Annotated in this window: 51 protein-coding genes (2 of these 51 running past the window's edge); 12 read left to right on the top strand and 39 right to left on the bottom strand. The window is 72.1% G+C overall.

The features are described from left to right. Positions 1-623, top strand: partial view of an SDR family oxidoreductase gene (locus WMF27_RS08520; protein WP_437769415.1) — the 3' portion only. The gene continues 193 nt to the left of window position 1, outside the view; only the last 623 of its 816 coding nucleotides appear in the window; its start codon lies off the left edge, out of view; the stop codon is at positions 621-623. 16 nt (positions 624-639) lie between these two features. On the opposite strand, the gene hemH is transcribed toward WMF27_RS08520, so the two are convergent. Both hemH and WMF27_RS08510 read right to left on the bottom strand, forming a co-directional pair. Beyond that, positions 640-1,542: a ferrochelatase gene (hemH, locus tag WMF27_RS08515; protein ID WP_437769416.1), complete on the bottom strand. Its 903-nt coding sequence runs from the start codon at positions 1,540-1,542 to the stop codon at positions 640-642. A 75-nt stretch (positions 1,543-1,617) separates the two neighbouring features. After that, positions 1,618-2,037: a hypothetical protein gene (locus WMF27_RS08510; protein WP_437769417.1), complete on the bottom strand. Its 420-nt coding sequence runs from the start codon at positions 2,035-2,037 to the stop codon at positions 1,618-1,620. A gap of 265 nt (positions 2,038-2,302) precedes the next feature. Between WMF27_RS08510 and WMF27_RS08505 the strand changes: the two genes are divergently transcribed. Further along, positions 2,303-3,475, top strand: a complete 1,173-nt coding sequence (locus tag WMF27_RS08505; protein WP_437769418.1) for a hypothetical protein — start codon at positions 2,303-2,305, stop codon at positions 3,473-3,475. Positions 3,476-3,502: 27 nt separating this feature from the next. Here the strand turns inward: WMF27_RS08505 and recO are convergent, their stop codons facing one another. From recO to tsaB, 5 genes are all read right to left on the bottom strand, one after another. Then, on the bottom strand, positions 3,503-4,222 hold the full coding sequence (gene recO, locus WMF27_RS08500) for a DNA repair protein RecO (protein WP_437769419.1): 720 nt from the start codon (positions 4,220-4,222) through the stop codon (positions 3,503-3,505). Between the two features lie 59 nt (positions 4,223-4,281). Further along, positions 4,282-4,716 carry a helix-turn-helix domain-containing protein gene (locus WMF27_RS08495; RefSeq protein WP_437769420.1) on the bottom strand — a complete coding sequence of 145 codons (435 nt, stop codon included), beginning with the start codon at positions 4,714-4,716 and terminating at the stop codon, positions 4,282-4,284. Between the two features lie 108 nt (positions 4,717-4,824). Beyond that, on the bottom strand, positions 4,825-5,694 hold the full coding sequence (locus tag WMF27_RS08490) for a tetratricopeptide repeat protein (RefSeq protein WP_437769421.1): 870 nt from the start codon (positions 5,692-5,694) through the stop codon (positions 4,825-4,827). A gap of 217 nt (positions 5,695-5,911) precedes the next feature. Further along, positions 5,912-6,757, bottom strand: coding sequence for a Crp/Fnr family transcriptional regulator (locus WMF27_RS08485; protein ID WP_437769422.1), 846 nt, complete (start codon positions 6,755-6,757; stop codon positions 5,912-5,914). Then, a complete protein-coding gene (gene tsaB / locus WMF27_RS08480; protein WP_437769423.1) occupies positions 6,754-7,575 on the bottom strand; it encodes a tRNA (adenosine(37)-N6)-threonylcarbamoyltransferase complex dimerization subunit type 1 TsaB in 822 nt (273 codons plus the stop codon). The genes WMF27_RS08485 and tsaB overlap by 4 nt, the downstream gene beginning before the upstream one ends. Before the next feature lie 122 nt (positions 7,576-7,697). On the opposite strand from tsaB, the gene WMF27_RS08475 reads away from it, so the two are divergent. The 5 genes from WMF27_RS08475 to WMF27_RS08455 all read left to right on the top strand — a co-directional run bounded on the left by WMF27_RS08475 (position 7,698) and on the right by WMF27_RS08455 (position 12,690). Next, entirely contained in the window at positions 7,698-8,696 is a 999-nt protein-coding gene (locus WMF27_RS08475; protein WP_437769424.1) for a hypothetical protein, read from the top strand. Between the two features lie 126 nt (positions 8,697-8,822). Beyond that, entirely contained in the window at positions 8,823-10,244 is a 1,422-nt protein-coding gene (locus WMF27_RS08470; protein ID WP_437769425.1) for a trypsin-like peptidase domain-containing protein, read from the top strand. Between the two features lie 148 nt (positions 10,245-10,392). Beyond that, positions 10,393-10,632, top strand: a complete 240-nt coding sequence (locus WMF27_RS08465; protein ID WP_437769426.1) for a DNA gyrase inhibitor YacG — start codon at positions 10,393-10,395, stop codon at positions 10,630-10,632. Then, positions 10,629-11,483, top strand: a complete 855-nt coding sequence (locus WMF27_RS08460; RefSeq protein ID WP_437769427.1) for a hypothetical protein — start codon at positions 10,629-10,631, stop codon at positions 11,481-11,483. Before WMF27_RS08465 ends, WMF27_RS08460 begins: the two co-directional genes overlap by 4 nt. A gap of 40 nt (positions 11,484-11,523) precedes the next feature. After that, on the top strand, positions 11,524-12,690 hold the full coding sequence (locus WMF27_RS08455; RefSeq protein ID WP_437769428.1) for a PrsW family intramembrane metalloprotease: 1,167 nt from the start codon (positions 11,524-11,526) through the stop codon (positions 12,688-12,690). A gap of 61 nt (positions 12,691-12,751) precedes the next feature. Here the strand turns inward: WMF27_RS08455 and dnaJ are convergent, their stop codons facing one another. From dnaJ to WMF27_RS08335, 24 genes are all read right to left on the bottom strand, one after another. Beyond that, positions 12,752-13,837 carry a molecular chaperone DnaJ gene (gene dnaJ / locus WMF27_RS08450; protein WP_437769429.1) on the bottom strand — a complete coding sequence of 362 codons (1,086 nt, stop codon included), beginning with the start codon at positions 13,835-13,837 and terminating at the stop codon, positions 12,752-12,754. A 151-nt stretch (positions 13,838-13,988) separates the two neighbouring features. Then, entirely contained in the window at positions 13,989-15,257 is a 1,269-nt protein-coding gene (ftsZ, locus tag WMF27_RS08445; protein ID WP_437769430.1) for a cell division protein FtsZ, read from the bottom strand. 245 nt (positions 15,258-15,502) lie between these two features. Next, positions 15,503-16,825: a cell division protein FtsA gene (gene ftsA / locus WMF27_RS08440; RefSeq protein WP_437769431.1), complete on the bottom strand. Its 1,323-nt coding sequence runs from the start codon at positions 16,823-16,825 to the stop codon at positions 15,503-15,505. 129 nt (positions 16,826-16,954) lie between these two features. Further along, entirely contained in the window at positions 16,955-17,971 is a 1,017-nt protein-coding gene (locus WMF27_RS08435; RefSeq protein WP_437769432.1) for an FtsQ-type POTRA domain-containing protein, read from the bottom strand. Further along, entirely contained in the window at positions 17,968-19,377 is a 1,410-nt protein-coding gene (gene murC, locus WMF27_RS08430) for a UDP-N-acetylmuramate--L-alanine ligase (protein ID WP_437769433.1), read from the bottom strand. Before murC ends, WMF27_RS08435 begins: the two co-directional genes overlap by 4 nt. Continuing rightward, positions 19,377-20,594, bottom strand: coding sequence for an undecaprenyldiphospho-muramoylpentapeptide beta-N-acetylglucosaminyltransferase (murG, locus tag WMF27_RS08425; protein ID WP_437769434.1), 1,218 nt, complete (start codon positions 20,592-20,594; stop codon positions 19,377-19,379). Before murG ends, murC begins: the two co-directional genes overlap by 1 nt. Then, entirely contained in the window at positions 20,588-21,913 is a 1,326-nt protein-coding gene (ftsW, locus tag WMF27_RS08420; RefSeq protein ID WP_437769435.1) for a putative lipid II flippase FtsW, read from the bottom strand. The genes murG and ftsW overlap by 7 nt, the downstream gene beginning before the upstream one ends. Continuing rightward, complete coding sequence (murD, locus tag WMF27_RS08415; RefSeq protein ID WP_437769436.1) at positions 21,910-23,280, bottom strand: UDP-N-acetylmuramoyl-L-alanine--D-glutamate ligase; 1,371 nt, start codon at positions 23,278-23,280, stop codon at positions 21,910-21,912. Before murD ends, ftsW begins: the two co-directional genes overlap by 4 nt. Positions 23,281-23,284: 4 nt before the next feature. After that, positions 23,285-24,415 carry a phospho-N-acetylmuramoyl-pentapeptide-transferase gene (gene mraY, locus WMF27_RS08410; RefSeq protein ID WP_437745131.1) on the bottom strand — a complete coding sequence of 377 codons (1,131 nt, stop codon included), beginning with the start codon at positions 24,413-24,415 and terminating at the stop codon, positions 23,285-23,287. Beyond that, positions 24,412-26,010 (bottom strand): UDP-N-acetylmuramoyl-L-alanyl-D-glutamate--2,6-diaminopimelate ligase, encoded by a 1,599-nt coding sequence (locus WMF27_RS08405; protein WP_437769437.1) that lies wholly within the window; start codon positions 26,008-26,010, stop codon positions 24,412-24,414. The genes mraY and WMF27_RS08405 overlap by 4 nt, the downstream gene beginning before the upstream one ends. After that, positions 26,007-28,094, bottom strand: coding sequence for a penicillin-binding protein (locus tag WMF27_RS08400; protein ID WP_437769438.1), 2,088 nt, complete (start codon positions 28,092-28,094; stop codon positions 26,007-26,009). Before WMF27_RS08400 ends, WMF27_RS08405 begins: the two co-directional genes overlap by 4 nt. Beyond that, positions 28,091-28,444, bottom strand: a complete 354-nt coding sequence (locus tag WMF27_RS08395) for a hypothetical protein (protein WP_437769439.1) — start codon at positions 28,442-28,444, stop codon at positions 28,091-28,093. The genes WMF27_RS08400 and WMF27_RS08395 overlap by 4 nt, the downstream gene beginning before the upstream one ends. Next, on the bottom strand, positions 28,441-29,388 hold the full coding sequence (rsmH, locus tag WMF27_RS08390) for a 16S rRNA (cytosine(1402)-N(4))-methyltransferase RsmH (protein ID WP_437769440.1): 948 nt from the start codon (positions 29,386-29,388) through the stop codon (positions 28,441-28,443). The genes WMF27_RS08395 and rsmH overlap by 4 nt, the downstream gene beginning before the upstream one ends. Beyond that, on the bottom strand, positions 29,385-29,843 hold the full coding sequence (gene mraZ, locus WMF27_RS08385) for a division/cell wall cluster transcriptional repressor MraZ (protein ID WP_437769441.1): 459 nt from the start codon (positions 29,841-29,843) through the stop codon (positions 29,385-29,387). Before mraZ ends, rsmH begins: the two co-directional genes overlap by 4 nt. A 538-nt stretch (positions 29,844-30,381) precedes the next feature. Further along, complete coding sequence (locus WMF27_RS08380; protein ID WP_437745126.1) at positions 30,382-30,786, bottom strand: cobalamin B12-binding domain-containing protein; 405 nt, start codon at positions 30,784-30,786, stop codon at positions 30,382-30,384. Between the two features lie 97 nt (positions 30,787-30,883). Then, complete coding sequence (locus tag WMF27_RS08375) at positions 30,884-33,028, bottom strand: GYF domain-containing protein (RefSeq protein ID WP_437769442.1); 2,145 nt, start codon at positions 33,026-33,028, stop codon at positions 30,884-30,886. A gap of 71 nt (positions 33,029-33,099) precedes the next feature. Then, positions 33,100-34,764 (bottom strand): response regulator, encoded by a 1,665-nt coding sequence (locus tag WMF27_RS08370; RefSeq protein ID WP_437769443.1) that lies wholly within the window; start codon positions 34,762-34,764, stop codon positions 33,100-33,102. 325 nt (positions 34,765-35,089) lie between these two features. Beyond that, complete coding sequence (tgt, locus tag WMF27_RS08365; RefSeq protein WP_437769444.1) at positions 35,090-36,274, bottom strand: tRNA guanosine(34) transglycosylase Tgt; 1,185 nt, start codon at positions 36,272-36,274, stop codon at positions 35,090-35,092. Then, positions 36,271-37,395 carry a tRNA preQ1(34) S-adenosylmethionine ribosyltransferase-isomerase QueA gene (queA, locus tag WMF27_RS08360; protein ID WP_437769445.1) on the bottom strand — a complete coding sequence of 375 codons (1,125 nt, stop codon included), beginning with the start codon at positions 37,393-37,395 and terminating at the stop codon, positions 36,271-36,273. Before queA ends, tgt begins: the two co-directional genes overlap by 4 nt. A gap of 9 nt (positions 37,396-37,404) precedes the next feature. Further along, positions 37,405-37,782: a response regulator gene (locus WMF27_RS08355; RefSeq protein ID WP_437769446.1), complete on the bottom strand. Its 378-nt coding sequence runs from the start codon at positions 37,780-37,782 to the stop codon at positions 37,405-37,407. A gap of 426 nt (positions 37,783-38,208) precedes the next feature. Further along, positions 38,209-39,564 carry a sigma-54-dependent transcriptional regulator gene (locus tag WMF27_RS08350; RefSeq protein ID WP_437769447.1) on the bottom strand — a complete coding sequence of 452 codons (1,356 nt, stop codon included), beginning with the start codon at positions 39,562-39,564 and terminating at the stop codon, positions 38,209-38,211. Positions 39,565-39,769: 205 nt separating this feature from the next. Further along, the gene (gene bfr, locus WMF27_RS08345) at positions 39,770-40,240 is read right to left on the bottom strand and encodes a bacterioferritin (RefSeq protein ID WP_437769448.1); all 471 of its coding nucleotides are present in this window, start codon (positions 40,238-40,240) and stop codon (positions 39,770-39,772) included. Between the two features lie 199 nt (positions 40,241-40,439). After that, positions 40,440-40,652, bottom strand: coding sequence for a (2Fe-2S)-binding protein (locus WMF27_RS08340; RefSeq protein ID WP_437328430.1), 213 nt, complete (start codon positions 40,650-40,652; stop codon positions 40,440-40,442). 315 nt (positions 40,653-40,967) lie between these two features. Then, the gene (locus WMF27_RS08335; RefSeq protein WP_437769449.1) at positions 40,968-41,732 is read right to left on the bottom strand and encodes an SDR family oxidoreductase; all 765 of its coding nucleotides are present in this window, start codon (positions 41,730-41,732) and stop codon (positions 40,968-40,970) included. Between the two features lie 228 nt (positions 41,733-41,960). On the opposite strand from WMF27_RS08335, the gene WMF27_RS08330 reads away from it, so the two are divergent. After that, a complete protein-coding gene (locus WMF27_RS08330) occupies positions 41,961-42,380 on the top strand; it encodes a hypothetical protein (RefSeq protein WP_437769450.1) in 420 nt (139 codons plus the stop codon). Between the two features lie 36 nt (positions 42,381-42,416). Here WMF27_RS08330 and WMF27_RS08325 read toward each other — a convergent pair whose 3' ends face one another. The 3 genes from WMF27_RS08325 to WMF27_RS08315 all read right to left on the bottom strand — a co-directional run bounded on the left by WMF27_RS08325 (position 42,417) and on the right by WMF27_RS08315 (position 43,936). Then, positions 42,417-43,085, bottom strand: coding sequence for a sigma-70 family RNA polymerase sigma factor (locus WMF27_RS08325; RefSeq protein WP_437769451.1), 669 nt, complete (start codon positions 43,083-43,085; stop codon positions 42,417-42,419). Positions 43,086-43,087: 2 nt separating this feature from the next. Next, a complete protein-coding gene (locus WMF27_RS08320) occupies positions 43,088-43,330 on the bottom strand; it encodes a hypothetical protein (protein ID WP_012234278.1) in 243 nt (80 codons plus the stop codon). 81 nt (positions 43,331-43,411) lie between these two features. Beyond that, positions 43,412-43,936 carry a hypothetical protein gene (locus WMF27_RS08315; protein WP_437944062.1) on the bottom strand — a complete coding sequence of 175 codons (525 nt, stop codon included), beginning with the start codon at positions 43,934-43,936 and terminating at the stop codon, positions 43,412-43,414. A 202-nt stretch (positions 43,937-44,138) separates the two neighbouring features. On the opposite strand from WMF27_RS08315, the gene ftsH reads away from it, so the two are divergent. Then, the gene (gene ftsH / locus WMF27_RS08310; protein WP_437769453.1) at positions 44,139-45,962 is read left to right on the top strand and encodes an ATP-dependent zinc metalloprotease FtsH; all 1,824 of its coding nucleotides are present in this window, start codon (positions 44,139-44,141) and stop codon (positions 45,960-45,962) included. Positions 45,963-45,971: 9 nt separating this feature from the next. On the opposite strand, the gene lepB is transcribed toward ftsH, so the two are convergent. Next, positions 45,972-46,628 carry a signal peptidase I gene (gene lepB / locus WMF27_RS08305; protein ID WP_437944061.1) on the bottom strand — a complete coding sequence of 219 codons (657 nt, stop codon included), beginning with the start codon at positions 46,626-46,628 and terminating at the stop codon, positions 45,972-45,974. A gap of 227 nt (positions 46,629-46,855) precedes the next feature. On the opposite strand from lepB, the gene WMF27_RS08300 reads away from it, so the two are divergent. From WMF27_RS08300 to WMF27_RS08290, 3 genes are all read left to right on the top strand, one after another. Continuing rightward, positions 46,856-47,599, top strand: coding sequence for a shikimate dehydrogenase (locus WMF27_RS08300; RefSeq protein WP_437769455.1), 744 nt, complete (start codon positions 46,856-46,858; stop codon positions 47,597-47,599). Positions 47,600-47,785: 186 nt separating this feature from the next. Continuing rightward, positions 47,786-48,829 carry an arginine N-succinyltransferase gene (locus tag WMF27_RS08295; protein ID WP_437769456.1) on the top strand — a complete coding sequence of 348 codons (1,044 nt, stop codon included), beginning with the start codon at positions 47,786-47,788 and terminating at the stop codon, positions 48,827-48,829. A 354-nt stretch (positions 48,830-49,183) separates the two neighbouring features. Next, a complete protein-coding gene (locus tag WMF27_RS08290; protein ID WP_437769457.1) occupies positions 49,184-51,109 on the top strand; it encodes an FAD-dependent oxidoreductase in 1,926 nt (641 codons plus the stop codon). Here WMF27_RS08290 and WMF27_RS08285 read toward each other — a convergent pair. The 4 genes from WMF27_RS08285 to prfB all read right to left on the bottom strand — a co-directional run. Beyond that, a complete protein-coding gene (locus WMF27_RS08285; RefSeq protein WP_272101325.1) occupies positions 51,098-51,832 on the bottom strand; it encodes an ABC transporter ATP-binding protein in 735 nt (244 codons plus the stop codon). The genes WMF27_RS08290 and WMF27_RS08285 overlap by 12 nt on opposite strands. Before the next feature lie 7 nt (positions 51,833-51,839). After that, positions 51,840-54,002, bottom strand: a complete 2,163-nt coding sequence (locus tag WMF27_RS08280; RefSeq protein WP_437769458.1) for an FtsX-like permease family protein — start codon at positions 54,000-54,002, stop codon at positions 51,840-51,842. After that, positions 53,999-55,720: a lysine--tRNA ligase gene (gene lysS, locus WMF27_RS08275; protein WP_437769459.1), complete on the bottom strand. Its 1,722-nt coding sequence runs from the start codon at positions 55,718-55,720 to the stop codon at positions 53,999-54,001. The genes WMF27_RS08280 and lysS overlap by 4 nt, the downstream gene beginning before the upstream one ends. After that, positions 55,717-56,590, bottom strand: a protein-coding gene (gene prfB, locus WMF27_RS08270) for a peptide chain release factor 2 (RefSeq protein WP_437769883.1) (it continues 270 nt past the right edge of the window). Within the gene, positions 55,717-56,590 belong to an annotated coding region that runs on past the window's edge; the region does not span the whole gene. Before prfB ends, lysS begins: the two co-directional genes overlap by 4 nt.

The raw sequence follows: 56,590 nt of genomic DNA, 5'->3' as shown, positions 1-56,590 counted from the left end.
TCACGCGCGACGGCGACGTGGAGCGCGCCGTCGCGCAGGCGAGCGATGCGTTCGGGCGGCTCGACATCGCCATCGCGAACGCCGGGTTCGGCGTGGCGGGGCGCGTCGAGGAGCTCGCGCTCGACGATTTCCGCCGGCAGTTCGAGACCAACGTGTTCGGCGCGCTGCGCACCGTGAAGGCCGCGCTGCCGGAGCTCAGGCGATCGCGCGGGGGCGTCGCGCTCGTCGGCAGCGTCTGCGGCTACCTCGCGATGCCCGCGGTGGGCGCCTACACGATGAGCAAGTTCGCGGTGCGCGCCCTCGCCGAGACGCTGCGCGCGGAGCTCCACGCCGAGGGCGTCGCGGTCACGCACGTCGCGCCGGGGTACGTGGCGAGCGAGATCCGCCAGATCGACAACGCGGGCAACCTGCACGAGGGCACCCCGGATCCCGTGCCGGGCTGGCTCGTCATGCCGGCGCAGACGGCGGCGCGACAGATCCTGGACGGCATCGCCGCGCGGCGCGCCGAGGTGATCGTCACCGCCCACGGCAAGCTCGGGGTGTCGCTCTCGAGGCACGCCCCGGGGCTCCTCCGCGCGACGGTGTCGAGGCTCCCGCGCAAGCGCCGCGTCAGCGAGCGCTGAGCCGGCGCGGCGCCGCCTACGGCGCGGCCTGCGCGAGCTCGCGCCGGACGAGCGCCTCCAGGGCGTCGATGAAGCGCGGCCGCGTGTTCACGGCCGGCGCCCGGGAGAGCCGCGCGAGGCCCGCCTCACGGGCGAGGACCTGCGCCTCCACGTCGAGATCGTAGAGGGTCTCGACGTGATCCGCGACGAAGCCGATCGGCGCGATCAGCGCCTCCCGCACGCCGCGCGCGGCGAGGCCGTCGAACGTCGACCGCAGATCCGGACCGAGCCAGGCGTCGCCGGTCATGCCCTGGCTCTGGAAGGCGACGAGCACCGGGTTCCCGCGGGCGGCGATGCGGCGCTCCACCTCGGCGGCCATCGCGCGGAACTGGCGCTCGTACGGATCTCCGGCGGCGATGATCCGCTGCGGGAGGCTGTGGGCCGAGAGGATCACCGCCGCCTTCGCCCGGCCCTCCTCGGGGACGCGCGCGAGCGCCTCGTCGATCACCTCGACGAAGGCGTCGATCAGCGCCGGCTCGAGCCCCCACGCGGGCACGCACCGGACCTCCATGCCGCCTTGCTCGGCGGCCGCGTCGCGGACGACGGCGTGGTAGACGTCGACGGACTGCGGCGCGAGCGGCAGCGAGACGACGCGCCTCACGCCGCTGCGGTGGAGCGCGCCGAGCACCTCGGCCGGGTACGGGTGCCAGAGGCGCCCGGCGATGGCGACCGGGAGACCGAGCCTCGCGGCGAGCGCGTCCGCCTGGGCCTGCGTGATGCGCATGAGCGGCGAGCCGCCGATCGCCTGGAAGCGGCGGCGGACCTCGTCGATCACCTCCGGCGGGGCCGGCCTGCCGCGGCGGATGTTGGTGACGAATGCGGGCAGATCGTCGAGCCGCTCGACGGTGCCGTGGCAGGTGAGGAGGACGGCGGTGGTCACGTCGCTACTCTACATCGGCGCCGCGCGGGCAGCCCTCGCCGGCGCGTGAGGGCGACGCCGCTCGCTGGCGCTGGCTCAGTCCGCGTCCCAGGCGACGACGACGCGATCGTGGCCGATGAGGCCGTTCTTCTTGCGGGCCAGGTGCTGCGCGACGACCCGATCGCCCGCCACGTAGACGCGCACCTCCGTGTACGCCAGCCCCTCGTCGGTCTCGATTCCGTCCAGGATCTCCGTCGAGTCGAGCTGGCGCTCCCAGCCCGAGATCGGATCGCGGAAGAGGTCGTTCTTGAGCCGCTCCAGGATCGCGGGCCTCCCGCTGGTGACGCTGGGGTGGGCCGGCGGATCGCGGCTGCTCACCTCCTCGATCACGGCGTCTTCTGCGTAGATCTGCGAGAGGGCCTCGATGTCCTTGCCCGTCAGGGCACGGCGGATCTCTGGGAGCAGTCCACCGTTCGCCCGCTGGGCCGAGGGTCGCGTCCGCGCCGAGCCTTCCATGCCCGCTTGCATGGGACGCAGCGGCGCAGGCGTCGAGCCCGTGCCAGGGCCGCGCGGCAACGGTAACGGTGATGAAGCGATGAAGCGATGAAGCGACGAAGCGCCGCGTCCCGGCGGCGACATCGGGCCGCGACGCGGCCGTGACGGATGGGACAGACGAGCGCTGAGCCCGGTGGGCGGCCCTCCTCCACATGGCCACCAGCCGAGATCGCGTGGCTGGCGGCGAGTTGCAGCGCCCGGACGGACGTGGTGGATAAGGAAGGTTATGACGCAGCGCCGCACGGTCGTGCTCGCCGATCTCCATCTCGTGCGCCAGACGCCGCGCGACGTGACCGCCGATCTTGCCCGGTTCGTGGAGGCCCACCGGGGGGCACGCATCGTGGTCGCGGGCGATCTGTTCGATCTCTCCTCCGAGTCGCCCTGGATGCCCCGGCCGCGTGCGCTGCGCGAGGCGCTGCTCGCGCACCCGATCGCGCGGGCGGCGCTCGCCGAGCACCTCGACCGCGGCGGCGAGCTCTGGCTGGCGGGTGGCAATCACGACGCCGAGGTCGGGGCGCCCGACTTCCCCGTGGCGCTGGCGGAGGCGCTCGAGGTGACCGGCGGGCCCCGGTCGCGGATCCGCACGACGCCCTGGTTCTTCCGCGAGGGGGCGATCCATCTGGAGCACGGCCACCTGTACGATCCGGACAACGCCCCGGCTCACCCGCTCGTGGTCGGCGAGCGCAGCCTCGGCGTTCACTTCGTCGAGGAGTTCATCGCGCCGACCGGCGCGCACCGCTACCTGCAGGCGAACGATCAGACGCCGCTGAGCTTGTTCCTCTCGGCGTTCACCTGGTACGGCCCTCGCGCGCCCTACGTCATCTACCGCTACTTCCACGCGGCGATCGGCGCGATGCTGAAGAGCGGCCCGCTCTACCGCGCGGGAGGCGAAACCACGGTGGGCGCCGCGGCCATGGAGCGCTTCGCGCACGAGCTCGGGGTGCCGCGCGCGATGGCAGACGCGCTCGTCGGGCTCGGGGCCACGCCGACCCTGGAGAGCGCGGCGCGCACGTTCACGCGGCTGTACTTCGATCGCGTGATCGCGACGCTGTCGATGGGCGCCGGGATCGCGGCGCTCGGGCTCGGCGCGCGGGGGACCGGCGCCGCGGCGCTCGGGCTCGGCGCGCTGCTGATGGGCGCGAGCTGGGCGAGCGGACACAACCGCTACGCCGGCACGGTCGCCGAGCGCCTGGCCGAGAGCGCCGGCCGCGTCGCGAGGACGACCGGCGCGAAGCTGGTCGTCTTCGGCCACACGCACCGCGAGGCGCTCGGCGACGGCTACGCGAACACCGGGAGCTTCTCGTTCCCTCGCGCCGCGCCCGGCCGGCCCTACGTGGAGATCGAGGGGCCGCCCGAAGCACCGCGCGCGATGACCCGCTTCTGGCGAGCCGTGGCGTGACCCCGAACCGCTAGAATCACCGCCGCTCTAGCTCCCGCTCGCGTGCGCGGTGAGCGCGCCCTCGACGAGGTCGAGCGCGAGCGGGACGTCGTCTTCCGGGATCGGCGCGCCGCCGAGCATCGCTGCCAGCAGCCGCTCCCTCGGCTCCGGCCGCAGCACGACAGGTCCGCCGCCGCAGGCCCGGCAGACGAGGCCGCCGCGCGCAGGATCGGCACAGGCCGACTGCGTCGTGTCGCAGGCGCGCCCGCAACGGACGCACTGCGTGAGCTCGAGGCCCCAGCCGAAAGCGACGAGCAGGCGCAGGCCGGTCTCCGCGAGCAGCGCCTGGGGAGGGGCCGTGGACACCTCGTCGAGGCGGTCGAGCAGCTGGTTCAGCTCGCGCCACGCCGCCTGCTCGGCGGTGTGCGCCGGCGCGATCTCCCGCACCCAGCGCAGCGCGCGCCCGGCCACCTCGAGGCGCCCGAGCTCCCCCGCGAGGCGCAGCCGCGGGCGCTCGATCGCCGCTTCCGTGAGCTGGGCGAGCTCCGCGCCCGGACGGATCTCCAGGGTCACGCGGAGCAGGTGCATCGGCTCGAGCGCCGGGAAGCGCTTGGTCGAGCGGCGCGCGCCGCGCGCCGTGGCAGAGATGAGCCCCCCCTGCTCGGTGAAGAGCCCGACCAGGAGGTCGGCTTCACCGAAAGGTACACGCCGGACCAGAAGCGCACCGGTCCGGAGGCGCTCCGTCCGCGGGCGAACCGATCGAGGCATGGCAGGTACCGGCGGTTATGGCGCGAACCGCGCGCGAGCGCCCGGCGAAAATTTGGCCCTCAGGACGAGAGGGAGATACGAGCCCTCGTGAACGTGCCCTCCGACAGCTCCGGCGGCATGTCGTGGCCGCGGGGCCTGAGCACGATGCTGAGCGCCAGCGTGAAGAGGATGAGCAGCAACACGAACGCGATCGCGACCCCGAAGCGCCTGCTCTGGGTGCGGCGCGCGGGCGCCGCGATGGGCAGCGGTGTGACCAGCGCGATCCGGCGGCTCGCCGTGTATCGGGCCAACACCTCCTCCATCGGGAGCGAGACCGCGCGAGCGTACGCCTTCAAGAACCCCCGGACGAACACCTCGCCGGGCAGGTCGTCGAAATGATCTGCCTCGATTCGTTCGATGGAGATCACCGGGATGCGCGTGGCGCGGGCGACTTCCTCCACGCTCATGGCTCGGGCCTCACGCGTGCGTCTCAGGTAGCGTCCGATCGACTCCATCCCATTCCACCCATCGTCATTCGGTCGTCACTCTACTCACCCTGAGAACCGTTGCTCAACCCCCTAGCGCACCCCGCGGTACTTCTCGGAGAGCGGCGCGCCGAGGCCCTATTGCAAGGTCTGTAACTGTGCAGCGCAGCGCTGCCCCACGGGCGTCGTCGCGTTGATCTCCCGGCACCGCTCGAGATCGGCGCGGGCGTCGTCCACGAGCCCTCTCTTCTCGGCGATGCGGGCGCGCGCGTCGAACGCGTCCTGCAGCCGAGTGCACTCCGGCTGGTCGGTCTCGACCGCCCTCGTCAGCGCCTCGCGCGCCAGATCGAGCTCGCCTCGCTTCTCATAGGCGAGGCCGAGCCGGTACTGCCCCACGCAGAAGAGCGGCTGCGCGGCGACCGCGCGGCGTAGCGCGTCGATCGCCTCGTCGTTCCTGCCCTTGAGCAGGTACGCCCAGCCCAGGTTGCCCCACGACTTCTCCGGCGAGGCGTACAGGATGTCCTCGGTCAGCGGCTTGAGCACCGCGATCGCCTCGTCGTAGCGCCGCTGATGCACGAGGATGACGCCCAGCGCGTTCTTCGCGTCCCGCATCTCCGGGTTCGCCTCGAGGGCCCGCCGCGCCATCTTCTCGGCGCTGTCGAAGCGGCAGTCGCTGGAGTGAGCATCACCCGCGCAGAAGCCGAGCAGGATCAAGGCGCCGAGATAGGACGCCTCGGCGTTGTCCTCGTCGTGCGAGAGCGCCTGCTCGACGTGCGCCAGCGCCTCGCGCAGGCGGCCGCGCTGGAACGAGTCGCGCGCGAGATCATATTCCGCGAGCGACCGCGCGTCGCTCGTCTGCGCCGAGGGCTGCGCGCCGCCGCCGCACGACGCGAGCGCGAGCGGCGCAACGGACATCAACGAGAACAGCGACCCCATCGACATGACAGCAGCCGCGCCGCGGATGCACCCCGCGCGGGTCGCTGCTGTCCTGTGTCGCTGCGAGGTCATGTGCGATCTTGAATCCGCTGCCGAACGATGCCGGGGCGCGGCACATTGTCAGGACGGGACTTCGCCTGCCCTGCGGGGAACCCTGAGTAAACCAGGCCGCTTGTCACGTCAACCTGCGAATCTCCACGGGAAGACGCGGCGCGTTCTCGGGATCCCGATTCGGCTTCCAGCAGGTGTCAGGTCGGCGTAGGATGGTGGCGTAGGCGGTTCCTGCTCATCACTGTTCGCCCCGGATCTCGTCCTTGAGACCCAGCAGGCCGAACAGCCTCCGCAGCGCTTCGATATCGGGGATCTCGAGGCGCTCGTCGGCGATGCGCAGGTACTGGCCCTCCCGGAGCTGCTGGACGGCGCGCTTCACCGTGTCGACGTCGAGGCCGACGCGGGTGGACAGCTCCATCGGCGAGATCGCGAACGAGGCGCCGTTCGAGGCGGCGCCGCCGGTGGCGCGCGACTGCTGCGCGAGCTTGAGGAGCGCGTTCACGACCTTCGACTGCGTGTCGGTGAGCATCATGATCTCGATCTGGTCCTCCGCGTCGCGGAGCCGACCGACGAGCTGCTTGATGATGCGCATCGCGACGGCCGGGTTGCGCTCGACGAGGTTCTGCAGCGTGCCCTGATCGAGCGCGAGCGCGACCCCGCGGGAGAGCGCGATCGCCGTCGACGAGCGCGCCGCGCCGCCGAGGAGCGCGGATTCGCCGAACAGATCGCCGGGCTTCAGGACCATCAGGCTGCGCTCGGCGCCGCGGACCTTCTTGATGAGCCGGACGCGCCCTTCCTCGAGGAGGTACGCCTCGGTCCCGGGCTCGCCCTCGCGGAAGATGACGTCGCCGGCCTCGAACGGGCGGCCGAACCGGGCGCGGAGCCGCTCGGGATCGGGCCCCGGCTCGGCCGACTCCACGGGGGCGGACAGGGCGGGCTCGTCGCGCGGCGCGGCGGGGACGGACGGAGAGCGAGCAGGCTCCGCTGCCGCGGCGGGCGGCGGAGCGCGCTCCGCGTCGCTGGGGCTCGAGGCCTCGCGCTCCGCGTCGGGTGCGACGCCGTCCCCTTCAGGCGAGCTGATCATCGGGGCGGAGTGTATCCCAGCTCGGCCGGCTTCGCGTCCGGCGCGCGCACATAGAGCGGCTCCAGGAGCGCCGGATCATGCAGAGCCGCCGCTGCCCCGCGCTCGCCGCCCGCGGCGGCCGCCCGGAGCCGATCGATCGCGAGGCGCCCGATCCACGTCGCGTCCGGGAAATCCAGGGCGTCGCCCCGCGCGGCGAGCGGCCGGAGCGCCTCGATCTCCTCGGCGACGGCGCCGACGACGACGATGCGGCGCCCCGCGGCGAGCTCGGCCACGACGTCGAACGCCGCGTCGCGCGGCAGGTGGCGCGGGGGGAGCGAAGGCGCCGCCGCGGGCCCGTCGAAGGCGGCCAGGAAGACCTCGCCCTTCTTGGCGTCGATCAGCGGGACCAGGAGATCGCCGGGGCTCGCCGCGCCGGCGGCGAAGGCGGCGGCGGCCATCGCCTCGAGCGAGGTGACGCCGGCGACCGGGACGTCCAGCGCCAGCGCGACGCCCTTGGCCGCCGCGACCGCCACCCGGACCCCGGTGAACGAGCCGGGCCCCACGTCGCAGCCGAGCGCCTGCACCGCCGCGGCCGGTAGGCCTGCCGCAGCGAGGACCTCGTCGACGGCTCCGAAGATGCGCTCTGCGTGCCCGTGCAGGTCGGCGTAGGTCGTCGCCGCGAGCAGCCGCGCGCCGGCCGCCGGCGCCGCGGCGAGGCCGGCGGTGGAGAGCGCGCCGCCCCGCGACGCCGCCGCCTCGGCGTGCAGGTCCACGTCCGCTGCGTCGAAGAGGGCGGCGCTGCCGCGCGGGGTCGAGGTCGAGAGGGCGAGGAGCTTCAAGGCGCGCTCGGGAACGTTGCAGCCGCGATGCTGTCTGGCAGAACCTCGGGCCAAGGGCAACGAGCTTCGGCGAGGCGCTGGGGCCGCGGCGCGTCCGACGGGACCGAAGGGGGTGCGAGCCGATGCGCGATCAACGAGCGATGGTGCCGGCGCTCCTCGTATCGGCGATCGTCCATCTGGGCGCGTGGAGCTCGGCGCGGCTCGGGCCGGAGGTGCCCGCCAGCGATCCCGCCGAGCCAGCGGCGGAGCGCGAGCCGATCGATCTCTGGACCGGGCTCACGGCCGCGCTGCCGGGCAGCGGCGGCGCGGCGCGCCCGAGCGACGCTCGCGGCGGGCGCGACGAGGCCGGCGAGCGCGGCGAGCCGACGAGCATGCCAGCGGCGCGCGCTCCGGCCGATGCCAGCCGGCCCACGGCGCCTGCAGAGCGCCCTGCAGAGGCCAGCGGCGCGCCGGCGCCGCCCGTGGCGGCCGCGCCGCGCGGCCAGGCAACGCCTCGGCCGAAGGCGACGCCCCGGCCCAAGGCGACGCCCCGGCCCGCAGAGCGACGCCGGGAGCCCGCGGCGAACGGGGAAGCCGGCGCACCGGCGCGCTCCGCCGCCGCGCGGGCGAGCGCCGGCGCCGGAGAGGACGGCGAGGGCGACTTCGGGGCGGCCGGCGTCAGCGCTGTGCGCAACCTCGGGCGCGCCTTCACGAGGGCCATCCCGCCCGCGTGCCAGGCGGATCCGATCTGGGCGACGCTCCCGCCCGGAAGCGCGGGGAAGGCGCGCTTCGTGATCGACATCGACGACGCCGGGCACATCGCGACGTGGCGTCCGGAGCCCGGAGGGGAAGAGCCCGCGCGACACCTGAGCAACCTGGCGAAGCGGACGCTCGCGCTGCTCGGCGGCGGGACGTTCGCGGTGGCGCGGGGCGCCGTGACGGCAGGGAAGCAGACGCTGGAGGTGAGCGCCGTCGTCCGCGTCGGCGAAGGCGCGGGGGAGACAGGCGCCCCTGCCGATCTGGCGTGGCGCTTCGAAGGGGGGCGCGGCAAGGCGTCGTTCGTCCAGCCCGGCGGTCGCCTGGTGGAGGTCGTCGTCCAGGTGGTGCGCACGGAGGCCGCGCGAGGCGCGCCTCCTGGCTGAGCGGCCAGCGGGCCGCGTGCGCCGCCTCGTCCGGCCCACGGAGCAGCTCGGCCGCGGCGCGGAGCGCTCTCCAGCGGCCGGTCCTTGCGCGCTTGCGGTCGCGCCTCGAGGCTCTACGTCCGGCCCGTGGGACGGCTCCGCGCTGCCGCATGGGCGTGTGTCGGGTTCCTCGGGACCGCGCCGCTCGCTGCCTGCGACGACCGGGCAGCCGCGCTCTCGCCCCCGCCATCGCACCGCGGCGCGGCGAGCGCGCCGTGCTCGGTCCTGCGCGCGGAATCGCCGCCCGAGCCGCCGGCCGCCCGCGGCGCGATGACCCTGCCTGCGCTCATCGAGCAGGTGCGGCCGGCGGTGGTGACCATCACCACCCTGCGCGCGCCCTCGTTTCCAGACGGGCGCGCGGGCCCGGCGCTCCCGTTCGGGGACCGTGTGCAGCGGGTGGAGCGGGCGATCGGATCCGGGTTCGTGATCGCCGAAGAAGGGCTCGTGCTGACGAGCGATCACGTGATCGGCGACGCGTTCGGCATCGAGGTGCAGCTCTCGGACGAGCGCGCCTTCGAGGCGACCGTGGTCGGGCGGGATCCGACGCTCGACGTGGCGCTGTTGAAGCTGCTCGGAGCGGGGTCGCTGCGGGTCGCCTCCCTCGGATCGAGCGCGCCGGTCCGGCCTGGCGACGGCGTCATCGTGATCGGGAGCCCGTTCGGGCTCGGACCGACGGTGACCCGGGGCATCATCAGCGCGACGTCGAGGCCCATGGGCACGGGGAACCTCGACGGCTTCCTCCAGACCGACGCCGCCATCAACCCGGGAAACAGCGGCGGGCCGCTCTTCGACGCCACGGGGCAGGTGATCGGCATCGCGACGGCGATCCACGCCGATGGCCGCGGCATCAGCTTCGCCCTGCCGATCGACGAGGTGCTCGAGATCCTGCCCGAGCTGCGGGAGACGGGCCGCGTGGACCGGGGGCGCATCGGGATCAGCTTCCAGGAGGTGACCTCGCAGCTCGCGCGGGTGCTCCGGCTGCCGGGGCGGATGGGCGCGCTGATCACGGAGGTCGAGCCGGAGGGCCCCGGATCGCGGCTGGGCTTCAGGCCGGGCGACGTGATCACGTCGGTCGAGGGGCGCCGCGTCGAGCACGCGCGCGAGCTCGCGCGCATGCTCCGGCGAGCCAAGCCGGGAGACGAGGTGGAGCTGATCTACAAGCGCGACGGCGTCGACCGGCGCGCGACGATGAAGCTCGATCCGTCGGCCCCCGGCGAGCCGTCGTCGAGCTGGCGCGCGCAGGAAGATCGCGCGCCGAGGGACGCCCAGCAGCCGCCGTTCGGCGTGCTGGCGAGCGACGCCCTGGGAGGAGCGCGCATCGAGTCGATCGCGCCTCGGAGCCCTGCGGCTGGCCGCCTCGAGGTGGGCGACGTGGTGCTCGACCTGAACGGCGCGCCGGTGCGGGGCGGCGCCGACCTGACCGCGCGCCTGGGGGCGGCACGCCAGGATCTCCTGTTGCGGGTACGGCGCCACGGGGCGCCCCGCTACCTCACGGTCCCGGCGCGCTGAGCGGGCGTCGCTCCAGCGACCTCGGTCCAGCGCGCCGAGCGCGGGCGACACACGCGCCGAGCGCTGGCCACACGCCCGCCGAGCGCGGGCCCACGGCTCACCGAGCGCGGGCTACATGCCCGCAATGGACGCTGCTACGTTACGCCGCATGGGAGCTTTGGCAGGCGCGAGGTGCCCGATTTGCCGCAAGTCGGCGGGGCCCAGGCCCGAGAACCCGGCCTTTCCGTTCTGCTCGCCCCAGTGCAAGCTGGTGGACCTCGGCCGCTGGCTCGACGGTGGCTACCGGGTGCCTGGCCCGCCCGTTTCATCGACAGGGGACGCCGAGGCCCTGGAAGCGAAGGCACGAACCGACGGGCTCGACGGGAACATCCAGGAAGAGGACGAATGATCGCTCGTCGCGCGCTTTGCTTGCTCACCGTTCTCACGTCGGCCTCCATCACGTCCGCGGCCCTGGCACAGCAGGGGCAGCCGCTCCCGGGGACCTCGCCGAGCGCCGGCGCCGCGGCCGCGCAGCCGAACCCGTACGATCCATCGATGCAGGCCGGAGGCCTGGCGCCGCCCCCGCCGATGACGACGCCCGAGCCGGAGCCCGCCGCCCCCGACGGCACGGAGCAGCGCCTCGACGAGGCCAAGGAGCGGGACTCGGGGCGCGGCCTCGAGATCGTCTGGCTGAACGTCGAGGGAGGCTACGAGAACGTCGGCCTCCAGACGTTCAACATCGACGAGGACGACTTCACGGCCGGCTTCGTTTCGAGCGCGGCCAACGGGGGCGTCATCGGCGCGGGGGCCGGCGTCCGGCTCCTGTACTTCACGCTGGGCGCCCGCGGACGGGTCGGGTTCTTCAGCGACTGGCAGCTCTTCACCCTGGGCGGCGAGGTCGGCATGCACCTGCCGCTCGGGAAGCTCGATCCGCACGTCGATCTGGGCTTCGGCTACGCCGGCCTCGGCAGCGTCAAGAGCGCGGTGAGCGGCGCGGCCGACGCCATCGCGATCCGCGGCTTCTACGGAAGGGTCTCCGGTGGGCTCGACCTCTACCTGTCGCCGGTCTTCTCGATCGGCGCGAACGCGAGCTGGGAGCTCCTGGCGCTGACCAGGCCGGGGCTCTCCTCGGCCGCGATCGAAGGGATCAAGGGCGGAGCCGCCGCGCCTCAGCAAGCCAAGGCCGATCTGCTCGCGGCCGAGGGCTCCAGCGTGGGCTCGGCGCTCGCCCTGACCGCGGTCGCCGGGCTCCACTTCTAGCCGCAGCGAAGCCAGCTCCGCCGCCCCGCCCCTCGCGCCCATGAACGCCGCCGCCGCGCTCCTCTGGCTCGCCACCGTCGCAGCGCCGCTCGGAGGGCTGGCCGCGCTCCTCGTCTGGTCGCAGCGCCTCTATGGGAGGCGCCGGTTCGCGGTGGGGACGGCGCTGCTCGGCGCGCTCGCGTTCGTGCCGGCGCTGCTCATCGAGACGTTCCTCCAGCGCTGGCAAGGCCTCGACAAATCCGCCAGCGCGCTCGACGCCGTCACGCTCGTCTACATCTTCGTGGTCACGGCGCCGCTGGAGCAGGGCCTCAAGGTGGCGGCCGTCGCGCCGATCGCGCGGCTGCGCGCCGTGGAGGAGCCGTTCGATGGGCTCGTGTACGCGGCCGCCGCGGCGCTCGGGTTCGTGTCGGCCCACAACGCGGTGTACCTGTGGGGCCGGCCGCTGGAGCCGCTCGACATCGCGCGGGCCCTCCTCGCCGTGCCGGCGCACCTCTTCTTCGCCTCGCTCTGGGGCTACGCGCTGGGCCGCGAGCGCACGCGGCCGCTGGGCGGCCGTCGCTTCAACGCCGCGTGGCTCGGCGCGATGGTGCTCAACGGCGCCTACGACTACATCGTCTTTGCGTGCCGCCCGGTCGCGCTCGTCATCGCGGCGCCGGTGCTCCTCGGCGCCGGCCTCGTGACCTTCGTCGCCGCCCGCGACCTGCTCCGCCGAGGCGCGTCGCCGCACGGCTCGCAGCGCAAGGAGCGCCGCTTCCTTCCGCGCATCGCTCCGCCGTCGCTCGGAACGTTGCGTGAGGCGCTCAGGCGCACCGAGCGACCGGTGACGCTCACGTGGATCGCCTTCGGCGCGCTCGTCACGGTCGGGGTGATGACGACCGCGCTCGCGATCGCGATCGCGCTCGGCCACCGCTTCGGCGTCGACTTCGCGGCGGTGGACCGGGGCGACGCCTCGGCCGCCGCGGCGGCGCCGCTCCTCTTGCTCGTCGCAGCGGCGATCGCCGCTTTCCCCTTGGCTGGCTATCTCGTCGCCCGGGCCTCGTCGACGGGCAGCGTCCTTGAGCCGGCCGCCTCGGCGGCGCTCGCCATCCTGGGCTCTCTGGTGCTGCTCGGCCTCGCGGCCCCCGTCGCGGTCGTGTTCGCGGCCGCGCTCGCCCCCATCGCCTTCAGCCTCGCGTGCGCGGGCGCCTGGATCGGCACGACGCGCTGAGCGCGGCGCAGGCTCGCGCCCGGCGCCAGAAACCCTGCCAGCTCGCCGGGCGTCCGCGCCGTTACGCGGTCGCCGCCTTCGCCGCCGGCTGGTGCTTGGCCACCTCGTCCTGGAACCTGCGGAGCAGCTCCTGCGCTGCGGGCGACAGGTTCCGCGGCACCTCGACCTGGATGACCACCTGGAGCGCTCCGCGGCCGCGACCGTCGATCCGGGGCGCGCCCTTGCCCTTGACCGAGATCACCTCGCCGGGCTGCACGCCCGCCGGGACCTCGACGTCGACGACCGTGTCGTCCGGCAGGTCGATCTTGACCGTGCTGCCGAGCGCCGCGTCGGCGAAGGAGATGGGCGCCCGCGTGATGAGGTCGAGCCCGTCGCGCTCGAAGCGCTCGTCCGCGGCGAGATCGACGTCGACGTACAGATCGCCGGGCGGCGCGCCCTGGGCGCCCGGCATGCCCTGGCCCGGCACCCTGAGCCGCTGGCCGCCGTCGATGCCGGCCGGGAAATTGACGACGACCTTCCGCGTCTTCTCGACCGCGCCGAACCCCTTGCAGGTGGCGCACGGCGTCTTGATGACCGACCCCTCGCCCGAGCATTCAGGGCACGTCTGGGTGAACATCACGAACCCGCGCGAGGTCGAGACCTGCCCGGCGCCGCCGCACGTACCGCACGGCTTGCGTTTCGTCCCTGGCTTCGCCCCCGAGCCGGAGCAGTCGTCGCACGCCACCGGCGTCCGCAGGACGACCTCCCGCTTGCAGCCGAGCAAGGCGTCCCGCAGCGAGAGCCGCTGCTGGACCCGGATGTCCTGGCCGCGCGCGGGCCCGCGCCGCCGGCGCTGCCCGCCGCCGAAGCCGCCGAAGAACTCCGAGAAGATGTCCTGGAAGTGGGAGAAGATGTCGCCGTCGGCCGCGCCGCCGATCCCCTCGAGGCCGGCGTGCCCGAACTGGTCGTACCGGCTGCGCTTCTCCTCATCGGAGAGGACCTGGTACGCCTCGGTGGCCTCTTTGAAGCGGGCCTCCGCCGACGCATCGCCGGGGTTCCGGTCCGGATGGTTCTTCAACGCAGCCTGACGATAGGCCTTGCGAATGTCGTCAGGCGTCGCGTCTCGCGCGAGGCCAAGAACTTCGTAGAAGTCGCGCTTTTCACTCATGAATCGTGGACCGCCGCGTCGATCCTGCCCGACAGCGGGCACAGGCGCCGGCTGACCATAAGTCGTCGTGCGCGCCTGTCAACGCGTAATACAGCGTGAACGCCCGCGGTGGCTGAGCACCGGGAGCTCTGCCGCGCGGGCTGCGGCGCTGCTACTGGCCCCGGCGCTGGAACGCAGGCGTGTCCCAGTCGGAGTCGAGCGGGGGGACGAAGCTCGCGCGGTCGCGCGGGCTGCCGCCTGCCGCCTGGACCTGCGGCGCGGGCCGGCGGGTGGTCGGATACGCGACCTCCTCGTGCCGGTGCGGCTGGCGCTGCGTCATGGGCATGGGAGGAGCGCTCGGGGCGGAGCGGCCCGACATCGGCCCGGCCGCCGCGGCCAGCGACGCTCCGATGGAGTGCGCGGTGGCGCGCGACTGCGCGGCGCTCGCGAGCTGCTGCGGGACCTCGGCGACGAGGTGGTCGAAGCCGGTCGCGATGACCGTGACCTTGATCATCTCGCCCATGTTCTCGTCGATGGTCGCGCCGAAGATGATGTTCGCGTCCTCGTGCGCCTGCTCCTGCACGAGCGTCGCGGCCTCCTCGATCTCGCGCATCCGCATGTCGGGGCCGCCGACGATGTTGATGAGCACGCCGGTCGCGCCCTCGACCGAGATGTCGTCGAGCAGCGGCGAGCTGACGGCCATCTCGGCGGCGAGGCGAGCGCGGCCCTGCCCCTTCGCGCAGCCGGTGCCCATGAGCGCGCGGCCCATGTTCGACATCACCGTCTTCACGTCCGCGAAGTCGACGTTCACGATCCCGTTCTGCGTGATGAGATCGCTGATGCCCTTGATCGCCTGATAGAGCACCTCGTCCGCCTTGCGGAACGCCTCGACGAACGAGAGGTCCTCGTCGCCCAGCGAGAGGAGCTTCTGGTTCGGGATCGTGATGAGCGTGTCGACGTGCTCCGCGAGCATCGCGAGCCCGAGCTCGGCGCGGCGCGAGCGCTGCTTGCCCTCGAAGAAGAACGGCTTCGTCACGACGCCGACGGTGAGGCAGCCCTCCTCGCGCGCGAGCTGCGCGATGACCGGCGCGGCGCCCGTGCCCGTACCGCCGCCCATCCCCGCGGTGACGAACACCATGTCGGCGCCCTGGATGCACTCCTTGACGCGCGTCACGTCCTCGAGCGCCGCCTTGCGGCCCTTCTCGGGATCGGCGCCCGCGCCGAGACCGCGCGTGACGCTCGCCCCGATGTGGAGCTTGGTCGGGGCGAGGCTCGATCCGAGCGCCTGGGCGTCGGTGTTGACGACGATGAACTCCACGCCCTCGAGGCCGAAGTTGATCATCGTGTTGACTGCATTGCCGCCAGAACCGCCACAACCGATGACCTTGATCCGGGCGTCGTACCCGGTGTGCTCGTCGGCAAACTCGATGGAGAAACTCATGAACTCCTCCCGGGGAAGTACAGCTAGCCGCTCGGCCCGGCGCCGACCCCTACGGAGGTCGAGCGGCGCGGAACCCTCAGTGCGCGAGGACGTCCTCGCTCCGGACGGCATTCGGAGGGGCGCCTCTTCCCCTTCGAACACCGCGCTTCAAACCCTCTTGACCTCGCGTTCAAGAGGGATCGCCAGTGCGCTATCGGATCCTCTCAAACCCAATTCTCTAACAACTTTCTCTTGCCACGTCATGCCTAGAATGCTGCTCGAAGCCAGTTCCAGAACCTCCCGCTCGACCTCTTTTCAATCGACATTTCTTCGACGACATCTCGACGCGACTCGCGCTCGCGGAGCTTCTCGCGACGGATCTCCGCGCGTCCGGCGTGGCCGACGTCGAGCGTCACCGGCGTGAGCCCGCGCGCCTGCGCGAGTGCGTTGGCGCCGTACTGAACGAGGCCCACGCCCGTCGCGTACTGCGGGCCGGCCACGAGCTGCGTGATGCCTCGCACGCCGACCGGCACGCCGAGGCGCACGGGCATCCCGAGGATCTCCTCGGCGAACTCTGTCATCCCTTCCATGAGGACGCCGCCGCCGGTGACCACCGCGCCGGCCGAGAGCTGCTCGAGCATCCCTGTGTCCTCGATCCGCTTGCGGATGACCGCGAAGATCTCCTCGACGCGCGGCTCGATGATGTCCGACAGGACGCGGCGCGCCGCCTTGCGCGGCATGTGCCCGCCGACGCCGGGGACCTCGATCTCCTCCTCGTCGCCCACCATCCGGCCCAGGGCGCAGCCGGCGTTGCGCTTCAGGCGCTCGGCCTCGCCCATCGGCGTGCGCAGCCCGGCGGCGATGTCGGCCGTCACGTTGTTGCCGCCCGCCGGGATCACGCTGGCATGCGCGATTCCGCCGTCCACGTAGAGGAGCAGGTCCGTCGTACCGCCGCCGATGTCGATGATGGCGACGCCGATCTCCTTCTCGTCCTCGGAGAGCACCGCCTCGGCGCTGGCGAGCGGCTCCAGTACCACGTCGGCCACGGTGAGGCCGCAGCGCTCCGCGCAGCGGACGACGTTCTGCACGCACGAGGTCGCGGCCGTGATCAGGTTCACCTTCACGCCGAGCCGGACGCCGCTCATCCCGACCGGGTCGCGGATGCCGTCCTGGTTGTCGACCGTGAACTCGCGCGGCAGGACGTGCAGGATCTGACGATCGGCGTCGACAGGGATGGCCCGCGCGCCCTCGAGGACGCGCTCGACGTCCAGCCGCGTGACCTCGCCGCCCGAGACCGCGGCGACACCGTCGGACTGCTGGCAGCGGATGTGGCTGCCCGCGACGCCGGCATACACGGTGCGGATCTCGACGCCCGCCATCGTCTGGGCGGCCTCGATCGCCTCGGAGATCGAGCGCACCGTCCAGTCGATGTTGCTCACCACGCCCTTCCGCAGGCCGCGGCACGGGACGTTGCCCACCCCGAGGATGGTGATCCCATCAGCGTCGATCTCGCCAACGACCGCCGAGACCTTGGTCGTCCCGATGTCGAGTCCGACGACGATCTCAGTAGTCTCCATCCGGCTCTTCATTGCGTGCACCACCTCATGCGGGGACGAGCCCCATGCGCGTGTAAGGCGGGCACGACGCTGCCATGAGCCAGCAGCACCGGCCAAATTTTGCTCGGCGATCGCCGGCGCGGAGCGCGGGCCCGACGGCGCTCATCTCATCCTCACCACGACACGCTCGGGGTGCGCGTCGTTGTCGAGGAAGATGACCGACGCGTTCGCCTTTCGCTGGGCGAGCTCGGCGAGCACCCGCGACGCCTGGGCGGCCTTGTCCCGGTAGGGCGGCTGCCCGAGGTGGAGCGAGATCGCCTCCTTTCCGATGGTGACGACGATCGACCCGTCCCGCTCGACGTGGAGCTCCTGGATCGGATAGCGGCGCGCGACGCCGGCGCGCTCCATGTCCTCGACCACGTCGAGCAGGCGCCGGACCGCGATGACGACGCCGGGGCGATCCCGCGCCACCTGTTCGCCGGTGATCCCGGTGACGATCGGGAGGTCGACGGGGTCGTCGCCGGCGAGCTCCTTGAAGAGCTCGCCGTCGCGCGTCGCGAGGTAGAGATCGCCGCCGATCGCGACCAGGGCCTGCGCCTCCCGCTCGACGATGTCGACGTGGATCGTCGCGGGGAGCCTGCGCGTGACCGTCGCCTTCTCGATCCAGGGGTCGGTGGCGATCGAGGCGCCGGCGAGCTCGAGATCGAGCGTGAAGATGTTCTTGCCCACCTCGATGCCGCCGGAGCTGGCCACCTGCTCGGCGGTCCGGCGCTGGACGCCGTCGACGAGCACCGTGCGCACGGCGAAGCGAGGGCTCGACACGATGTAGCGGCGCGCGCCCCACGCGACGGCGGTCGAGGCGACGAGCACGACGGCGGCGCCCGCGAGCAGCTGCAGGGCGCGGAGGTGGCGCGCGATCGGCCGCCGAGGGCGCGCCGCCGGGGGCGCGCCGTCCTTCGCCGACGGGCGCGGCGGGCGCACGGACACGCTCGTCGCGGGCGGGGCCGGAGACTCGTGCGACGGCGGGGTCGACGCGCGCACGCGCTCGTTCTTCGGCGGCACCGCAGCCACGGGCTCGGGCTTCGAGCCGCGCGAGGCCGCCCGGACCGGCGGGGCCGCGGGCACCGACGGCAGCGAGCGGCGGCGGTTCGGCGGTGGCGCGCTGGGACGCTCGGTCACGAGCTGCCCTCCTGCGGCGGCGACTTCGCCTCGAGCCGCGCCTTGAGCCCCCGCACGCACGCGTTCACGTCGCCCGCGCCGAGCGCGATGACCACGTCGCCGGGCCGGGCGATCTTCTCGAGGGCCTCCGGGAGGTCGGCCTTGTCGGCGATGAAGCGCGCGTCGTGGTGGCCGTGCTCCCGGATCGACTGGACGAGGCGCTCGGCGGTCACGCCGGGGATCGGCGGCTCGCCCGCGGCGTAGATGTCCGTGACGAGCAGGACGTCGGCCTGGTTGAAGGCGCGCGTGAACTCGTCGAAGAGATCGCGCGTGCGGGTGTGCCGGTGCGGCTGGAAGGCCACGACGACGCGGTGATCCTCGCCGGGGAACGCCCGGCGGGCCGCGTCGATGGTGGCGCGGATCTCGGCCGGGTGGTGGCCGTAGTCGTCGATCATCGTGACGCCGCCGATCGACCCGACGACGGAGAAGCGGCGAGCGACGCCGCCGAACGTGGCCAGCGCCTGCTTGGTGACGTCGAGCGGCACCTCGAGCTCGTCCGCGACCGCGATGGTGGCGAGGCAGTTGAGGACGTTGTGCGCGCCCGGCATCTTCACCGTGAAGCCGCCGAGCGGCTCCCCCCGGCGGTACGCGTTGAAGCTCGTCTCGAGGCCGCGGAACTGGATGCCGCGCGCCGAGTAGTCCGACTGCGGCGAGACGCCGTACGTGACGTGGCGGCGCGGGATGCGCGGGAGCAGATCCTGGACGTGCGGGTGGTCGAGGCAGAGCACGGCGAGCCCGTAGAACGGGACGCGCGCGGCGAACTCGACGAAGGCGTCCTTGATGCGCTCGTGCGTGCCGTAGTGATCGAGGTGCTCGGGGTCGATGTTGGTGACCACCGCGATCGTCGGGGTGAGCCGCAGGAACGATCCGTCGCTCTCGTCGGCCTCGGCGACGAGCAGGTCACCGGCGCCGAGCCGCGCGTTCGTGCCGAGCGCCGCCATCTTGCCGCCGACGACGACGGTGGGATCGAGGCCGGCGGCGCGCAGGACCGTGGCGACGAGGGAGGTCGTGGTGGTCTTGCCGTGCGAGCCCGCGATCGCGACGCCGTACTTCACGCGCATCAGCTCGGCGAGCATCTCCGCGCGCCCGATCACCGGGGTGCCGAGCGCGCGCGCCTCGGTGAGCTCGGGGTTCTCGGGGCGGATGGCGCTCGAGTACACGACGACATCGACGCCGCGGACGTTCTCGGCGCGGTGGCCGATGTCGATCCGGACGCCGAGCGACGTGAGCCGCCGCGTCGTCGAGCTCTCCTTGAGATCCGAGCCGGAGACCTCGAACTCGAGCGAGCGCAAAATCTCGGCGAGGCCGCTCATCCCGACGCCCCCGATGCCGACGAAATGGACGTGGCGAACGCGACCGCGGAACATCAACCTGCCTCCTCCCAGCCGAGGCCAGCGCCGAGCGGCGCGGCGTGGTTCGTCACGGCGCCGCGCTGCGCCTCGCCAGCGCGCGCCGCGCGGCCGCCGAGGGTGGGAAAGCGCAGCGCGCGGTGGCGCGGAGCCCGCGCGAGATCGAGCAGATCGGCGGCGACGCGCGCCGCGGCGTCCCGCGTGGCGAAGGCCGCCGCCGCGTCCGCCATGCGGGCCCGGAGCGCCGGCGCGGCCGCGAGCCGGGCGATCTCGTCGGCGAGGCGCAGCTCGGTGGCGTCGCCCTGGGCGATCGCCACCGCGGCGGAGGCCCGCTCGAGGGATTGCGCGTTCCTCAGCTGGTGGTCGTCGGCCGCGAACGGGTACGGAATCAGGATTGAAGGGCGCCCGACAGCGCAGAGCTCGGCGAGCGTCGACGCGCCCGCGCGGGCGATCACGACGTCAGCCGCGGCGAGCGCCTCCGCCACGTCGTCGATGAACGGGACGACGCGCGCGCGCCCTGGCAAGCCGAGCTCGGCGTAGAGCGACCGGACCGCGGCCTCGCGATCCCTGCCCGTCTGGTGCACCACCTCGAGGTCGACGCCCCGATCGCGGCCTCGCGCGATCGCGCGAGGGACGACGTCGTTCAGCGCGAGCGCGCCCTGGCTGCCGCCGAGGACCAGCAGGCGGAGCGCGCCCTCGCGCGGCGCGTACGGGGCGCGGGCGAAGGCGCGCCGGAGGGGGACGCCGAAGAGGCGCACGGTGCTCGGGCGCAGCGCGCGCGCCGTCTCCGGGAAGGCGACGTACGCGCGATCGACGATCGGCGCGAGCAGCCGGTTCGACAGCCCGAGGACGCTGTTCGGCTCCAGGATCGCGACCGGAACGCCGAGCGAGCGGGCCGCGAGCGAGACCGGTCCGCCGGCGTACCCGCCGAGCGAGAGCGCCACGCGGGCGTCGAGCCGCTCGACGAGCCGCCTCGCCTCCGGGAGGACGCTGCCCGCGCGGGCAGCGCCGCGCACGAAGCCCGAGAGGCCGCCCCCGCGGAGCGGCAGGACGTGGAGCAGCTCGAGGTTGTCGCCGCGCTCGCCCATCACGCGCACCTCGATGCCGCGCGCGGTGCCGACGTACACGACGCGCGCTTCTTCGTCGCGCGCCGCGGCGCGGACGGCGTCGCCCACGGCGATCATCGGGAAGACGTGGCCGCCGGTGCCGCCTCCGGCGATGAGCACGGTCACCATGCGCCGCCCTCCTCGGCCGACGCGGCGACCACGGCCGACGCGCTCGGCGCGTGCGGGACGGGTGAAGCGCCCGCCTCGCCGCGCCTCTCGGGGGCCACGACGGTCCGCGATCGGCTGATGCTGAGCAGGATGCCCGCGGCCGCGGCGTTCACGAGCAACGAGGAGCCGCCATAGCTGAGGAACGGCAGCGTGAGCCCCTTCGTGGGGAGGATCGCCATCGCGACGGCGAGGTTCGTCATCGCCTGCACCCCGAAGAGCGTCGCGATGCCGAACGCCATGAAGCTGCCGTAGTCGTCGGCCGCCTCGAGGGCGATCTTCACGCCCCGCGAGACGATGACGAGGTAGGCCGCGCACAGGCCGACGATGCCGACGAAGCCGAGCTCTTCGCCGACGATCGCGGACACGAAATCGGTGTGCGCCTCCGGCAGGTAGAGCACCTGCAGCCCTCGCCCGAGGCCGAGGCCGAAGAGCCCGCCCGAGCCGAAGCTCATGACCGACTGGAACGGCTGGTAGGCGAGGTCCGCGCGGTTGTTGTCCATGTCGATCCACGCGAGGTAGCGCGCGTAGCGGTACCCGCTGAAGCGAACGAGCGCGGCGCCGGCGAGCGCCAGCAGCATGGAGAACGCGGCGATGTACGGGACGCGCGCGCCCGCCACGAACAGCAGCGTGAAGGTCAGGAAGAGCAGCACGACCGCGCTGCCGAAGTCGGGCTGCTTGAGGCAGAGGAGCATCAAGAGCCCGACGACGAGGAGGTGCGGGAGGAAGCCGACCGAGAACGACTTGATGCGCTCTGCCTTCTTCGACAGCGAGTAGGCGAGCCAGAGCACGATCCCGAGCTTCGCCACCTCGGCCGGCTGCACGTGGACAGGGCCGAGCGAGATCCAGCGGTAAGCGTTGCCGGCCCTGTGGCCGAGCCCCGCCACGCAGGCGACGAGCATCCCGGTGACGGTGATGAGCACCGGGTACGTGAGGACCTTGAGCCGGCGGTGATCGATGCGGCTCGTGATCCACATCGTGGCGATCGAGAGGACCGCGTAGACCGCCTGACGCTTGAGGAAGAACTGCGCGTCCTTGTAGCGGACCGTCGCCTCGACGGCGCTGGCGCTGTAGACCATCACCACGCCGAAGCCGATGAGCGCCGTGACGACGGCCGCGAGGAGGGCGTCGACCGGCCCCGACGGGCTCGATCGCACCTTCCAGAAGGCCTCGGCGGCCGCCGCGATCCCGCCCGGCGCCGCCTTCTCCTGGTCGGGGGGACCGACGTGCCGGTTCTTGGGCGCGTCGGCGCGCGCGCCGAACGCGTTGCTCCACGACGTCACGACGCCACCTCCCCAGCGGCCCCGCCGCGAGCTCCCTGGAGCTCGCGGACCGCGCGGACGAAGGTGTCGCCGCGGTCCTTGTAGTCGCGGAACATATCGAAGCTGGAGCACGCGGGGCTGAGCAGCACCGCGTCGCCCGGCCGGGCGAGGGAGCGCGCGGCGAGGACCGCCTCCGCCATCGAGCCCGCCCGCACGATCGGCAGGACGCCGGCGGCCGCGGCGGCGATGCGGTCCGCGGCCTCGCCGAGGACGACGAGGGCGCGCCCCCGCTCGCGCAGCGCGGACACGAGCGGGGCGTAGTCGCCGAGCTTGTCGCGCCCGCCCGCGATCAGGACGGCCTTCGCCTCGAGCAGGCCGGAGAGCGCGGCGACGGAGGCGCCGACGTTGGTCCCCTTCGAGTCGTCGTAATACCGGACCCCGTCGACGTCCGCGACGAGCGCGGTCCGGTGCGCGAGCCCCTCGAAGCTGGAGAGCGCGTCGCCTATCGCCGCCGCGGGGGCGCCGAGCGCGGCGGCGAGCGCGACGGAGGCGCAGGCGTTCGCGAGGTTGTGCGCGCCCGCGAGCCGCACGCGAGCCAGCGGGTAGCGGGCGCCGGCGGCGCGATCGACGATCGCGTCCCCCGCGGCGCTCACGTCCGCGCGGGCGTCGCGCGCGCTGAACGTCACGACGCGGGCGCGCCCGCGCGCCGCCTGGCGGGCGACGAGCTCGTCGCCGAAGGGGACGACCGCGACGTCGTCGGGCGTCATGCGCTCGAACGGGTTGCCCTTCGCGTCGGCGTACGCCGCGAAGCTCGCGTAGCGGTCGAGGTGATCGTCCGTGATGTTCAGCAGCGCGTGGGCGCGCGCGTGCAGCGTCGGCACGCGCTCCGCCTGGAAGCTCGAGATCTCGAGGACGAGGACGTCCCACGTCTCGTCGACGACCTCGGCGAGGGGGGTCCCGAAGTTGCCGCCGACGAACGTGCGGAGGCCGGCCCGCTCGAGCATCGCGCCCGTGAGCGCCGTCGTCGTGCTCTTTCCGTTGGTCCCGCCGACGAGCACGACGGGCGCCGACGCGAAGCGCGACGCGAGCTCGAGCTCGCCGATGACCTCGCGCCCGGAGCGAGCGACGGCGTCGAGCGCAGGAAACGACGGCACGCCCGGCGAGACGACCACGAGGTCGGCGCCGTCGAACAGCGCCGGATCGTGCCCTCCCGGCGCGAGGACGACGCCCTCGCCCTCGAGGGCCGCCGCCGCGGCGGAGAGCCGCTCGCGCGGCGCGCCGTCGTTCGCGATCACGCGCGCGCCGCGCGCGTTCAGCAGGCGCGCCGCCGCGACGCCGCTCCGGCCGAGACCCACGACGATCACTGTTCGCCCGCGGACGTCCATCATGCCCTCACCGCAGCTTCATCGACGCCAGGGACACCAGCGCCAGGAGGATGGAGATGATCCAGAAGCGGACGATGATCTTGGGCTCCGCCCACCCCTTCTTCTCGTAGTGGTGGTGGATCGGCGCCATCAAGAAGACGCGCTTGCCGGTGAGCTTGAACGAGAGGACCTGCGTGATGACGCTGACCGTCTCGATGAAGAAGATCCCCCCGAGGATGATCGACAGGAGCTCGTTCTTGGTGAAGACGGCGAGCATCCCGAGCCCGCCTCCGAGGGCGAGCGACCCGACGTCCCCCATGAAGACCTGGGCGGGGTACGTGTTGTACCAGAGGAACCCGATCCCCGCGCCGATGACCGAGCCGCAGTACACCGACAGCTCGCCGGCCGACGCGATCGCCGGGATGTCGAGGTAGGCCGCGAGCGAGAAGCTCGCGATGGAGGCGCCGACGATGTACGCGAGGATGAGGTAGGTCCCCGCGTTGATGATCACCGGGCCGATCGCGAGGCCGTCGAGGCCGTCGGTGAGGTTCACGGCGTTCGACGTGGCGACCACGACGAAGACGGCGAACGGGATGTAGACGTAGAGCGGCAGCTCGATCGGGTACTTCGAGAACGCGACGAACGGGATCGCGAGCCGCGTCCTGATCTCCGCCCAGTCCGGCGGGAGCTTGGACGCGAGCAGGAACGTGTAGGCCACGGCCGCGCCGCCGATCAGCACCTGGCCGATGAGCTTGTAGCGCCCGGGCAGGCCCCCGCTGCTCCGCCGCTTGATCTTGAGGAAGTCGTCCAGGTAGCCGATGACGCCGTAGCCCGCGGTGACGGCCGTCGTCGCGAGGACGAAGGGGTTCCTGAGGTCGGCCCACAGCACGGTGGGGAGCAGCAGGGAGAGCAGGATGAGCGCGCCGCCCATCGTCGGCGTGCCCGCCTTGATCTTGTGCGTCTCCGGCCCCTCGGCGCGGACCACCTGCCCGATCTGCTTGCGCCGGAGCTCGCGGATGAACCACGGCGCGAGCACGAACGTCAGCACCATGGCGGTGATCGTCGCCATGATCGTGCGGAACGGGATGTAGCGGAGGACGTTGAGCCAGCTCAGCCAGCCGTAGTGGAACTTGAGCGGGTAGAAGAGCTCGTAGATCACCCCGCACCTCCGTGGGGCGGCCGCTCGCCGAGGGCGCGCGCGCGGCGCGCGGCGAGCGCGCGCCGCGCCTCGTCGCGATCGTCGAACGGCAGCGTGACGCCGCCGATGATCTGGTACGGCTCGTGGCCCTTGCCGGCGATGAGGACCACGTCCGCCGGCTCGGCGTCGAGCACCGCGCGCTCGATCGCGCGCGCCCGATCGAGCTCGACGACGACGCGCGCGCGCCCGACGGCGAGCCCCGGCAGGATGGCGTCGGCGATCGCGCGCGGGTCCTCGCTCCGCGGGTTGTCGTTGGTGACGATGGCGACGTCGGCGGCGCGGCCGACCGCCTCGCCCATCTGCGGCCGCTTCAGCGGATCGCGGTCGCCGCCGCACCCGAAGACGCAGAGGACGCGCCCGCCGCCGAGGGCACGCACGCTCGCGAGCACGCGGGCCAGCGCGTCCGGCGTGTGCGCGTAGTCGACGAGCACGATCACATCGTCGGCGCCGGGGGTGTCGCAGCGCTCCAGGCGGCCCGCGACCTGGATGGGAGACGAGAGCGCCGCGGCGGCGTCACCGACGTCGAACCCGAGCAGGTAGGCCACGGCGAGGGCGGCGAGCAGGTTCGACGCGTTGTGCGCGCCGAGCAGGTGGGAGCGGATGGTGACCTCGCCGGCGGGCGTGCGGGCGCGGATGAACGTGCCGCTCGCGCCGTGGGCGAGCTCGACGGGGGCGATCTCCGCGGTGTCCGGGCCCGCGCCCACCTCCGCCGAGAAGCGCACGAGCGTCGCCGCGGTCGGGCGCGAGAGCCCGCCGGGGGCGAGCATCTCGACGAGCTGCCGCCCGAAGGGATCGTCGACGTTGATGACCGCGGCGCCGGGGCCGAGATCCACGAACAGGCGCGCCTTGGCCGCCGCGTACGCCGCCATCGTGCCGTGGTAGTCGAGGTGATCCTGCGTGAGGTTCGTGAAGACGGCGATCCGGAACCGGACCGCGTCGACGCGCTTCGCCGCGAGCGCGATCGATGACACCTCCATCACGAGGTGCGTCGCGCCGCGGGCGACCATCGCGGCGGCGACGCGGGCGAGCTCGTCCGCCTCGGGGCTCGTGTGCGAGGCGTGGACATCGAGATCGCCGAAGCGGTAGCCGAGCGTCCCGACGATCCCGGCCTGGCCGCCGCACCGATCGATGCAGGCCTGGACGAGGTGGGCCGTCGTCGTCTTGCCGTTCGTACCGGTGATGCCGATGACCTCGAGCGTGAAGGTCGGGTGTCCGTAGACCACGGCGGCGGCCTGGGCGAGCGCGAGCGGCACGTCGGGGACCTCGACGCGCGCGGCGCCGAGCGTGTCGGCCGCGCTCCCGCGGGCGACGATCACCGCCCGCGCGCCGCGCGCCACGGCCTCGGGGATGAAGCGCTCGCCGTGAGCGCGCGCGCCCGCGCGCGCGACGAAGATGTCCCCCTGCCCCACCTTGCGCGAGTCGAGGTGCACGCCCGTCACGACCATGTCCGCGGCGCCCGCCGGCGCGAGCGCGGCGCCCGGGATCTCGCGCAGCACGTCGCCGAGGCGGAGCGCGTGCTCGGCCAGGCTGGCTTCCTTGTGAGCGTGCTCCGTCATGTGGGGGGCTCGAAGATGAGCTTCAGGGGCGATCCCTTGGGCAGCACGGTCCCGGGCGGAGGCTCCTGGCGCGCGAGCCGCCCCGTTCCCTCGACGCTCGGATCGAGCCCGAGCGCGGCGGCGCTCTTCACGGCCTCGCGCTGCGGCAGCCCCGTCAGATCGGGGACACGCAGCTCCCCCGACTTGAGCGGCGCGGACGGCGTGACCACCGCCGTCGAGATCGGCGCGGCCGCGGCGCGCGCCTCGCTCAGCACCTGATAGGTGCTCGCCGCGAGGTCCTCCCCGGACTGCTCGCTGATCTCCGACAGCTTCATCGGCACGCTCCCGCGCGGGGTAACGCCCAGGTAGCGCAGCGCCATCTCACCGACCCGACGGAAGACGGGCGCCGCGACCGAGCCGCCGGCGTACGTGCCGCCCATCGGCTCATCGAGCACCACCGCGATGGCGATCCGAGGCCGCTCGGCCGGTACGAACCCGACGAACGACGCCACGTAGTGGGTGTCGGTGTACTTGCCCGTCGCGGGATCGATCTTCTGCGCGGTGGCCGTCTTCCCCGCGACGCGGAACCCCGGGATCGCGGCCTCGACGCCGGTCCCGTTCCCCTCCGTCACCGCGACGAGCATCTCCGACATCATCCGCGCGATCGGCGCCGGCACCGCGTCGCGGCGCACGCGCGGCGACGGCTCCGAGAGCGTGACGCCCGTGCCGTCGGTGACCCGCTTGATCAGGATCGGCTCGAGCAGCCGCCCGTGGTTGGCGATCGCCGCCGAGGCCATCGCGAGCTGGAGCGTGGTGACGCTGATCCCCTGCCCGAACGAGGCCGCCGCCGTCTCGACCTGGACCCACGGGCGGCCGCGCGGCCGCAGCACGCCCACGGACTCGCCCGGCAGCGGCACGCCGGTCAGGTCCCCGAAGCCGAACCGCCGGAAGCCCTCGTAGAGCCGCTGCTCGCCGAGCCCGAGCGCGATCTTCGCCGTGCCGATGTTGGACGACTGGGCGAGGATCTGCGGCACCGTCAGCCACTTGTGAATGTGCGTGTCGTGGATCACGACGTTGTCGATCGCCATGTTCCCCTCCTCGCAGTAGATGGTCGCGCTGGGGGAGACGCTCTTCGCCGCGATCGCGCTCGCGATGGCGAACATCTTCATCGTGGAGCCGGGCTCGAAGCGATCGATCACGCAGCGGTTGCGCCGGGACCCCGGATCGCTCTGCGAGTAGTCGTTCGGGTTGAAGCCCGGAGCGCTCGCCATGGCGAGGATCTCGCCGCTCTCCGGATCGACGACCACGATCGATCCGCCGAGCGCCTCGTAGGTCTTCATCGCCGCCTCGAGCTCGCGCTCGGCGGTGAACTGGATGCCCTTGTCGATCGTCAGGTGGACGTTGTGCCCGGCGAGCGCCTGCTCGTCCTCGATCCCCTCCGAGAAGATGAGCCGGCCCGAGCGATCGCGGAGCCCGCGCACCTCGGACGCGTTGCCGCGGAGCTCGTGCTCCAGGCTGAGCTCGATCCCCTCCTTGCCCTCGCCGTCGGTGGCGACGAAGCCGAGCAGCGGCCCGGCGAGCTCGCGGTTCGGGTAGAAGCGGCGCCCCTCGCCCTCGATCACGAGCCCGCGCACCGGGTAGCGCTGCGTCCTGTCCCCGAGCGCGCGGACGTTCTCGACCTCCTGCTCGGAGATGCGGCGCTTGAGCCAGGCGAAGCGGCGCCGCCGGCTGAGCTTCTCCACGACCTCCTCGGCCGGCAGCGAGAGCGCCTGCGCGATGCGCTCGGCGTACTGCTGGATCCGCATCGGGACGTACTTCTCCTCGATGCCGCGGAGCATCTCGACCGCGTCCACGGAGACGCTGGGCACCTCCACGCTCTCCGCGAGCGGCGCGCCGTTCCGGTCGTAGATGGTGCCGCGCTTCGGCGTGATGTGGAGCCGCCGCTGGCGCTGCCGCTCGGCGAGGTCGTACCACGCGTCCCCGTCCTCGACCTCGATGCGGTAGGCGCCGGACACGACGCCGCCCAGGCCGAGCGCCATGAGGCCGCAGAGCAGCCCCATGCGGATGCGGATCCACCGCGCGCGCCGGGGATCGAGGTTCTTCACGGCTGCCCTCCGCTCGGCGGCGCGCTGCCGGACGCCTCGCCTTCGGGCTCGCGCTCGCGGGGCGGCGCCGAGTAGCCCCGCACCGGGATCACGCGCTCGGGCGGGGGCGGCGTCATGCCGAGCAGCGAGCGGGCGACCATCTCCACGCGCTGCGGCGTCTCGTAGCTGGCCGCCTCGAGCGAGAGCACCCGCTTGACCTCACGCAGCCGCGCCTGCTCGGCGCGCGCCCGCCCGAGCTTGTAGCCCAGGTCGACCGTGCGCCCTCGCAGCGCGAGGTGCACGACGAAGGCCGCCACCGTCGCGGCCACCGCGAGCGTCCACAGGATGAGGAACGGACGCTGCTGCGTCACGCGAGCGCCTCCGCCCCGCCCACGCGCCGCGCGGCGCGGAGCTTTGCGCTGCGGGCCCTCGGGTTGCCTTCGACCTCGTCGTCGCCCGCGGTCACCGGCTTCTTCGTCAGCGGCTCCCAGACCTCGGGCTCGCGCAGCGCGCGCTTGACGATGCGGTCCTCCAGCGAATGGAACGAGATCACGGCGAGCACGCCGCCCGGCGTGATGATCCTGGGCGCCGCCTCGAGCAGCGCCTCGAGCTGATCGAGCTCACCGTTCACCGCGATGCGCAGCGCCTGGAACGTGCGCGTCGCCGGATCGACGCCGCCGATGCGCGCCGGCCCGACGGCGCGCACCACGGCGCGCCGCAGGTCGAGCGTCGTCTCGAGCTCGCCGCTGTCGGCCGCCTGCTTGATGCAGCGCGCGACCCTCCGGCTGCGGCGCTCCTCGCCGTAGCGATAGATGAGGTCCGCGAGCTCCTCGTCGCTGAGCCGCTCGATGAGCTCGAGCGCCGTCTCGCCGCGGCTCGGGTCCATCCGCATGTCGAGCGGCCCCTCCGCGCGGAAGCTCATGCCGCGGCCCGGGTCGTCGAGCTGCATGGAGCTCACGCCGATGTCGGCCACGAGGCCGTCCACCTGCGGGACGCCGAGGGCCGCGAGGTGCCGCTCGATCTCGGAGAACTCGCCGTGAACGTAGGTCACCCGATCCCCCGCGCGGGCGAGCCGGGCGCGCGCGATGGCGAGGGCGCGCTCGTCGCGATCGATCCCGATGACCCGGGCGCCCGGCGTCTCGAGGATCGTCGCGGTGTGGCCGCCGGCGCCGAGCGTGGCGTCGACGTAGACGCCCTCGCTGACCGGCGAGAGCGCGGCGAGCACCTCGCGGCCGAGGACGGAGACGTGCTGCTCGCCGCGCGGGCGCGGCGGCGGAGGAGGCAGGTGCATGGGGACTACATTGACGACGTTCATAGGCGGAACTGCTCCGCGATTGCGTTCTTGAAGCTCTGAAGCTCGACCTCGCTCATCTGCTGAGCGGCCTTCCACCGTTCCTGCGACCAGAGCTCGATCGTCTGGCCCATGCCCGCCCACAGCACGTCCTTCGTGAGGCCCGCGTGCTCGCGGAGGGACGGCGGGATGAGGATCCGGCCCTGTTTGTCAAGGTCGCACTCGACGGCCGCGGACAGGTAGCGGCGCCGGAAGGCGACCACGTTCGACTCGAATTGTGGAAGTGCTGCAATTTTCGCCTCCAGCTCTTCCCAGGCCTTCATCGGATACGCGTGCAGGCAGGGGTCGAAGAGGGCCGGAGTGATGACCATCCGCAGGTCGTTCGCGGCCGCGAGCACGTCGCGAAAGCGCGAAGGGAGGCTCGTGCGCCCCTTCGCGTCGATCGCGTGCTCGAAGTGACCGCGAAACATCGTGCTCATCGACCCCAGCTCCGGCTGGTCCATCCCGCCGAGGGGTTGGCGACGCGTTGCTCCACCGGGCGCACGCCGCGTCGTGACATTCTCTGCCACTTCTTCCCACGAAGCTCCGCCACGCTACGGAGTGAGGTGCCGAGTGTCAACAGTTTGGGAGATTTCTGGACCTCATCCGCCACCTATGTAGGACATAAACCCTCAAGGTCGTACCCCACAAAACAGCGTGATTTATCGATAAATGGCCCTCGGGCAGGGCCGTGGGAGGAAGTGGGGAGCCACTCGGAGGTGGGCTGGAACGCGTCGAGCGGACGCTGGCAAGACGGAAAGCAAGCAAGACGGATCGCCGCCCTGGGCACGTCGATTCGCGGCCGGGCGAACGGGTGCGTAGCCGGGTTACCGGACGGGCTCAGCGAGCCTGTGGCTGGGGGGGAGCCGGGCGGGGGAGACGCGCGGTGGGGGAGAGTGGGGAGGCGCGCCGCGGTGGGGGAGAGTGGGGAGGCGCGCCGCGGTGGGGGAGAGTGGGGAGGCGCGCCGCGGCGGCGGGTCAGCTGTGGGGGGTCACGTTGGTCTGGATCCACTCCACGATGCTCTTCAGGGTGGTCCCGGGGGTGAAGACGCCCTTCACGCCGGCGTTCTGGAGCCGCGCGATGTCCTCGTCCGGAATGATGCCCCCACCGAACACCACGATGTCCTCGGCCCCGCGGCTCCGGAGCGCTTCGATAACCGCGGGGAAGAGGGTGTTGTGCGCTCCGGACATGATCGACAGCCCGACGGCGTCGACGTCCTCCTGCACGGCGGCGGAGGCGATCATGTCGGGGGTCTGGTGCAGGCCCGTGTAGACCACCTCGAAGCCCGCATCGCGGAGTGCCCTGGCGACCACCTTGGCGCCGCGGTCGTGGCCGTCCAGGCCGGGCTTCGCCACGAGGATTCGGACTTTGCGCTCTGCCATGAGCGCGTCGATTACCGCCTGCCTGGGCAGACGTAAAGCGAAGCGCCCGATCGAGCGGCCTTCGCTCGCAGGGGTGTGTCCCCGCTGAGCAGCGGGCTTACTGCGCGGCGAAGACGAACGGAATCGTCACGGGGGTGGAACTCGAGGAAGGAGGGAACCGCCAGGACTTGATCCGGGAGGCGATGCAGCTCGACAGGCCAGGGTAATCCTTCTCCGACCCGCCGGCCGAGACCGACTGGACGGCGCCTGACGCGGCGATGACCACCGAAGCGGAGACCCTGGCGGTGCTGGCCGCGTTGCTGGCGCGCGCGTCGAGGGCGGGCTGCCAGCAGTGGCGGCGGACGCTGGGGCGGTTCGACTCGACGACGCCGGAGATCTCCCCTTGGGAAAGCGGGCTCAAGCTGGCGCTGGTCCCCTGGCTGCCCGGTCCTGGCGAGGGGCCGGGGACCCCAGCGCCGAACCCGGACCGGTCGAGCTGAGCAGAGGCCGATGGAGCGACCGGCTTGTCCGGTGGAGGGCGCTGGCTCGTGGCGCCGCCCGTCTTGCCCGTCGAAGCGACCTCTGGCCGGGCGGAAGCCGCCTCGGCCGGTGCAGGCACGTCCGGCTCGACGCTCGGCGGCGGCGGCGGCGGCGGGGCCGCCGTGGGCAAATCGGCCGGATGGCTCTGCGGCGGGGGGGCGGTCACGACCTGCACGGGCTGCGGCTTCGGAGAGAGCAGGACGAACGCGGAGACGCCACCGAACGCCGCGGCCATGGCGATGAAGGCGTATGCGAGCGGGCTCATGCCCGATCGCCGCCTTGGTGCGACCGTCTCCACCAGGCTGCCAGGCGTGGCCACCAGAGGTGCGGGCTCCGCGGCGGAGAGGGCCCCGACCGGCGCGGCGGGCGAGCCCCCCGCGGTCAGCCTTCCGCCTGCCGGCGCCGTCGCGGAGCGCGCCCCCCCAGCGGCCAGGCCACCCGCGGGCGCCGCCGCAGAGGGCGACCCGCCCGCGGCCAGGCCGCCGGCCCCACGAGCGAGCTCGGTCGAGGCGGACGCGGCCAGCTCGGGTCCGGGCGCGAACGCGACGGGGGCCGTCCGATCGGCCGCGAAGGGATCGGCGAGCACCTCCACCGGCGCGGCGCCCGCGGCGTGGGTCCGCCCGGCGCCTGCCGGCGCGCCCGGCCATGCGGCAGGCGCGCTCGCAGCTGGCGCGACCGGGGTGCCGCGCGCGACGGACGCGACGGACGTAGCCGATGCGACCGGCGCGGGCAGCGGGGCCGACACAGCGGGCGTCCCCGCCGCGGTGAAGGCGGCGACCGCCGGGGCCTGCTCGTTCAGGCCAGGAGGCTCCGGCTCGCGCGTCGCCGGGCGCGCGGGCACGGCCCCCGCGAGCGCAGGGACCCTCGACGAGGAGGGCGCCTTCGCCGACGGAGACGCCTGCGGCTGAACGACAGAGGAGCCCGTGGTGCTGATGCGGCGCGCGGGCGGGGACAGGCGGGTGGACTGAGCCTGCGTGACGATCTCGATCAGCTCCGGGAAGTTCTTGAGGGGCAGCCACTCGTCGAAGCCCTCGCGCCAGACGAGCGACTCGCCGTCCACCGCGCCGGCGAGCGCCTTGTCGCGAATGACCGAGAGGCGCACCGGGCCGAGCGGGACGCCGCCGACCCCGACGTACCAGTCCTCGCTCGCCGTGGCGCGCACGGCCGGCGCCTTCCCGAGCGGGCGGTCATTGGACATCGCGCGCATGAACGCGCCGGGGGCCCCCGCCGGCGTCGCGGGCTCCGCCGCCCTGGCTGCAGGCCCAGGGGAACGAGCCGGCGCCGCGGGCGCCGGCTGGACAGCCCGGGCCGCCGGGGAGGCCTGCGGTGCGGTCGCCGGACGCGGGCTCGACGCCGGTCCGGGGACGGCGCGCGGCGCGACCGGAGGTCGAGGAGCGCCCGCCGGGCGGGGCAAGGCGTGGGATGCCGGCCGGGGCGGCGCAGGCGCGGCGCCGTGGCCCAGGGACGAAGCCGGCGGCGGCTTCAAGGGACTCGCCGCGCCCGCGTCCGGCGCCTCGTCGCTCGGAGGGGCGACGTGCGCATCGTCGCCTGCCTCGCGCGGCGGCTCGACCGGGAGAGCACGCGCCACGGAGCTCTCGGTGACGCTCGCGCTGACCTGGATGAGGTGCCCGCATCGCCGGCACTGCATCCGCACCATCTTGCCGGCGACCTTCTCGTCACCGATCTGGTACTTGGCCTTGCAGTTATCGCAGATGAATTTCATCCAAGGACGCGCCTGCCGGTGGAATGGCGCAGTCTACGACAGCTTGGCCCCAGACGACATGGGGTAGGCGGTCAGAGCAGCCCGAGCAAGTGCTCCTTGATCGATTGCCGCGTCGGGTCATCGGGGGCGACGCCCAGCGCGCGCTCCCAGGTCTCGATGGCTTTGTTGCGGAACCCCGCCTTCTGATAGAGCACGGCGAGGTTCTTCAGCGCGGGGAAGTGCTTGCCGTTGATGTGCAGCGCCGTCTCCAGCTCCTGGATGGCGTCGTAGAGCTGCCCCTGCTTGCCGTAGAGCAGGCCGAGGTGGAAGTGCAGCCGGTACGCGAGCGGGTCGATCGCCGTGCCCTCGCGCAGGTGCCGCACGGCCTTGTCGAAATCGCCCGCGCGGTACGCCGCGATCCCCGCGGCGAGGAGGCGCTCCGCCTCCGCCGAGATCCGGTCCTGATCGCCGCGGATCGAGCGCGCCTGGAGCGCGTTCTCCACGGCGGCGACGACGTCGGCGACGCGGAAGGGCTTCTCGATGTAGGCCTCCACGCCGTAGCTCGACTTCAGGTCCTCCGCGAACCGCCACCCGCGGTAGACGGCCGAGATCATGATGATCGGGATGTGGCCGTAGCGCTGGGTCCCCTTCATGCGGCGGGCGATGTCGAAGCCGTGCACCTCCGGCAGCATGGCGTCGAGGATCATCACGTCGGGCGGATTCTCCTTGACCATGCGCAGCGCGAGGAGCCCGCGATCGGCCTCCTCCACGCGGTACCCGCGCTCCTCGAAGATGCGGCGGAGCAGCTTCCGGATCTCCGGCTCGTCGTCGACGACCAGGATCGTGGTCTGATCGCCCTGCGGCGCCTTGCCTGCGCCCGGGAGCGACTCGACGACGGAGAGGTCGCGGTCTGCGGTGCCGAAATCCGTGTCCGTGAGCTCGTCTGCCGCCGCCGCCCTCCGCATGGCGTCGTCGACGACGAGCGGCGGCCCCGCCGAGGAGAGGCGGGCCGGCGACGGGGCAGCAGGCGGGCTCGGCTCGTCGGTGAGATCGGCGAACGAGATCTCCGCGTCGTCGCGCGGGCGCTCCGGCGCGGGCCGCGGCGGCGGGGCGGCGCTGGGAGCAGGCGCTGCAGGGGCCTGGGCCGCCGTCGCCGGGGGCACGGCGGACGCAGGACGGCGCGGCGCGGGCTGCGCCGGGGCTGGCGGGGGCGCGGGCGGCGCCTCGGAGGCGGACGACGCCGTGGAGCCGAGCCCGGCCCGCTTCAGCACCTCGGGCGGGCACTTGGCGCCCACGTAGAACGGCTCGCCCTGCTCCTTCATGTCGTAGGCGGCCGCGATGGTCCGCACGAGGGGGCCCGCGAGCGCGATGTACGGGAAGACGCGCTTGCCGGTCACGAACTCGAGCTCGTCGATCACCTTCTTGTCGGCGGGCGCGGCCATGGCCACGAGGATGCGATCCTCGCGCACGAGCACGGGAAGGAGCTTGTGCTTGGCGGCGATCTCGCGGGGGAGGATGGAGAGGTCGCTCAGCTTGATGCAGACCTGGTTGAGATCGATGCCAGGAACGCCGCTCTGCTCGGAGAGGGCCTTCAGCGCAGCGACCTCGGAGACGGTGCCGCTCTCGATGAGGTTCGTGGCGAGGGGCACCCCCTTCGCGCGCGCCTCGAGGAGCGCCTGTTCGAGCTGGGGCTGGGTGACCGCCCGTTGCTGCAGGAGGATGCGTCCGAGCGGCTTCTTGTTGGCGTCTTGCGTCATTCCGCGGGCCGAGTTCGAAGGCTAATGGACGAGGAATGCGCGGGCAAGCACGCGACCCGCGCGCGGAGGCGGCCATCCGACCGACACGAGCGGCTCGGGCTCGTGCGCCGACGGCTCGGGCATACGGCCGGATCGAGCGCGGCCAGGACGCCGCCCGATGCGCGCGGATCCGAGCGCGCGTCCCGACGCCAGAGGCGAGAGCTCACCATCCGCCCATGGTACTCCGGAACCCTCCGGGCAGCGCAGGCGATGCGCCGGCGGCACGGCGGCGCCCGCTGCACCCGCTCCGCGAACGCATCGAAAAGGCCATGGCGACGATGTAGGGTCACTCGGTCGACTCGGTCGACTCGGTCGCGCCCACCGTCTCGTTCGCGTCGTTCGCGTCGTTTGCATTACCGGCGTCGCTCGCGCCGAGCCACTCGCGAGCGAACGCCGCGTACCTCCCCTCGGCGATCGCCGCGCGCGCCTCTCGCATCAGGCGGCCATAGAGGTGGAGGTTGTGCTCCGTCAGCAGGCGCAGCACCAGGATCTCGCCGGCCATGTAGAGGTGCCTCAGGTACGCGCGGCTGTATCCGCCGGCGCAGGTCGGGCAAGCGCAGGTCGGATCGAGCGGCGAACGATCTTCCTTGTAGCGGGCCTGCTTGATGACGATCTTGCCGTGCTGCGTGAGCGCCTGCCCGTTCCGCGCGTTCCGGGTGGGGAGCACGCAGTCGAACATGTCGACCCCGGCGCCGATGGCGTGCACGAGGTCGAGCGGCGTCCCCACGCCCATGAGGTAGCGGGGGCGCGTCGGGTCGAGGTGCGGCCCGATCTGGGCGACGACCTCGTGCATCATCGCGATCGGCTCGCCCACGGAGAAGCCGCCCAGGGCGAGCCCGTCGAACGGCAAGGCGCCGAGCTCATCGGCGTGCGCCATGCGCAGCGCGACCGAGGTGCCGCCCTGCACGATGCCGAAGAGCGCCTGGCTCGGGCGCTTCGCGGCGAGGCAGCGCTTCCCCCAGCGCGTCGTCAGGCGACACGCCTCCTCGACCTCGGGGCGCGGCGCGCCGCCTGGCGGGCACACGTCGAGCTGCATCGCGATGTCGGCCCCGAGCAGCCCCTGCACCTCCATCGCGACCTCGGGCGTGAGCGCCTTGCGGGCGCCGTCGAGGTGCGATCGGAACACGAAGCCGTCCTCGACCAGGGTGCGCCGCTCCGCGAGCGAGAAGGCCTGGAAGCCCCCGGAGTCCGTGAGCATCGCGTGCGGCCAGCGGGTGAACGCGTGCAGGCCGCCGAGCTGCGCGACGAGCTCGGGGCCGGGGCGGAGCCACAGGTGGTACGTGTTGCCGAGGACGATCCTCGCGCCGGTCGCGGCCACCTCGGCGGGGGTCAACGTCTTCACGCTGCCCTGGGTGCCGACCGGCATGAACGTCGGGGTCAGCACGTCGCCGTGCGGCGTGGAGAGCACGCCCGTCCGGGCATGCCCGTCCCTCGCGAGCTCGGAGAAGGAGAAACCAGGCGTCCGGCTCATGACGCGTGCACCCCGCGGATCAGCATGGCGTCACCATACGAGTAGAAACGGTAGCCGGCGTCGATCGCCGCGCGGTACGCGAGGAGCGTGCGCTCGCGGCCGGCGAAGGCGAACACCAGCGCGAGCAGCGTCGAGCGCGGCAGGTGGAAGTTGGTCAGCAGGGCGTCGGCGACGCGGAACCGATAGCCCGGCTGGATGAGGAGGCGCGTCTCCCCGGACTGCGCCCGCACGAGGCCTGCGCGGGCCGGATCGGCGGCCGACTCCAGCGCGCGAACCACGGTGGTGCCGATCGCGATCACCGGCGCGCCGCGCTCGCGCGCCCCCGCGATCGCGCCCGCGGTCGCGTCCGGGATCGAGTAGACCTCCGCGTGCATCGGGTGCAGGTCGAGATCGTCGACCGTGACCGGCTGGAAGGTGCCGAGGCCGACGTGCAGCGTGACGCTCGCGATCTCGACCCCGCTTCCGCGGAGCCGCTCGACGAGGCCGGGCGAGAGGTGGAGGCCTGCCGTGGGCGCGGCGACCGCTCCTGGGACCCGGGCGAAGATGGTCTGGTACCGCTCGCGATCGGACGCGTCGTCGCCGCGGCCGAGGTAGGGCGGGAGCGGGACGTGCCCGTACGCGTCGATCGCAGCGGCGACGGACAGCCCCGCGGGCGAGGAGAGCTGCACCGTGAGCACGCCGTCCTCGGCGCGCTCCAGCACCTCCGCGACCAGCGCGCCGTCGCGCTCGATATCGAGCACCGATCCCGGGCGTATCGGCTTGGAGGCGCGCCCCATCGCCCGCCAGCGCTCGGGCCGCGGCGCGCTCTCCTGCGGCCCTCCGCCGAGGTCCTCCGCGCCGGCCGGCGCCCCGTCGAGCCGGCGCAGCAGGAAGAGCTCGACCTGCCCGCCTGTGCCGCGCTTCCTCCCGAACAGACGAGCGGGGACGACCTTCGTGTCGTTGACGATGACGAGCGCGCCGCGCTCGATGTACCGGTCGAGATCGCGGATCGCCGCGTGCTCCACCTCGCCCGCTCTCCGGCCGCGATCGACCAGGAGGAGCCTCGCCCCGTCGCGCTCCTCGGGGGGCCGCGAAGCGATCAGCGCTTCAGGGAGTTCGTAGTCGAGCAGCTCGCAGCGCACGCCGCGCTACTAGCACGACGCGGGCGCGAGCACGTTCGTCTTGGCGCGGAGGAAGCGACAGATCTCGCCCACCTGGTAAGGCTTGGGGACGAACGCCACCGCGCCGCAGTCGGCGCGCTCGACCTGGCGCGCGGAGAGGTGATACGCGCTGGAGAGCACGACCCGCACCCTCGGGAACGCATGCCGGATGTGCCGCGCGAGCTCGAGGCCGTTCAGGTCCGGCATCATCAGATCGATCATCGCCACATCGATCGGGGACGAGCCGAGGGTCACCAGCGCATCCTGGAACGAGGCGGCGAACGCGACCTCGAACCCCTCGACGCTTAGCCCTGCCGAAAGAGCGCGACGCTGGGAATTCTCACCGTCCACGATCAGCATGCGGGCCATTAAGCGTCCTCCTGCGGCGATCGCCGCTATCCAATACGCCTACCTGTCTAGCAATCACCGGGCCAAGTTCCCGAATCGACGCGTTGCGGTTGCCGACGCTAAAGTGAAACAGAAGAGCACAGTCTACATCAGGCGCCTCATTGCACTACGGCAAATCCCGACGCTGCATCGTTGCAAAGATGCAATCTCGCGTAGGCTAGCTCCCTCGATTTGCTGCTGAGTCAGGTGGTTTGCTCGGATCGAGCGGCCGCATCCATACGACCCGAACGGAGGAATGCAGGCTGAGCTCGATGGGCAGCAGGTCGCTGTGCCGGGGGAGCACGCCCCGTCCAGCGCGGTCCGCCTGAGGTCGCTGTGTGCCGTGGGAGCGAGCTGCTGAGCCCGGCCGGTGAGCGACGGGAAGGCGCTCGGCAGACCGGCGCCGTTTCAGCCCGGGGGATACGTGATCGCGAGGCGGGTCATCTTGCGCCACAGCGTGGTCGCGCTGATCCCGAGCACCTCGGCGGCGCGCTCCCGGCTGCCGTCGCACTCCCGCAGCGCGGCCTCGATCGCCTGGCGCTCGGCGCAGTCGACGACGTCGGCGAGCAGCCTGCCGCCGGCTTCGGGCGCGCGCTTCGGCTGCATCGCGGCGGGCAGCACGTCGTCAACGCTGATGACGCCGCCGCCCGAGAGGGCCACCGCTTGCTCGACCATGTTCTCGAGCTCGCGGATGTTGCCGGGGAAGTCGTACTGCGTCAGCGCCTCGATGACGCCGTCGGCGGCGCGGGCGCGACAGGTCATCTTGCGGTTGTACTTCTCCAGGAAGAACTCCCAGAGGATCGGGATGTCCTCGCGACGCGAGCGGAGCGGCGGGAGCACGAAGCGCGCGACGTTCAGCCGGTAGTAGAGGTCCTGGCGGAACCGCTTCTCCGACACCGCGGTCAGGAGCTCCTGGTTCGTCGCGGCGATGATGCGCACGTCGACGTTGATGGGTTTGTTCTCGCCCACCCTGCGGATCTCGTTCTCCTGGATCGCGCGGAGCAGCTTCGCCTGGAAGGTGAGCGGGGTCTCGGCGATCTCGTCGAAGAAGAACGTGCCCCCGTCGGCCTCCTCGAACAGCCCTTTCCTCGCCGAGATCGCGCCCGTGAACGAGCCTCGCGCGTGGCCGAACAGCTCGCTCTCGAGGAGCGTCTCGCTGATGGCGGCGCAGTTGACCGGCACGAACGGGCGGTCGGCGCGCTTGCTGTTGGCGTGGATGGCCTTGGCGACGAGCTCCTTGCCGGTGCCGCTCTCGCCGGTGATGAGCACCGTCGCGTCGGTCGGCGCGACCTTGACGATCCGGCCGAGCACCTCGCGGACCGCCTGCGAGCGGCCGACGATGTTCTCGAACCGGTAACGCTCCTTGAACTCGCTGGCGAGCAGCTGCACCTCGCCGGTGAGCTTCCGGTTCTGGATCGCGCGCTCGGCCTTCACGAGGAGCTCCTGCTCCGAGAACGGCTTCTGGATGTAGTCGAACGCGCCGAGCCGCATCGCCTCCACCGCGCTCTCGATGGTGCCGTACGCGGTCATCACGATGACCTCCGTGTTCGCGTTCGACTCCTTCACCGCGCGCAGGACGCCGATCCCGTCGAAGCCGCCCATCCGGAGGTCGGTGAGCACGACGTCGTACGCCCCCTTGGCGCCCAGATCGGCGCCCTGGCTGCCGTCCGCGGCTTCATCGACCTCGTACCCGGCGCCACGCAGCATCATCGCGAGCGTGGTCCGCATGTTCCGCTGGTCATCGACGACAAGAATCTTCGACATGGATTTCCCCCGCCGCGCCCATCCTCCTCCGGGAAACGAGCGCGGCGCGACGATCACGACCGACGTGCCGCGCTGGCGCGTGAGCGCGCGAGCACGGTCGTCCGCGGCGCCTTGGACATGCGTCCAAAGCATCGTACGTCAAGCACGACCTCCGCCGCCAGAAGGTGCACGGGGGACGCTCCCTGCGCGAGGGACCGCCCTCACCCTACCCGCGGATCTGCTGGGCGAGGTAGGCGGTCTCGCCGAGCTTCTCGATCAGCCCGATTTGTGTCTCGAGCCAGTCGATGTGCTCCTCCTCGGACTCGAGGATCTTGGCCAGGAGATCCTCGGTGGTGCGATCCCCCTTGTCACGGCAGAGGGCGATCGCCGAGTTGAGCCGCTTGACCGCGTGGTACTCGAGATCGAGGTCGCTCTTGAGCTGCTCCGGCACGCTCTGCCCGATGTGCAGGGTGTCCAGGCGCTGCAGGTTGGGCAGCCCATCGAGGAAGAGGATGCGCTCGATGATCGCATCGGCGTGCTTCATCTCGTCGATCGACTCGGCGCGCCCGTGCGCAGCGAGCGTGACGAAGCCCCAGTGCGAACACATCTTCGCGTGCAGAAAATACTGGTTGATCGCAACGAGCTCTCCGGCAAGCACCTCGTTCAACGCATCAACGACGTCTTTTGCACCCTTCATCGGACCCCTCTCGCGCTCGTGCCTGTCGTGCGGACCCCGCCCCTATCAGGCGGGGGGACGCTGGCTAGAACGCCAGCGCCCCGCACAAATGCGCGAGGTCCGTGGAGGTGCGCAAGAAGTTTCTAAGGAAACAGGCGCCGACGCCGTCGCCTCCGGCGGAAACCAGGGCATCGAGGCTGTTGCCGGTCAATCCGGAGGATCAAGCTGCGCTGGAGACCGGCGCCATCACCAGGCGACGCGGCGTCGAGGCGCCATCGCGCTCGCCGACAAGCTCGGCGATCGTCGACCGACAGGAGCCGCACCGCGTACCGGCGCCCGTGCACTCCATGACCTGCGAAACAGAGCAGGCGCCCTCGCTCATCGCTTCACGAATCTCTCGATCACAGACGCCCATGCAGAGGCAGACGTACATGCAGACCCCCGGCTACGTTACGGGTGGGATTGATATTGAACATAGCTTTCAATATCGAAGCGTCAAGGGGAATGTCGCCTGGGCGGATCGCCGAGGTGGCTCGTGGTCCGAGATCCCCTTGGATCGAGCCAGCAGCGCTCGATCGAACGCGCCGAGCTGCGCTCGGTCGGTCGAGCGCCACAGGAGCGTCGAAGGAAGGGGGATCGGGCAGGGATGCCGCCGGTCAGACCGGCGGAAGATGACGCCGCGCGAGCGCGGCCGGGAGGCGAGGCGCGAACGCACGCCCACCGCGGAGCGGTCGGCCGCGTGACGGCGTCACATCGTGAGGCCGCCGTCGACGTCGATGCAGCGACCGTTGAAGTACTCGCACTCGATCACGAAGCGCACGGCCTGCCAGATGTCCTCGGGCACGCCGATGCGGCCCACAGGGATCATGGCGACCAAGGCGTCGCGCGCCTTCTGGTGCATGCCCTGCGTCATGGGTGTCTCGATCATGCCGGGCGCAACGGCGCCGACGCGGATGCCGAACGGCGCGAACTCGAGCGCCCAGGTCTTCGTGTTCGCCGCGAGCGCGCTCTTCGCAGCGGTGTAGCTCGACTGGCCTCGGTTGCCGTGGCGCGCGATGGAGCTGATGTTGACGATGACGCCCTTCTGCTCGGCCTCGACCATCTTCGCGACGACCTCGCGGACCATGAGTGTGGCCCCCGTCAGGTTGACGTCGATGACGGCCTGCCACTGCGCCGCGCTCAGCTTGACGACCGCGCCCGTCTGGCGGTCCTTCTTGACGAGCAGGCCGTCCCGCAGGATGCCCGCGTTGTTCACGAGGCCGTTCAGGCCGCCCATCGCCTCGTGCGCGAAGCGGACGAACGCCTCCACCTCGGCCTCCACCGCCACGTTGACCGCCCGCGCGTGGACCTTGCCGGCGAGCCCCTTGCTCGCCTCGACGAGCGACGCGAGCCCCTCCTCGTTCATGTCGCCGGCGGCGACCTGGCCCCCGAGCTCCGCGAGCCGCAGCGCATAGTGGCGACCCAGCCCCTGGGCAGCACCTGTGACGACGAACTTCGTGTCCTCGAGTCGCATGATCGCACTCCTCCAGCAGGGATCGCCCCCGATCACCGTGTCGAGCGCGCCGTCTACCACGACACCGCCGCGAGGCGGCGGACGACGTCGCAGCGCGCCACCGACGCCCGCAACCCCCCGCCTGGCCTGCAGGCCCCCGCGCAACCCGCGCAACCGGTGCAACCGCGCAACCCGCGCGACAACGCGGTCGCCGCTTGCGCCGGGTGGCATCGATGTTATTCAGCGCCCATGAGGTCGATCGCGCTCGCCGCCGTGTGCGCCGGCATCCTGACGCTCGCGCCTGCATGTGACCGCGCCCCCCCGGTGCCCGAGACCTCCGATCCGACGGGCAAGGATCTGGTGATCGGCGCCGTGGTCGCGGCCGCCGAGCAGAGCGGAGGGCTGCGCATCTACAAGATCGTCGAGGTGGAAGAGCTGCCCGCGCCGTTCGGGCCAGATCTGCACATGATCGCCTACGATCCGAAGGCGCAGAGCTTCGAGGAGGCCGCGGAGCTCCGTCGCAAGGGGAAGCTGACCGTCGTGAAGGACCACATGACGGTCCGGCTCGTGTATTTCCTGCCGCGCGACCACCGGGTGATCAGCAACGAGCCGGTCAGCGACGACGAGCGGGCCCCGTATCTCCGCTCGTACCAGAGCCGGCAGCGCTGACCGGCGTCCGCCGGCGGGCGGCGAGGCGCCCGCGCCTCAGCGCGCCGTGCGGAGCAGCTCGCCCAGCCGCTCGATGGCCTGGCTGTGCAGCCGGCTCGCCCAGCTCTTGCTGATCCCGAGATCCTGCGCGATCTGATCGAAGCGCTCGTCGTCGAAGTAGTGGCGCTCCACGAGGGTGCGCTCGCGCTCCGGGAGCTCGCGCACGGCGTGACGCACGGCCTTCGCGAGCTCGGCGCGAGAGGCGTGCTCCTCCGGGTCGTCCGCGGCGTCGGGGACGGCGGCGACGTCCCCGTGACTCGAGAGCAGGCCGAGCGCCATCGCGGCCGCATGCCCGGCGAGCAGATCACCGAGCCGCGCGGCGTAGGCCTCCTGCGTGGCAGGCGCGTCGGCGTCGTCGTCCGCCCCGCGTCCCTCGGCGAAGCGCGCCGACGCAGCGAGCGCGCTCGCCCGCGCGGCCGCGGAACGCCAGCGCGTCTCCCTCCGGACGCCGTCGAAGATGGCCCACCGGAGCTTCCGCTTGGCGTAGGCCTCGAAGGTGGATCGGCTCGGATCGTGCGTCCGCACGATCTCGAGCAGCGCCGGGTGCCCCAGCGCGACGAGGTCCTCCACCGGGATGCGGCGGCCCAGGCGGCGCGCGATGCGCTTCGCGACCAGCTGAAGCAGGTCGAGCCCCTCGGCGAGGAGCCGGTCTTCCGGAGTTCGCACCGCTATCCCGCCTTGGCGCGCCCCGCTGCGCCGAGCACCCCGAACGCCCGCTCGCCGCTCTCGTCGACCTCGCGCGGATGCGCGCGCCGCAGGAGGCGGCTCGCCTCCTCGTCGTGCAGCAAGACCTCCACGAGCTGCTCGCGCATCCACGCGATCTCGTGCGCGGGCAGGCGCCCCACGTAAGGCGCCACGGCGGCGTCGACCTGAGCGGCGATCCAGGGGTCATCGAGGAGCGAAGCGTCCATGGGAGACGCCCATTATATCTCCACCGAGTTATATCTCCACCGAGCGCGCCGTCATCCGCCGCTCGCCGCGTCGCCGAGGCGTCATGGGGCCGGCGGCGGCGCGTTGAGGCAGGCCTCGAACGCCCTGACGGTCCGCGCGTCGAACGCGCACTTGAGCGACCTCGGATCCACGCTCTTGCCGACGTTCTGCTCGCACGACTGCGCGTACTGCTCCCCCAGCGTGGCCGCGACGGCGTCGATCTTCTTCTCGGTCTCGCCCCGCTGCTCCGCCGTGAGCTTGGCGCTGAGCGCCGCGACCTGCTCCGAGCGCGTGAGCGCCGTGAGCCGCTTGCCCAGATCCACGCAGTCGCCATGCATGAGCGCGTAGTCGTCGGGCACCGAGTCGTCGCGGCGCGGCGGCGCCGGCGCAGCCGCGCCCGGCTCCGCGTCTGCCTCCCGCGTCGCGGCGCCCTGGGCGGCATCGTCCGTGGGCTCGGCCGCCGGCGCCCGCTCCTCCGGCGGCGCTGGCTCGGGCTGCTCGATCGGAGGCGGCGAGGCCCCCCCGCACCCGAGCAGCAACGTCGACAGCGGACCCGTGACCATGATCAAGAAAAGAGCTCTCCCCATGCGGCGAGGGTTGATCGGCTCGCGCCGGGCGTCCATGCCGCGCCGGGCGCGCTCGGCGCTGCGCGGCGGATCGAGCGACGCCTCGGCTCGCCGCGCTTGCCGCGAGGGTGCACGGGCCGCCTTGGCAGGCTCCGTGCAGGGCGCACCGTGACGACAGGTCGGCCTCGCCGGCCATGTCGCATGTCCGTGCGGAGGCGGGAGCATGCGGTCGCTCTGGATTGTTCTCGTCCTGGTGCTCGGCTCGGCGTTGCTGCTCCAGGTGATGGCGGCGTCCGACGACCGGATCCCTTATGCGCGCTTCCGCTCGCTCGCGGAGCGCGGAGAGCTCGCCGAGATCGAGATCCGGGATGACATGTACATCGGACGCGCGGTGCCCGGCCTGAGCGCGCGCGCGCGGCAGAGCTACCGCACGGGGCGCATCGAGCAGACCGAGAAGGATCTGCTCGCCGATCTCGACCGGCGAGGGATCCCGTACACGCGCGTCGCGGACGAGCTGGGGCTGCCGCCGTACCTCTGGCTGCTGCTGCCGCTCGCCGGTCTGGCGGCGATGGGCCACCTCGCGTCGCGCCGCGCGACGACGCCAGGGACCGTCTCGGGCGCCGCGACCGCCTTCGGCAAGCACAAGGCGCGGCTCTACGAGGAGCGGGGCGCGATCGCGACGTTCCGCGATGTCGCCGGCAACGCCGAGGCGAAGACGGAGCTCGGCGAGATCGTCGACTTCCTCAAAGCGCCCGAGCGCTACGAGAAGCTCGGCGGGCGGATGCCCAGAGGGGTGCTCCTCGTGGGGCCGCCCGGCACGGGCAAGACGTTGCTCGCTCGGGCGATCGCGGGAGAGGCGAGCGTCCCCTTCTTCAGCGCAAGCGGGTCGGAGTTCGTGGAGATGTTCGTCGGCGTCGGCGCCGCGCGCGTGCGCGACCTCTTCTCGCAGGCGCGCGAGAAGGGGCCCTGCCTCGTGTTCATCGACGAGCTCGATGCGGTCGGCAAGGTGCGCGGCCTCGGCGGGTCCGTCGGCGGCCACGACGAGCGGGAGCAGACGCTCAACCAGCTCCTGACCGAGATGGATGGGTTCGACGCGCGCACGGCCATGGTCGTGATCGCCGCGACGAACCGCGCCGAGATCCTCGATCCGGCGCTGCTCAGGCCGGGGCGGTTCGACCGCCGGGTGCACATCGATCGGCCCGACCTCGCCGAGCGGAAGGAGATCCTCGCGGTGCACGCGAAGAAGGTGGCGCTCGATCCTGGCGCGGATCTCGACGCCGTGGCCGCGCAGACCGCGGGGCTCGTCGGCGCCGACCTCGCGAACATCGTCAACGAGGCGGCGCTGCTCGCGGCGCGGCGCGGCGCGGAGGCGGTGGGACACGGCGATCTGGAGGCGGCGATCGAGCGCGGGCTCGCGGGGCTCGAGCGCCGTGGCAGGCGGCTCGGAGCGCGCGAGAAGCTCGTCGTCGCCTACCACGAGGTGGGGCATGCGCTGACCGCCTCGCTGCTGCCGACGCAGGATCCTGTGCGCAAGGTGTCCATCGTGCCGCGGGGGCCGGGCGCGCTCGGGTACACGATCCAGCAGCCGCGCGAGGATCGTTACCTGTGGAGCCGGAAGGAGATCCTCGATCGGCTGGTCGTGCTGCTGGGCGGGCGCGTCGCCGAGGAGGAGGCCGTCGGAGACCTCTCGACCGGCGCGCAGGACGATCTGCTGAACGCGACCGAGCTCGCGCGCCGCATGGTCCGCGAGCTCGGGATGGGCCAGGGGCTCGGGCTCTCGGCGCTCGAGCCGCGCCGGCCGCTGTCGTTCCTCGGCGAGGCGCAGGGCGCGATGCCGTCCGGCGCAGGGCCGCGGGAGTGCAGCGACGCGACCGCGCGCGCGATCGACGCGGAGGTCGCGCGGATCCTCGCGGACGCGGAGGCGCGGGCGCGCGCTTTGATCCAGGGGCACCGGTCGACGCTCGAGCGCGTCGCCGCCCGGCTCTACGAGGTCGAGACCCTGAGCGGCGAAGAGCTCAGGGAGATGGTGGCAAGAGGGGAAGCCTAGGGCAGCCGATCAGTCGACGCTCCGCAGCGCGCGGGACAGATCGAAGCCCGCGGCGTCGTGGTGATAGACGACGCGGAGCACGCGGCCGCGCAGCAGCTCCCTCGGCACCGCCCCCATCGCCCGGCTGTCGAGCGAGGCGGCGCGGTTGTCGCCCATCACGAAGAGGTGGTCCGGCGGGACGACGACCGGACCGAACGCGTCGAAGTCGGGCTCGCCGGCCGCGTGTGTGACCTCGCCGAGGTGCTCCACCCTCGTGCCGTCCCCGAGCTGCTCGAGGGCTTGCGCCGCACCGTCGACGTACAGCACGCCTTGCCGGAGCATCACCGTCTGGCCCGGGAGCGCGATCACCCGCTTGACGAGGAGGGTGGACCCGCCGCGCGGATCCGCGAAGAGCACCACGTCGCCGGCGCTCGGCCCGCTGCGCTCGAACAGGTAATGATCCGTGAGCGGGACGCGGAGCCCGTAGGCGACCTTGTCGACGAGGATGCGATCGCCCGGGGTGATCGTCGGCCACATCGAGCCGGTGGGCACGTGGTACTGGTCCGCGAGGGTCGAGCGACCCAGCGTGAGGATCGCGAGCGCCGCGAGGACCTTGAGGAGGCTCCGCCCGAGCGGCGCGACCGTCTGGTAGGCGCGCCGCGCGAACGCGCGATCGGATCGAGGCATGAAAAGTCCGGCCTTGTCGGGCTGGAGGCACGCCGCCGCGGCCTCCACCGCCGGCCGGGGAACGCTGGGCTCGCTCATCTCTGGCGGGGCTAGCATCCGCGCTCGAGACAAGCCAGCTTCGCTGCATGCACGGCTCCACTTCATCGACTGCACCACTCTCCCGAGCTCTGGGCCGCCTCACACTCTGCGGATCAATGTCGCGTCATCCGGTAACGACAGGGGCCGCCATGCACCTCGCCGGCTACCGCGCGCTGGCGCTCGATTTTACCTATATCCCTTTTGCGGTGACCGATGTTGAAGGCGCGACGCGCGGGATGCGCGCGCTCGGGATCCGCGGCCTCGGCGTGTCGATGCCCTACAAGCAGGCGGTAATTCCATTGCTCGACGAGCTCGATCCCGTCGCCGAGCGGATCGGCGCGGTCAACACCATCGTGAACAACGACGGGCGCCTCAGGGGCTACAATACCGACTGGATCGGCGCGGTGCGGGCGCTCGAGGAGGTGACGCAGCTCGGGGGCGCGCGGGTGCTGCTCCTCGGCGCCGGCGGCGCGGCGCGCGCGGTCGCGTTCGGGCTCGTGGAGCGGGGCGCCAGCGTCACGGTGGCGAACCGCGATCTCGAGAAGGCGCGGCAGCTCGCGGCGGCGGTCGGCGGGGCGGCCGTGCCGCTCGACGCAGCGGCGCTCTCGCCCGACCACGGCGTCCTCGTGAACGCCACGTCGCTCGGCATGGCCGAGGTCGATCCACGAAGCCCTGTCCCGGAGGAGGTGTTGCGGGAAGGTCTCCTGGTGATGGATATCGTGTACAAACCGATGATCACGGAGCTCGTGGCGGCGGCGCGTCGGCGCGGAGCGACCGCCGTTCACGGCGGGAGGATGCTCCTCCACCAGGCTGCAGAGCAGTTCCGGCTGTACACCGGGCGGGAGCCGCCGCTCGATGCCATGGACGAAGCGCTGCGCGCTCAGCTCGGCTGACGCGCGGAGCCGCCGCTCGACGCCGCGGACGAGGCGTCGCGCGCTGAGCCCGGCTGACGCGCGCGACGTCCCGCGCCAGGCTCGCGCTGTCCGGCCGCCAGGGCGCGCGGAGATCGCCGCTCTGCGCCGCGCGCACGGCCTCCGGAGCAATGGCCAAGGACGGGCGCCACGCGTAGGCTTCCGGCGATGATCTCGTTCGAGATACGCGCAGCCGTGACCGGCGACGAGGAACAGCTCCTCTATGTCGCGCGCCACCTGAACTCGGTCAACCTGCCGAACAACCGTGACGCAATCCACGAGATCGTCGCCGAGAGCCACAAGAGCTTCAACGGGGCGATCCAGGATCCCCGCCTCCGCCAATACGTCTTCGTCCTCGTCGACCTGACGAAGGGCGACAAGGGCATGATCGTCGGGACGTCGATGATCATCGCGCAGCTCGGCCGGCGCGGCGTCCCCTACATCTTCTTCGACGTGCTCGACGAGGAGAAGTACTCGGCCACGATCGACAAGCACTTCCATCATACCGTGCTGCGCATCGGCTACTCGTACAACGGCCCCACGGAGATCGGCGGGCTCGTGCTCATGCCGGAGTACCGGCAAGGGCCCGAGCGGCTCGGCACGATGATCTCCTATGTTCGCTTCCTCTACATGGCCGCGCGATCCGCGCTGTTCCAGGACGAGATCCTCGCGGAGCTGATGCCCCCCCTCGAGCCGGACGGGACAAGCCACCTCTGGGAAGCGCTCGGGCGCAAGTTCACCGACATGAGCTATGCCGACGCGGATCTCCTCTCCAAGAAGAACAAGGAGTTCATCAAGGGGCTCTTCCCGGAGGGGACCCTCTACGCCTCGCTGCTGCCCGAGGACGCGCAGCGCGTGATCGGGAAGGTCGGGGCGCAGACCCGGGGGGTGGAGAAGCTGCTCCGCCGCGTCGGCTTCCGCTATGCCCACAGGGTCGATCCGTTCGACGGAGGGCCGCACTTCACCGCCCGCATGGACGAAATCTCGCTCGTGCGCGATACGCGCCGGGCGAAGGCGGGCCGCCCGTTCACCCCGAGCCCGTCGGATCCGAAGGGCATCCTCGCGATCGAGCGCCCAGACGCCCCTTATTTTCGCGCGGTCGCCGCGAGCCTCCGCGATGAGGGAGAGCTCGGCATGGCGATCGCCGAGGACGCCTGGAAGCACCTCGAGCTCCAGCCTCGCTCGCCGATCTGGATCTTGCCGATGCCGTGACAGGGCGCCTGCGCTCCACGTCCAGCGCGCATCCAGCGCGCGGATGAGCGACGGATCAGCCCGCCTGCGCGCCACGTCCAGCACGCGCGAGACCAGCGGATCGGCCCGCCTGCGCGCCACGTTCACCAGCAGCTCAGGCCGCCTTGCATCGCGGCGATTCTATTGCTACAGAATTAACAGAAGTTTTCACGAGCGGTTCGGAGGACCATGACCCTTGGATTGGACCTCGATTTCGGGCGCTTGCCTGCGCTGGAGCGGAGGGAACGCAGGCCCGGGACACCGAGGGAGGATACCGGCGCGGAGAGGGCCCCCGAGGCAAACGGCGGCCCGGAGCCCAGGCTCTCTGGGCGAGAGATGCGTATCGCCGCCGCGCTCGCCGAGGCGGCGATGCCGCCCGGCCGCTTCCTCGACGGCGCGGGCGCCGCGACCGCCAGCCGACTCTCGGCCTGGCTCGGCTCCATCCCGCCGCACCTGGCGCAGGGGGTGCGCGCGGCGCTGTGGGCGATAGAGCTCGCTCCCCTTCCGTTCCGGCTCAGGCCGCTGTCGGCGCTGCCGCTCGAGGAGCGGATGACGGTGCTCCGCGGCTTCGAGCTGAGCCGGGCGCGGACGCTGCGTTCGCTGCTCCGCGCCGCGCTCACGCCGCTCAGGTTCGTCCACTACGACCGGCCCGAGATGTTCAGGCACGTCGGCTGCCGTTACGAGCTGCCCACGGTGCGCGACGAGGCGCCGCGCTGGCTCGCGCAGGTGACGGACGGGCGCGAGGTCGAGGAGGACCTGGAGCTCGAGTGCGAGGTCCTCGTGATCGGCACCGGCGCCGGCGGAGCGGCCGCGGCCTACGAGCTCGCGTCGCGCGGACACGCGGTGCTCATGCTCGAGGAGGGCGACTTCCACCGCCGCTCGAGCTTCACCGGACGGCCCGCGCGCGCCTACCGGGAGATGTACCGCGACCACGGGCTCGACATGACGCTCGGCAACGTGAGTATCCCGGTGTTCGCGGGGCGCGCCGTCGGAGGGAGCACCGTGATCAACTCCGGTACATGCTACCGGGCTCCGGAGAGCACCTTCGCGTCGTGGCGAGACGGCATGGGGCTCCCGGCGGAGTTCTCGTCCGGCGGGCTCGCTCCTTATTACGAGCGCGTCGAGCGCATGCTCCAGGTCGCCCCCGCCGACCCGCTGCACCTCGGGGCGATCGGGCCGATCGTCCGGCGCGGGGCGGAGCGGCTCGGGCTGCGGCACGGGCCGCTCCAGCGCAACGCGCCGGACTGCGATGGGCAGGGGCTCTGCTGCTTCGGCTGCCCCACGGGGGCCAAGCGCTCGACCGACGTGAGCTACGTGCCCGAGGCGCTGAAGCGGGGCGCGCAGCTCATCACCGCGGCGCGGGTCAGGACGATCGACATCGTGGCGGGCCGCGCGCGGGGGGCGACTGCAGTGCTCGGCGGCGACACGAGGGCCGGAGGCCGCGGCGGCCGCGGCGCAGGGCGGCCGCCGCGGCTCGTGGTCCGGGCGGAGGCCGTCGTCGTGGCCGGCGGCGCGCTGATGACGCCGCTGCTCCTGCGCCGGAGCGGAGCGTGCCTGTCGAGCGGCGCGCTGGGAAAGAACCTCTCGATCCACCCGGCGTCGAAGGTGATGGCGCTCTTCGATGAGCGGATCGATCAGTGGCAAGGCATCCCGCAGGGCTACCAGATCGACCACTTCGCCGACGAAGGGCTGATGTTCGAGGGGGGCTCGCTCCCGTTCGACGTCGCCGCGCTGGCCGTGCCCTGGACGGGACGCCGCTACACGGAGCTGATGGAGCGGTACCCGCACCTCGCGACGTTCGGGTTCATGATCAAGGACACGAGCCGCGGCGAGGTGAGGCCCGGGATCGGCGGCACGCCGCTCGTGCTCTACACGATGAACCGGGAGGACGTCGCCAGGATGCAGCGCGGGGTCGAGCTGCTCTGCGAGGTGTTCCTGGCCGCGGGGGCGCGGCGCGTCCTGCCGCTCGTCGCCGGCTGCGACGAGGTGAACGGCCCCGCGGACCTGGAGCGGCTCAAGGCGCGGCAGATCAAGGCCGGGGACCTCGACGTGGCCGCGTTCCACCCGCTCGGGACGTGCCGTATCGGGGTGGATCCGCGGTCATCGTGCCTCGGGCCGGACCACCAGGCGCACGACGTCGCCGGGCTCTACGTGTGCGATGGAAGCGCGATCCCCTCGTCGCTCGGCGTGAACCCGCAGATGACCATCATGGCCATGTCGCTGCGCGCGGCCGAGTTCCTGAGCGAGCGGCTATCCGGCTGAGCCGTCGCGGTACCCGAGGGCCGCGGCGCGCTCGCTGCCGATGCGATCGCTCTCGATCGTCCCGTCGCGCATGGTCACCACGCGCGGCATCGACTCGGCGAAGCTGAGGTTGTGCGTCACCACCACGATCGTGGTGCCGTGCTTGCGGTTCATCTCGAAGAACAGCTGGTGGATCGAGTCGCTCGTCGCGGTGTCGAGGTTGCCGGTCGGCTCGTCGGCGAGGAGGAGCTTCGGCGACAGGACGAGCGCCCGCGCCAGGGCCACGCGCTGCTGCTCGCCGCCCGACAGCTCCCCCGGCCGGTGCGTGGCGCGCGCCGCGAGCCCGACCTCGGCGAGCAGCGAGCGCGCGAGCGGCTCCATCTCGCGGCGGGTCTTCCCCTGGATGAGGCCCGGCATCATCACGTTCTCGACCGCGTTGAACTCGGGGAGCAGGTGATGGAACTGGAAGACGAAGCCGATCGTCCGGTTCCGGATCGCCGCGAGCCGCGAGCCCGGGAGGCCGGTGAGCTCGTCGTTGCCGAGGCGGATGCGGCCGCTCGTCGGGAGATCCAGCGTGCCGATGCAGTGGAGGAACGTGCTCTTGCCGGCGCCGGAGGGGCCCACGAACGCCACGACCTCACCCTGGTTGATGACGATGTCGATGCCGCAAAGCACGTGGAGCTCGCGGCCCATGTGAACGAACGTCTTGCGGAGGTCTTCGACGACGACGAGCGGAGTGGACATGGAGTGATTACTCGTAGCGGAGCCCGTCGACCGGAGAGAGCCTCGAGGCAGCGCGGGCCGGGTAGATGGTGGCGATGGTGCAGATGAGCATCGACGCGACCGCGACCATCGCGTAGTCGGAGAGGTTCACGTTCACGGGCAACCGGTCGATGTAATAGACGTCCGGATCGAGCCGGACACCGAACCAGTACAGGCCCGTGCAGACCGCGAGCGCGGTGCCGACACCGTAGATCGTGCCGATGGCGCCGATGATCACGCCCTCGAGCATGAACACGCGCATCACCGCGTTGTCCGAGGCGCCCAGCGCCTTCAGGACGGCGATCTCCTTGCCCTTCTCGGTCACCATGAGGAGCAGCGTGCAGACGATGCAGAAGCTCGCGACCGCGATGGCGATGGACAGGATGATGAACGTCGCGATCTTCTCCAGCTTGAGCGCGCTGAAGAGGTTCTTGTTCATCTCCATCCAGTCGCGGACGCGGAGCTGCGGCGGCGGCTTTCCTCCCTCCGGCGCCTCGTCGAGCGCGGCGCTCGCGGCGACGGCCGCCTCCACGGCCGGGCGGACCTCCTGCACCCGCTCGGGATCCGGGACCCGGATGTCGATGTGGGTGATCTTGTCGTCGAGGCTGAAGAACTTCTGCGCCTCTTCCATCAAGACGTACGCGTGCGTGACGTCGTACTCGTACATGCCGCTATAGAAGATCGCCGCGACGCGGAACTTGCGGGAGCGCGGCATCACGCCGGTGGGGCCGAGCTCGCCCATCGGCGACAGCAGGGTCACCTCGTCCCCGACGAGCACGTGGAGCGATTTCGCGAGCTCGCGGCCGATGATGACGCCCGGGTACACGCGCGTCTGCACCTTCAGGTAGTCGCGCACCGACGGGTCGACGTCCGTCGGCTGGCGGAAGTCCGGCCCCTTGAAGTACGGCTCCCCGCCCGGACCTCGACCGATGATCTCCTCGGGAGGCAGGCTCGTCAGCTTCTCGGGCTCGCGCAGGTAATCGAAGCTGCCGACCTCGAGGTTCTTGGCGAGGTCGATGACCTGCCCGATGGTGTCCGGATCGATGCCGCGGACGAGCGCGCCCGCGGTGTTCGAGGCGCTCGAGCCCATCGCCTCGCCGGCCGCGACCGGGGTCGCGGCGCCTCCGTAGGGCGCGAGGGCGACGCGCACCTGGGTGAGCTTGTCGTCCCAGTTGCCGAAGCCGCCAGGCCGGGAGGCGTCGACGACCATGTGCGCGTTGTTGCCGAGGATCTTGCGCTTCAGGTCGGCGCCGAAGCCGCCCATGATGCTCGTCACCGAGCACAGGGCGCACGAGCTGACGGCGACGCCGGCCATCGACAGGACCGAGATGACCGTGAGAAAGCCGCTCTTCGAGGCGCGCACGTGGCGCGCGGCCACGTGGGGCACGAAGCTCCGGCGCTCGAGCGCGTCGAGGGCGAGCGGCAGGAGCGCCGACAGCACGAAGAACAGGAAGACGACGCTCGAGACGAGCGCGGTGAAGCGGATGATCTGATCCGTCGGATTGAACGACGCGCCCTTTCCGGCGGGCATCCTGGCCGTGAGCGTCGCGGTGACGCCGAAGCTCACGCCCACGAGCGCGCCCCACCACCAGCCGAGCGCGCGATAGAGCCCCTTGCGGACAGGGCGGCTCCCGGCGACCAGATAGCCCGCGCCCGCGCCGAACAGCGTGCCTCCAAGGATCCACCTGAAGGTCGGCTGGATGGGCAGGACCGCGACCCAGAGCACGGCGATCGCGAGCGCGGCGAGCAGGGACGTCGCGCCGAGCACGCGGAGCCCCACGCGGGCCCTGGAGCCCCACCTGCCGGAGAGCCACCGGGCGTTGTCCGCACCCGTCCTGGCCCGGAACAGCCGGAGGGCGCCTGCCACGACCAGCGCGACGACGAGCTGGGCGATCAACTGGGTGTTGCTCGCGAAGAAGGCGCCGATGAGCGCGAGGCCCTTCCCGTGCCCGCTGGACGCGACGAGCGTGAGCGCGAGCAGGCTGGCGCCCGTGAGGGCGACCACGACCCCGGCGCGCACGACGCCGGGGCGCCGCGGCTCCAGCTCGCCCTTCTTGTCGAAGCGGGTGTAGCCCCGCCAGGCGAGCAGGACGATGCCCAGAGCGACGGCGGCGAGGAGCGCGGCCTGCAACGACCTGGAGAGCTCGATCACGCGTCGGTCTCGGGACGGAGGAGCGGGAACAGGATGACGTCGCGGATGGAGGTCGCGCCGGTGAGGAGCATCGTCAGGCGATCGACCCCCATGCCGAAGCCCGCCGTCGGCGGGAGGCCGTGCTCCAGGGCGCGGACGTAGTCGGCGTCGTAATCCATCGTCTCCTCCTCGCCCCGGGACTTCTTCTCGACCTGCGCGCGGAAGCGCGCGTCCTGGTCCTCTGGGTCGTTGAGCTCGCTGAAGGCGTTGCAGAGCTCGCGGCCGTCGATGAAGAGCTCGAAGCGGTCGACCAGCGAAGGATCGCTGTCCTTCTTGCGCGCGAGCGGGGAGACCTCGAAGGGATAGTCGATGATGAAGACAGGGACGCTCTTGTCGCCCGCCTCCGTGCGGTAGTCCCTCGTGAGGAACGGCTCGACCACGTACTCGTAGGCGCAGAAGACGAGCTCACCCGGCGACTCGCACTTCTTCGCGCCCGCGCGGAAGTTCGTCCAGTCGATCTCGCGCCCGCTCGCCTTCGCCGCCTTCGCCCACTCCTTGATCGGGGCGTCGTCCGCGGCGACGCGCTGCGGGACGTCGGCCGGCAGGCCCGACTTCGACAGGGCGCGGGCGATCCCCTCGGCCATGGGGACGCGCTCGAAGCGCTCGAGCGAGTACGTGCGCTGCGCGGCCCAGGCCGCGTGCTCGGCCGGGAGCCGCTCGGCGAGGCGGGCGTCGACGTGGCGGAGCATCGCCTCGGTGGCGTCCATCAGCGTCTCGTACGTCGCGTACGCCTGGTAGTACTCGAGCATCGTGAACTCGGGGTTGTGCCGCGTCGACAGCCCCTCGTTCCGGTAGCAGCGCGCGATCTCGTAGACGCGCTCGAAGCCGCCGACAACGAGCCGCTTCAGGAAGAGCTCCGGCGCGATGCGCATGAAGAGCCCGAGGTCGAGCGCGTTGTGGTGGGTCTTGAACGGCTTCGCGGCCGCGCCGCCGACGAGCGTGTGCATCGTCGGGGTCTCGACCTCGAGGAAGCCGCGGGTGTCGAGGAACTCGCGCAGCGCGGCGACGATCGCGGTGCGGGCGCGGAAGACCCCCGCGACGTGCGGGTTGGCCACGAGATCGACGTACCGCATGCGGTAGCGCGACTCGACGTCCTTGAAGCTCGTCTTGGTCGGCAGCGGGCGGTAGGCCTTCGTGAGCAGCCGGAGGCGCTCTGCGCGGATCGAGAGCTCGCCCTTCTGCGTCGCCATCGCGACGCCGCGGGCCTCGACGAAGTCGCCGAGATCGATGTCCTCCAGCCGCTCGAAATCGGCGAGGCCCCCCTGCTCGCAGTAGAGCTGGAGCTCGCCGGTGCGGTCGCGCAGCCGGACGAAGGTGACGCCGCCGAACGAGCGCACGAAGAGGACCCGGCCCGCGACGCGGAACGGGACCGGCTCGACGCGCGCTGGATCGTAGCGATCCGCCGAGGAGGAGGCGGATCGCTCGGGCGCCGCGCCCTCGGGCCTCGGCTCGGCCGCGGCCCGCGCCCCGTCGAAGCGGGCGCGGACGGCCGCGAGCTCGACGAGCGGCTCGCCCTCCGTGACGTCGTTGGCGAACGGGTTGTCGCCGCGGGCGCGGAGGCGGGCCGCCTTCGCCTTGCGGGTGGCGATCAGCGTCTCCTCGGCGCGCGCGGCCTCGGCGGCCTCCTTCACGAGCCGCTCGGTCTTCTTGTCGTTGGGTCTGTCTTTTTGCTGGCTCACGGAGCGTCGTCCTCCGCGACCGAGCCGCCCTTCCTGAGCGAACCGCCGGCCGCGGCGAGCAAGTAGGCCTCGATGAAGCCCTCGAGATCGCCGTCGAGGACGGCGTCCACGTCGGTGGCCTCGGTGGAGGTGCGCACGTCCTTGACGAGCCGGTAGGGCGCGAGGACGTAGTTCCTGATCTGGCTGCCGAAGTTGATGGAGCTCTTCGCGGCGTTGTAGGCCTGGACCTCGGCCTCCCGCTTCTGGAGCTCCATCTCGTACAGCTTCGCCTTGAGGACCTTCATCGCCATCGCGCGGTTCTGGTGCTGGCTGCGCTCGGCGCGGCACACGATGTTGAGGCCGGTCGGGATGTGCCGCAGGCGAACGGCGGTCTCGACCTTGTTCACGTTCTGCCCGCCCTTGCCGCCGGCGCGCATCGTCGTGATCTCGATGTCCTTCTCGTTGACCTGGATGTTGATCTCGTCGTCGCTGTCCGGGGTGACCTCGACGGCGGCGAACGCGGTCTGGCGCGTGTGATCGGCGTTGAACGGGCTCATCCGGACGAGGCGGTGGACCCCGGCCTCGGAGCGCAGATAGCCGTACGCGGCGTCGCCGGTCACCGTGAGGGTGACGGCGTCGATGCCGGCCTCGTCGCCGTCCTGGTAGTCGATGATCTCCGTCTTGTACCCGCGGCGCTCGCAGAAGCGCAGGTACATGCGGAGGAGCATGGACGCCCAGTCCTTCGCGTCGGTGCCGCCGGCGCCCGGGTGGATGCTGACGATGGCGTTGCCGCGGTCGGCGGGGCCGGACAGCATGCGATCGAGCTCGACCTTGCGCAGGCGCCCGGCGATGGCGTCGGCCTGCGCGTCGGCGTCGGCGATGACGCCCTCG

This window comes from Sorangium sp. So ce281, assembly GCF_051527395.1.
In the GTDB taxonomy this organism is placed as follows: domain Bacteria; phylum Myxococcota_A; class Polyangia; order Polyangiales; family Polyangiaceae; genus Sorangium; species Sorangium cellulosum_B.
The sequence above is the reverse complement of the archived record's forward strand: the minus strand, read 5'-3'. Positions and strand labels throughout refer to the sequence as shown.

Excerpts from the sequence above, each read along its gene's own strand:
- WMF27_RS08330 (WP_437769450.1), top strand. The coding sequence starts at position 41,961 with ATGAGGTCGATCGCGCTCGCCGCCGTGTGCGCCGGCATCCTGACGCTC.
- WMF27_RS08350 (WP_437769447.1), bottom strand. The coding sequence starts at position 39,564 with ATGTCGAAGATTCTTGTCGTCGATGACCAGCGGAACATGCGGACCACG.
- lepB (WP_437944061.1), bottom strand. The coding sequence starts at position 46,628 with ATGCCTCGATCCGATCGCGCGTTCGCGCGGCGCGCCTACCAGACGGTC.
- WMF27_RS08300 (WP_437769455.1), top strand. The coding sequence starts at position 46,856 with ATGCACCTCGCCGGCTACCGCGCGCTGGCGCTCGATTTTACCTATATC.
- WMF27_RS08505 (WP_437769418.1), top strand. The coding sequence starts at position 2,303 with ATGACGCAGCGCCGCACGGTCGTGCTCGCCGATCTCCATCTCGTGCGC.
- WMF27_RS08485 (WP_437769422.1), bottom strand. The coding sequence starts at position 6,757 with ATGATCAGCTCGCCTGAAGGGGACGGCGTCGCACCCGACGCGGAGCGC.
- WMF27_RS08355 (WP_437769446.1), bottom strand. The coding sequence starts at position 37,782 with ATGGCCCGCATGCTGATCGTGGACGGTGAGAATTCCCAGCGTCGCGCT.
- WMF27_RS08290 (WP_437769457.1), top strand. The coding sequence starts at position 49,184 with ATGCGTATCGCCGCCGCGCTCGCCGAGGCGGCGATGCCGCCCGGCCGC.
- tgt (WP_437769444.1), bottom strand. The coding sequence starts at position 36,274 with ATGAGCCGGACGCCTGGTTTCTCCTTCTCCGAGCTCGCGAGGGACGGG.
- WMF27_RS08460 (WP_437769427.1), top strand. The coding sequence starts at position 10,629 with ATGATCGCTCGTCGCGCGCTTTGCTTGCTCACCGTTCTCACGTCGGCC.
- dnaJ (WP_437769429.1), bottom strand. The coding sequence starts at position 13,837 with ATGAGTGAAAAGCGCGACTTCTACGAAGTTCTTGGCCTCGCGCGAGAC.
- WMF27_RS08380 (WP_437745126.1), bottom strand. The coding sequence starts at position 30,786 with ATGGCAGAGCGCAAAGTCCGAATCCTCGTGGCGAAGCCCGGCCTGGAC.
- WMF27_RS08370 (WP_437769443.1), bottom strand. The coding sequence starts at position 34,764 with ATGACGCAAGACGCCAACAAGAAGCCGCTCGGACGCATCCTCCTGCAG.
- WMF27_RS08320 (WP_012234278.1), bottom strand. The coding sequence starts at position 43,330 with ATGGACGCTTCGCTCCTCGATGACCCCTGGATCGCCGCTCAGGTCGAC.
- murD (WP_437769436.1), bottom strand. The coding sequence starts at position 23,280 with ATGATGGACGTCCGCGGGCGAACAGTGATCGTCGTGGGTCTCGGCCGG.
- ftsA (WP_437769431.1), bottom strand. The coding sequence starts at position 16,825 with ATGAAGAGCCGGATGGAGACTACTGAGATCGTCGTCGGACTCGACATC.
- WMF27_RS08455 (WP_437769428.1), top strand. The coding sequence starts at position 11,524 with ATGAACGCCGCCGCCGCGCTCCTCTGGCTCGCCACCGTCGCAGCGCCG.
- WMF27_RS08405 (WP_437769437.1), bottom strand. The coding sequence starts at position 26,010 with ATGACGGAGCACGCTCACAAGGAAGCCAGCCTGGCCGAGCACGCGCTC.
- WMF27_RS08340 (WP_437328430.1), bottom strand. The coding sequence starts at position 40,652 with ATGTACGTCTGCCTCTGCATGGGCGTCTGTGATCGAGAGATTCGTGAA.
- WMF27_RS08490 (WP_437769421.1), bottom strand. The coding sequence starts at position 5,694 with ATGACCTCGCAGCGACACAGGACAGCAGCGACCCGCGCGGGGTGCATC.
- murC (WP_437769433.1), bottom strand. The coding sequence starts at position 19,377 with ATGTTCCGCGGTCGCGTTCGCCACGTCCATTTCGTCGGCATCGGGGGC.
- WMF27_RS08315 (WP_437944062.1), bottom strand. The coding sequence starts at position 43,936 with ATGGGGAGAGCTCTTTTCTTGATCATGGTCACGGGTCCGCTGTCGACG.
- WMF27_RS08495 (WP_437769420.1), bottom strand. The coding sequence starts at position 4,716 with ATGGAGTCGATCGGACGCTACCTGAGACGCACGCGTGAGGCCCGAGCC.
- rsmH (WP_437769440.1), bottom strand. The coding sequence starts at position 29,388 with ATGAACGTCGTCAATGTAGTCCCCATGCACCTGCCTCCTCCGCCGCCG.
- murG (WP_437769434.1), bottom strand. The coding sequence starts at position 20,594 with ATGGTGACCGTGCTCATCGCCGGAGGCGGCACCGGCGGCCACGTCTTC.
- recO (WP_437769419.1), bottom strand. The coding sequence starts at position 4,222 with ATGCCTCGATCGGTTCGCCCGCGGACGGAGCGCCTCCGGACCGGTGCG.
- ftsH (WP_437769453.1), top strand. The coding sequence starts at position 44,139 with ATGCGGTCGCTCTGGATTGTTCTCGTCCTGGTGCTCGGCTCGGCGTTG.
- WMF27_RS08285 (WP_272101325.1), bottom strand. The coding sequence starts at position 51,832 with ATGTCCACTCCGCTCGTCGTCGTCGAAGACCTCCGCAAGACGTTCGTT.
- mraZ (WP_437769441.1), bottom strand. The coding sequence starts at position 29,843 with ATGAGCACGATGTTTCGCGGTCACTTCGAGCACGCGATCGACGCGAAG.
- WMF27_RS08465 (WP_437769426.1), top strand. The coding sequence starts at position 10,393 with ATGGGAGCTTTGGCAGGCGCGAGGTGCCCGATTTGCCGCAAGTCGGCG.
- WMF27_RS08295 (WP_437769456.1), top strand. The coding sequence starts at position 47,786 with ATGATCTCGTTCGAGATACGCGCAGCCGTGACCGGCGACGAGGAACAG.
- WMF27_RS08335 (WP_437769449.1), bottom strand. The coding sequence starts at position 41,732 with ATGCGACTCGAGGACACGAAGTTCGTCGTCACAGGTGCTGCCCAGGGG.
- WMF27_RS08475 (WP_437769424.1), top strand. The coding sequence starts at position 7,698 with ATGCGCGATCAACGAGCGATGGTGCCGGCGCTCCTCGTATCGGCGATC.
- WMF27_RS08375 (WP_437769442.1), bottom strand. The coding sequence starts at position 33,028 with ATGAAATTCATCTGCGATAACTGCAAGGCCAAGTACCAGATCGGTGAC.
- ftsZ (WP_437769430.1), bottom strand. The coding sequence starts at position 15,257 with ATGAGTTTCTCCATCGAGTTTGCCGACGAGCACACCGGGTACGACGCC.
- bfr (WP_437769448.1), bottom strand. The coding sequence starts at position 40,240 with ATGAAGGGTGCAAAAGACGTCGTTGATGCGTTGAACGAGGTGCTTGCC.
- WMF27_RS08510 (WP_437769417.1), bottom strand. The coding sequence starts at position 2,037 with ATGGAAGGCTCGGCGCGGACGCGACCCTCGGCCCAGCGGGCGAACGGT.